General features: G+C 58.7%; 49 protein-coding genes and 1 pseudogene (1 of these 50 running past the window's edge). 19 read left to right on the top strand and 31 right to left on the bottom strand.

The window, feature by feature from the left end; genetic code table 11:
- Both DXC99_RS08780 and DXC99_RS08775 read right to left on the bottom strand, forming a co-directional pair.
- Positions 1–758, bottom strand: the 5' portion of a protein-coding gene (locus tag DXC99_RS08780) for a putative ABC transporter permease (RefSeq protein ID WP_233505712.1). Its footprint begins 262 nt before the window's first position; the window shows 758 of its 1,020 coding nt (coding positions 1–758); its start codon is at positions 756–758; its stop codon lies beyond the left edge, outside the window.
- 3 nt (positions 759–761) lie between these two features.
- Positions 762–1,319, bottom strand: a complete 558-nt coding sequence (locus tag DXC99_RS08775) for an HD domain-containing protein (protein WP_117584135.1) — start codon at positions 1,317–1,319, stop codon at positions 762–764.
- A gap of 228 nt (positions 1,320–1,547) precedes the next feature.
- Here DXC99_RS08775 and DXC99_RS08770 point away from each other — a divergent pair, with 228 nt between their 5' ends.
- From DXC99_RS08770 to DXC99_RS08745, 6 genes are all read left to right on the top strand, one after another.
- The gene (locus tag DXC99_RS08770; protein ID WP_117629934.1) at positions 1,548–3,329 is read left to right on the top strand and encodes a 1-deoxy-D-xylulose-5-phosphate synthase; all 1,782 of its coding nucleotides are present in this window, start codon (positions 1,548–1,550) and stop codon (positions 3,327–3,329) included.
- A gap of 456 nt (positions 3,330–3,785) precedes the next feature.
- Positions 3,786–4,781 (top strand): glutamate ABC transporter substrate-binding protein, encoded by a 996-nt coding sequence (locus DXC99_RS08765; protein WP_055251966.1) that lies wholly within the window; start codon positions 3,786–3,788, stop codon positions 4,779–4,781.
- A 138-nt stretch (positions 4,782–4,919) separates the two neighbouring features.
- Positions 4,920–5,579: an amino acid ABC transporter permease gene (locus tag DXC99_RS08760; protein WP_022094657.1), complete on the top strand. Its 660-nt coding sequence runs from the start codon at positions 4,920–4,922 to the stop codon at positions 5,577–5,579.
- Complete coding sequence (locus DXC99_RS08755) at positions 5,576–6,409, top strand: amino acid ABC transporter permease (protein WP_117629933.1); 834 nt, start codon at positions 5,576–5,578, stop codon at positions 6,407–6,409. Before DXC99_RS08760 ends, DXC99_RS08755 begins: the two co-directional genes overlap by 4 nt.
- 36 nt (positions 6,410–6,445) lie before the next feature.
- Positions 6,446–7,210: an amino acid ABC transporter ATP-binding protein gene (locus DXC99_RS08750; RefSeq protein ID WP_117629932.1), complete on the top strand. Its 765-nt coding sequence runs from the start codon at positions 6,446–6,448 to the stop codon at positions 7,208–7,210.
- Between the two features lie 87 nt (positions 7,211–7,297).
- Positions 7,298–8,107 (top strand): gamma-glutamyl-gamma-aminobutyrate hydrolase family protein, encoded by an 810-nt coding sequence (locus DXC99_RS08745; RefSeq protein ID WP_117629931.1) that lies wholly within the window; start codon positions 7,298–7,300, stop codon positions 8,105–8,107.
- Positions 8,108–8,218: 111 nt separating this feature from the next.
- Here DXC99_RS08745 and DXC99_RS08740 read toward each other — a convergent pair whose 3' ends face one another.
- The 8 genes from DXC99_RS08740 to DXC99_RS08705 all read right to left on the bottom strand — a co-directional run bounded on the left by DXC99_RS08740 (position 8,219) and on the right by DXC99_RS08705 (position 15,146).
- Positions 8,219–9,037 (bottom strand): hypothetical protein, encoded by an 819-nt coding sequence (locus DXC99_RS08740; protein ID WP_117629930.1) that lies wholly within the window; start codon positions 9,035–9,037, stop codon positions 8,219–8,221.
- Positions 9,021–9,845, bottom strand: coding sequence for a hypothetical protein (locus DXC99_RS08735; RefSeq protein ID WP_117629929.1), 825 nt, complete (start codon positions 9,843–9,845; stop codon positions 9,021–9,023). The genes DXC99_RS08740 and DXC99_RS08735 overlap by 17 nt, the downstream gene beginning before the upstream one ends.
- Complete coding sequence (locus tag DXC99_RS08730; RefSeq protein ID WP_117629928.1) at positions 9,842–10,603, bottom strand: ABC transporter ATP-binding protein; 762 nt, start codon at positions 10,601–10,603, stop codon at positions 9,842–9,844. The genes DXC99_RS08735 and DXC99_RS08730 overlap by 4 nt, the downstream gene beginning before the upstream one ends.
- A gap of 144 nt (positions 10,604–10,747) precedes the next feature.
- Positions 10,748–11,077: a helix-turn-helix transcriptional regulator gene (locus DXC99_RS08725; protein ID WP_089572320.1), complete on the bottom strand. Its 330-nt coding sequence runs from the start codon at positions 11,075–11,077 to the stop codon at positions 10,748–10,750.
- An 8-nt stretch (positions 11,078–11,085) separates the two neighbouring features.
- The gene (locus DXC99_RS08720) at positions 11,086–11,646 is read right to left on the bottom strand and encodes a hypothetical protein (RefSeq protein ID WP_117629927.1); all 561 of its coding nucleotides are present in this window, start codon (positions 11,644–11,646) and stop codon (positions 11,086–11,088) included.
- 230 nt (positions 11,647–11,876) lie between these two features.
- The gene (locus DXC99_RS08715) at positions 11,877–12,233 is read right to left on the bottom strand and encodes an Hpt domain-containing protein (RefSeq protein WP_199408904.1); all 357 of its coding nucleotides are present in this window, start codon (positions 12,231–12,233) and stop codon (positions 11,877–11,879) included.
- Between the two features lie 23 nt (positions 12,234–12,256).
- Entirely contained in the window at positions 12,257–14,137 is a 1,881-nt protein-coding gene (locus DXC99_RS08710; protein WP_117629926.1) for a diguanylate cyclase, read from the bottom strand.
- Positions 14,138–14,348: 211 nt separating this feature from the next.
- The gene (locus tag DXC99_RS08705; RefSeq protein WP_117584147.1) at positions 14,349–15,146 is read right to left on the bottom strand and encodes an alpha/beta fold hydrolase; all 798 of its coding nucleotides are present in this window, start codon (positions 15,144–15,146) and stop codon (positions 14,349–14,351) included.
- A 225-nt stretch (positions 15,147–15,371) separates the two neighbouring features.
- On the opposite strand from DXC99_RS08705, the gene DXC99_RS08700 reads away from it, so the two are divergent.
- The 3 genes from DXC99_RS08700 (at position 15,372) to DXC99_RS08690 (ending at position 18,265) form a co-directional block, all read left to right on the top strand.
- Entirely contained in the window at positions 15,372–16,148 is a 777-nt protein-coding gene (locus tag DXC99_RS08700) for a radical SAM protein (RefSeq protein WP_117584148.1), read from the top strand.
- 160 nt (positions 16,149–16,308) lie between these two features.
- The gene (map, locus tag DXC99_RS08695) at positions 16,309–17,196 is read left to right on the top strand and encodes a type I methionyl aminopeptidase (RefSeq protein ID WP_117584149.1); all 888 of its coding nucleotides are present in this window, start codon (positions 16,309–16,311) and stop codon (positions 17,194–17,196) included.
- Positions 17,197–17,329: 133 nt separating this feature from the next.
- Positions 17,330–18,265, top strand: a complete 936-nt coding sequence (locus DXC99_RS08690; protein WP_117584150.1) for a D-2-hydroxyacid dehydrogenase — start codon at positions 17,330–17,332, stop codon at positions 18,263–18,265.
- A 179-nt stretch (positions 18,266–18,444) separates the two neighbouring features.
- Here DXC99_RS08690 and DXC99_RS08685 read toward each other — a convergent pair whose 3' ends face one another.
- The 3 genes from DXC99_RS08685 to DXC99_RS08675 form a co-directional block, all read right to left on the bottom strand.
- On the bottom strand, positions 18,445–18,936 hold the full coding sequence (locus DXC99_RS08685) for a PIN domain-containing protein (RefSeq protein ID WP_117629925.1): 492 nt from the start codon (positions 18,934–18,936) through the stop codon (positions 18,445–18,447).
- Positions 18,929–19,309, bottom strand: a complete 381-nt coding sequence (locus DXC99_RS08680; RefSeq protein WP_117584152.1) for a translation repressor RelB — start codon at positions 19,307–19,309, stop codon at positions 18,929–18,931. Before DXC99_RS08680 ends, DXC99_RS08685 begins: the two co-directional genes overlap by 8 nt.
- Before the next feature lie 215 nt (positions 19,310–19,524).
- The gene (locus DXC99_RS08675) at positions 19,525–20,910 is read right to left on the bottom strand and encodes a M18 family aminopeptidase (protein WP_233503855.1); all 1,386 of its coding nucleotides are present in this window, start codon (positions 20,908–20,910) and stop codon (positions 19,525–19,527) included.
- Between the two features lie 161 nt (positions 20,911–21,071).
- Between DXC99_RS08675 and DXC99_RS08670 the strand changes: the two genes are divergently transcribed.
- The 3 genes from DXC99_RS08670 (at position 21,072) to DXC99_RS08660 (ending at position 24,749) form a co-directional block, all read left to right on the top strand.
- Positions 21,072–22,157, top strand: a complete 1,086-nt coding sequence (locus DXC99_RS08670; protein WP_117584153.1) for a carcinine hydrolase/isopenicillin-N N-acyltransferase family protein — start codon at positions 21,072–21,074, stop codon at positions 22,155–22,157.
- A 140-nt stretch (positions 22,158–22,297) separates the two neighbouring features.
- Positions 22,298–23,377 carry a 6-phosphofructokinase gene (locus tag DXC99_RS08665; RefSeq protein ID WP_117584154.1) on the top strand — a complete coding sequence of 360 codons (1,080 nt, stop codon included), beginning with the start codon at positions 22,298–22,300 and terminating at the stop codon, positions 23,375–23,377.
- Between the two features lie 433 nt (positions 23,378–23,810).
- Positions 23,811–24,749, top strand: a complete 939-nt coding sequence (locus DXC99_RS08660) for a helix-turn-helix domain-containing protein (protein ID WP_117563855.1) — start codon at positions 23,811–23,813, stop codon at positions 24,747–24,749.
- Between the two features lie 514 nt (positions 24,750–25,263).
- Here the strand turns inward: DXC99_RS08660 and DXC99_RS08655 are convergent.
- Together DXC99_RS08655 and DXC99_RS08650 are read right to left on the bottom strand one after the other, a co-directional pair.
- On the bottom strand, positions 25,264–28,029 hold the full coding sequence (locus DXC99_RS08655; protein WP_233505711.1) for an ABC transporter permease: 2,766 nt from the start codon (positions 28,027–28,029) through the stop codon (positions 25,264–25,266).
- A 5-nt stretch (positions 28,030–28,034) separates the two neighbouring features.
- Positions 28,035–28,736 carry an ABC transporter ATP-binding protein gene (locus tag DXC99_RS08650; protein WP_117629924.1) on the bottom strand — a complete coding sequence of 234 codons (702 nt, stop codon included), beginning with the start codon at positions 28,734–28,736 and terminating at the stop codon, positions 28,035–28,037.
- Positions 28,737–28,845: 109 nt separating this feature from the next.
- Here DXC99_RS08650 and DXC99_RS10635 point away from each other — a divergent pair.
- Positions 28,846–28,986 (top strand): annotated as a pseudogene (locus DXC99_RS10635) (hypothetical protein); the annotation flags it as partial.
- Positions 28,987–29,148: 162 nt separating this feature from the next.
- On the opposite strand, the gene DXC99_RS08640 reads toward DXC99_RS10635, so the two are convergent.
- From DXC99_RS08640 to DXC99_RS08620, 5 genes are all read right to left on the bottom strand, one after another.
- Positions 29,149–29,823: a TIGR00266 family protein gene (locus tag DXC99_RS08640; protein WP_117629922.1), complete on the bottom strand. Its 675-nt coding sequence runs from the start codon at positions 29,821–29,823 to the stop codon at positions 29,149–29,151.
- A gap of 148 nt (positions 29,824–29,971) precedes the next feature.
- Positions 29,972–30,472 (bottom strand): ATP-binding protein, encoded by a 501-nt coding sequence (locus tag DXC99_RS08635; RefSeq protein WP_117629921.1) that lies wholly within the window; start codon positions 30,470–30,472, stop codon positions 29,972–29,974.
- 196 nt (positions 30,473–30,668) lie between these two features.
- Positions 30,669–31,244 (bottom strand): methylated-DNA--[protein]-cysteine S-methyltransferase, encoded by a 576-nt coding sequence (locus tag DXC99_RS08630; RefSeq protein ID WP_233505710.1) that lies wholly within the window; start codon positions 31,242–31,244, stop codon positions 30,669–30,671.
- A 695-nt stretch (positions 31,245–31,939) separates the two neighbouring features.
- Positions 31,940–32,965 carry an aspartate-semialdehyde dehydrogenase gene (locus tag DXC99_RS08625; protein WP_117584158.1) on the bottom strand — a complete coding sequence of 342 codons (1,026 nt, stop codon included), beginning with the start codon at positions 32,963–32,965 and terminating at the stop codon, positions 31,940–31,942.
- A 174-nt stretch (positions 32,966–33,139) separates the two neighbouring features.
- The gene (locus DXC99_RS08620; RefSeq protein ID WP_117584159.1) at positions 33,140–34,528 is read right to left on the bottom strand and encodes an aspartate kinase; all 1,389 of its coding nucleotides are present in this window, start codon (positions 34,526–34,528) and stop codon (positions 33,140–33,142) included.
- Between the two features lie 104 nt (positions 34,529–34,632).
- Here DXC99_RS08620 and thrC point away from each other — a divergent pair, with 104 nt between their 5' ends.
- The gene (gene thrC, locus DXC99_RS08615) at positions 34,633–36,150 is read left to right on the top strand and encodes a threonine synthase (protein ID WP_117584160.1); all 1,518 of its coding nucleotides are present in this window, start codon (positions 34,633–34,635) and stop codon (positions 36,148–36,150) included.
- Positions 36,151–36,352: 202 nt separating this feature from the next.
- Positions 36,353–37,234, top strand: a complete 882-nt coding sequence (gene thrB / locus DXC99_RS08610; protein WP_117584161.1) for a homoserine kinase — start codon at positions 36,353–36,355, stop codon at positions 37,232–37,234.
- A 258-nt stretch (positions 37,235–37,492) separates the two neighbouring features.
- Here thrB and yihA read toward each other — a convergent pair whose 3' ends face one another.
- From yihA to pflB, 11 genes are all read right to left on the bottom strand, one after another.
- Positions 37,493–38,083: a ribosome biogenesis GTP-binding protein YihA/YsxC gene (gene yihA / locus DXC99_RS08605; RefSeq protein WP_117629919.1), complete on the bottom strand. Its 591-nt coding sequence runs from the start codon at positions 38,081–38,083 to the stop codon at positions 37,493–37,495.
- A 39-nt stretch (positions 38,084–38,122) separates the two neighbouring features.
- Positions 38,123–38,863, bottom strand: coding sequence for a 5'-methylthioadenosine/S-adenosylhomocysteine nucleosidase (gene mtnN, locus DXC99_RS08600; RefSeq protein ID WP_117583513.1), 741 nt, complete (start codon positions 38,861–38,863; stop codon positions 38,123–38,125).
- Positions 38,864–38,943: 80 nt separating this feature from the next.
- Positions 38,944–39,873, bottom strand: a complete 930-nt coding sequence (locus DXC99_RS08595; RefSeq protein ID WP_158551689.1) for a serine hydrolase — start codon at positions 39,871–39,873, stop codon at positions 38,944–38,946.
- A gap of 483 nt (positions 39,874–40,356) precedes the next feature.
- Entirely contained in the window at positions 40,357–41,175 is an 819-nt protein-coding gene (gene pflA, locus DXC99_RS08590; RefSeq protein ID WP_117583515.1) for a pyruvate formate-lyase-activating protein, read from the bottom strand.
- A 186-nt stretch (positions 41,176–41,361) separates the two neighbouring features.
- Entirely contained in the window at positions 41,362–42,216 is an 855-nt protein-coding gene (locus DXC99_RS08585) for a DegV family protein (RefSeq protein ID WP_233503811.1), read from the bottom strand.
- A 276-nt stretch (positions 42,217–42,492) separates the two neighbouring features.
- On the bottom strand, positions 42,493–43,941 hold the full coding sequence (locus tag DXC99_RS08580; RefSeq protein ID WP_117583517.1) for a glycoside hydrolase family 32 protein: 1,449 nt from the start codon (positions 43,939–43,941) through the stop codon (positions 42,493–42,495).
- 95 nt (positions 43,942–44,036) lie between these two features.
- Positions 44,037–45,488 (bottom strand): PTS transporter subunit EIIC, encoded by a 1,452-nt coding sequence (locus tag DXC99_RS08575; protein ID WP_117583518.1) that lies wholly within the window; start codon positions 45,486–45,488, stop codon positions 44,037–44,039.
- Between the two features lie 45 nt (positions 45,489–45,533).
- Positions 45,534–46,916: a family 43 glycosylhydrolase gene (locus tag DXC99_RS08570; RefSeq protein ID WP_117583519.1), complete on the bottom strand. Its 1,383-nt coding sequence runs from the start codon at positions 46,914–46,916 to the stop codon at positions 45,534–45,536.
- A 183-nt stretch (positions 46,917–47,099) separates the two neighbouring features.
- Positions 47,100–48,110 carry a LacI family DNA-binding transcriptional regulator gene (locus DXC99_RS08565; RefSeq protein ID WP_022094949.1) on the bottom strand — a complete coding sequence of 337 codons (1,011 nt, stop codon included), beginning with the start codon at positions 48,108–48,110 and terminating at the stop codon, positions 47,100–47,102.
- Between the two features lie 301 nt (positions 48,111–48,411).
- Positions 48,412–48,663, bottom strand: a complete 252-nt coding sequence (gene grcA3 / locus DXC99_RS08560) for an autonomous glycyl radical cofactor GrcA3 (protein ID WP_117583521.1) — start codon at positions 48,661–48,663, stop codon at positions 48,412–48,414.
- An 85-nt stretch (positions 48,664–48,748) separates the two neighbouring features.
- Entirely contained in the window at positions 48,749–50,800 is a 2,052-nt protein-coding gene (gene pflB, locus DXC99_RS08555; protein WP_117629918.1) for a formate C-acetyltransferase, read from the bottom strand.
- Between the two features lie 551 nt (positions 50,801–51,351).
- Between pflB and DXC99_RS08550 the strand changes: the two genes are divergently transcribed.
- From DXC99_RS08550 to DXC99_RS08535, 4 genes are all read left to right on the top strand, one after another.
- The gene (locus DXC99_RS08550) at positions 51,352–51,801 is read left to right on the top strand and encodes a MarR family winged helix-turn-helix transcriptional regulator (protein ID WP_117629917.1); all 450 of its coding nucleotides are present in this window, start codon (positions 51,352–51,354) and stop codon (positions 51,799–51,801) included.
- Positions 51,798–54,164, top strand: a complete 2,367-nt coding sequence (locus tag DXC99_RS08545) for an ABC transporter ATP-binding protein (protein ID WP_117629916.1) — start codon at positions 51,798–51,800, stop codon at positions 54,162–54,164. Before DXC99_RS08550 ends, DXC99_RS08545 begins: the two co-directional genes overlap by 4 nt.
- The gene (locus DXC99_RS08540) at positions 54,164–56,020 is read left to right on the top strand and encodes an ABC transporter ATP-binding protein (RefSeq protein WP_117629915.1); all 1,857 of its coding nucleotides are present in this window, start codon (positions 54,164–54,166) and stop codon (positions 56,018–56,020) included. Before DXC99_RS08545 ends, DXC99_RS08540 begins: the two co-directional genes overlap by 1 nt.
- A 569-nt stretch (positions 56,021–56,589) precedes the next feature.
- Entirely contained in the window at positions 56,590–57,621 is a 1,032-nt protein-coding gene (locus tag DXC99_RS08535) for a 3-deoxy-7-phosphoheptulonate synthase (RefSeq protein WP_117583526.1), read from the top strand.
- Positions 57,622–57,671: the final 50 nt, after the last annotated feature.

The raw sequence follows: 57,671 nt of genomic DNA, 5'->3' as shown, positions 1-57,671 counted from the left end.
ATCGAAGTCTTCTCGCGCAGGGCATCGAGCGCCGCGTCGCCCAGCTCGGCCAGCCAAGCGTTAACGGCGCGACCGCGGATATGCGTCTGCGCCACCGAGTCAATCGCCGAATCGGGAATACGTTCGAGCATAGAGTCGGAGGCGTCGGCAAGCGACTCATTGATGCGGTCGGCAAGGTCGGCACGCACACGCTCAAGCTGATCGGACAGACGCCGCCAGCTCGCCAACGAGCACACCGCATCGACCATCATCGCGACCGCGACGATAAAGGCGGCCAAGCGCACGATTAGCACCGGCAGATGGCCAAGCAGCCCCAGCAATGCCGGCTCCACTAAACGGCAAATACACAACGCACCCAAGCCAAACGCGCAGGCCCAGTACAGGCAGATGCGTCCGTGCAGGTTAAACGGCAGATGCGAGTAATCCCAAAACCGGGCACCCGTCGTTTTTTCCAACAGCACGCCCACGCTATATTCGATCACGCTGCATACGAGCGCGGCAGCGACAAACTGGCTCGAGGCGTCTGGGATTCCACGCAGCAGCAACCAGCACGCAATGCCGCCCGCACCGTAGATGGGACAACACGGCCCTAGCAAAAAGCCGCTGTTGGCAAAGCGTCCGTGGTTGAGCATGGCGCAGACTGTCGACTCCCATACCCAGCCGCAAAAACCGTAGAAGGCAAACGAGAGTACCAGCGCCGAGAGCGGACAGGCGGCAAGCGTCGCGCCGTCAAATGCCATGTCGATCGCGGTTCCCACCGTCTACCCACTCCTCTTTTCGTTCGATTCTTTGCTCGAGCCGTCACTCGGGCCCTCGTTCAAATCGTTCGCGCCGCCTTTGCGCGGCAGACGGCCGGCAATCGTCTCGCGCAGTGCGCACCATTTATCCGCCAGGCACACAATCCATGCCTCACGACACGTCGGCGGCACCGGTACCAGCGGAAACATATGCCGTACGATAATATTCCGCTCGCGCGGCGTCAGCTCAAAATCTTCCTCCGCACGCGCCAAGGCAAAAAACGGGTGACGAAAGCCATGCAGTCGATGGCTTGGGTCGGGATCGTGCCAGTCATAGAGAAAGTAATCGTGCAGCAGGGCCCCGCGCAGCAGCGATAAGCGGTCGACGGAGATACCGACGCGGCCCAGGCGCTCGGCAAAGGACAGACTTGCCCGCGCTACCGAGGTCACATGCGTATAGACCGTCACATCGCCATGTTGGATAAACTCATGCATCAGGTCCAAGCGGCCCGCCTGGGCAAGCTGACGGGCGGCATCGTCGACCTCGCGCGCGATTTTCTCGGCACGAACGGTATCGGACATGCGGCCTCCTTCCGGCGGCGCTCGGCGGCAAGCCGCGGCCTGCGCGCAATGAATAAAATCATCATCGAATTTACCAGTATGGCATCGGACAAAACGTTTTGCCCCACCAGTTGGCGAATTACCGCGCCGCCGTCACATATCAAACGCCAAAATGTGCGAGACTGTCTTGTGCAATTGTGCCGGCCGAGGGAGTGCCGGCGCACGATTCGCATGGAGTAACCCACAACGATGCTGCTTACGCAAACGACAACGCCCGAGGACGTCAAGGCTCTCGATCGCGCCGAGCTTCCGCTGCTCTGCGGCGAGATCCGCCACGCCATCCTCGAAAGCTCCGCCGCCGTCGGCGGGCACGTTGCCCCCAACCTGGGCGTCGTTGAGCTTACGGTTGCGCTCCATCGCGTGTTTAACTCCCCCACCGACAAAATTGTCTTTGACGTGTCGCACCAGACCTATGCCCACAAGGCGCTGACTGGGCGCGCGTACACCTATATCGACCCGGCACGCTACGGCGAGGCCTCTGGCTTTGCCAATCCCGACGAGTCCGAACACGACCTGTTCGCCATGGGCCACACCTCCACATCGGTGAGCCTGGGCTGCGGCTTGGCGCACGCTCGTGACCTGGCGGGCGATGCGTACAACGTCATCACCATCATTGGCGACGGTTCGCTTTCGGGCGGTCTGGCGTTTGAGGGCTTTAACAATGCCGCCGAGCTCGACAGCAACCTGATCATCATCGTCAACGATAACGACCAGTCCATTGCCGAGAACCATGGCGGCCTGTATCGCAATCTGGCCGAGCTGCGCGCCAGCAACGGCACCTGTGAGCGCAACGTTTTCCGCGCGATGGGGCTCGACTACCGCTATCTGGACGCCGGTAACGATGTGTTGGCCCTGGTCGACGCGCTGCAGGAACTGCGCAATATCGATCATCCCATCGTGCTGCACGTCTCCACCGCCAAGGGCAAGGGCTTTGAGCCGGCCCAGAACGACCCCGAACGCTGGCATCACGTGGGTCCGTTTGACATGGCAACTGGACGCAAGCTCTGCCCGGGCCATCCGAGCGAGCCTGCGCCGCGCACCTATGCCGACATTACGGGCGAGGCGCTCAGCGCCGCCATCGAGCGCGATTCGCAGGTCGTGGGCATCACGGCCGCCACGCCCTACATCATGGGCTTTACACCCGAGCTTCGCGCTGCCGCCGGCAAACAGTTCGTCGATGTGGGCATTGCCGAGGAGCACGCCGTGACCTTTGCCACCGCGCTTGCGCGCTCGGGCGCCAAGCCGGTCTTTGGCGTGTACGGTACGTTCTTGCAGCGTGCCTATGACGAGCTGTGGCACGACCTGTGCCTCAACGACGCCCCGGCGACCATCCTTGTATTCGGCGCGTCGATCTTTGGCACCACATCCGAGACGCATCTTTCGTTCTTTGATATTTCCATGCTGGGCGCTCTTCCCAACATGCGCTACCTGGCGCCGGCCTGCATGGAGGAATATCTATCCATGCTGAGCTGGTCGCTCGACCATCGCGAGCATCCTGTGGCGATTCGCCTGCCCGGCATTGGCCTGGTAAGCCGCCCCGACTTGGCGCCTGCCGAGAACGCCGATTACGGTGTCGCGCGCTACAACGTGGTGCGCCAGGGCCGCGACGTGGCCGTGCTCGCGCTCGGCGATTTCTTTGAGCTGGGCAAGCGTGTGGCAAACCGCTTGGCAGCCGAATACGGTATCGAGGCCACGCTCGTCAACCCTCGCTTTGCAACCGAGCTTGACCGCGAGTTCCTCGACAGCCTTGCCACCGAGCATCGCGTTGTCGTCACCCTCGAGGACGGCATCTTGGACGGCGGTTGGGGCGAACGCGTCGCGTGCTACTTGGCCTGCACGCCCGTGCGCACGCGCACCTTCGGCATCGCCAAGGGCTTCCCCGACCGCTACGACCCCAACGAGCTGCTCGCTCAGAACGGCATGACGGTCGAGAACATGGCCGCCGAGGCCGTAAGGCTACTCAACGAGTAAAAAACCTCCGCAAGGGAAGCACCCCTGCGGAGGTTTTTATTTTCGCGGCGCGATTATCTCAATCTGTAACATCTATGGCCCGAATTCCCGTCTAACTGTTACAGGTCTAGACAAGACGTCTTAGTCCCTGACGTTTGTCTCAATCTGTAACAGATAGAGACCTTTTGTCCGTCCAGATGTTACAGATTGAGACATTCGAATCCCATTAAGGAGATAATCTCAATCTGTAACAGCTAGAACCCATTTCCTCGTCTACCTGTTACAGATTGAGACAAAGCAGCGAGGCAGGCCACCACATCTGCAAGAACCACCACAAAGGTGCCTGTCCCTTTTTGGTAGGAAGAATTACCCATAAGGTAAGTATGTTTCTGAGTTATTTCGTGTTGACCCATCTGAGCGGGATAGGGTATAACTCTACTCAACCGCTAGGGATTTTATTGAGAAAGGTGTTCTACCATGAGCAAGAACCTCTCCCAGCAGGTCGTTCTCGACCGCCGCGGCTTTGTCGCCGCCACCTTCGCAACCGTCGCCGGCCTTGGTCTTGCCGGCTGCTCTGACACCAGCGCCGAGGCTGACAAGGGTTCCGCCGCTGGCTCCTCCAAGAGCTCCGAAGATACCGAGGCTTCCACCATACTCGATGCCAAGGCATTCGACAAACTCGTCGACAACGGCCCCAAGGCCGATGACGACGCCATCGCCGCCAGCACCTGGGCCACGGCCGTCAAAGACGCCGGTGTCTTTAAGATCGGTGGCGTTCAGACCTCCACACTTTTCTCCCTCCTCAACGAGAAAGACGGTCAGACCCGCGGCTTCGATGCCGGTATCGCACAGCTCCTGTCCAACTACATTCTGGGCGAGAACAAGGTCGAGATCACGCAGGTGACCTCGGACACGCGCGAGTCCGTCCTGCAGAACGGCCAGGTCGACGCCGTCTTTGCCACCTACACCATCACTGACGAGCGCAAGAAGCTCGTCTCCTTTGCCGGTCCCTATTACTACACGCAGCAGGCCATCCTGGTGCTCGCCGATAACGACGACATCAAGAGCGTCGACGACCTGGCCGACAAGAACGTCGCCGTCCAGTCCGGCTCCAACGGCCCCGCCATCCTGGAGGAGTTCGCTCCCAAGGCCAGCCAGCAGGAGTTCAAGACCGACGAGGAGGCCCGCCAGGCACTCCAGCAGGGTCGCGTTGACGCCTACGTCATCGACAACAACATGCAGCAGAGCGCCCTAGTCCGCGAGCCCGGTAAGTATAAGATCGCCGGCAAGCCCTTCGGCAGCAAGGAGCCCTATGGCATCGGCCTGCCGCTCGATTCCGACGGCGTCGCCTTCGTCAACGACTTCCTTAAGAAGATTGAGGACGACGGCACCTGGACCGAGCTGTGGCAGATCTGCATCGGTGACCGCACGGGTGACACCAATGTTCCCGAGCTGCCCGAGATCGGCGCCTAGGCAACGCGCCTAGTAACGGCCGCAACGAAACCATACGGAAACGCACGGTGCGCTTTATTGCGCTAAACTGTTTCTTCACTGAGTTGTCGGGGCTTCCGTACACACGGGAGCCCCTTTCCTTATCGGCGGGAGGTCCGCATGAGTCTCTCCGAGCTCTGGTCGCTCTATGGCCAGAACTACATTGACGCGCTGCTAGCAACCTGGGGCATGACGCTTGAGTCGTTTGCCATCGCCATGGTGCTGGCCGTCGCCGTCACCGTGATGCGCGTGTCGCCGCTCAAGCCGCTGCGCGTCTTTGGCGACCTGTATGTCCAGGTCTTCCGTAACATCCCCGGCATCGCGCTGCTCATTATCGTCGTCTACGCGCTGCCGCCGCTCAAGGTCGTCCTGCCCTACCGCACCTGCGTCATCGTCGCCACAGTGCTCTTGGGTTCTGCCTTTGGCTCCGAGAACTTTATGAGCGGCATCAACACCGTCGGTGTCGGCCAGGTGGAAGCCGCCCGCTCGCTGGGCATGAGCTTCAGCCGTATCCTCGCCAAGATCGTGATTCCGCAGGCGCTGCGCTCGAGCGTGCTGCCCATGACCAACCTCTTTATCGCCGTCATGCTCACCACCGCGCTCGGCAGTCAGGTGCCGCTTAAACCGCAGGAGCTCACCGGCGTGGTGAGCTACATCAACACGCGCTCGCTCGGCGGCGTCGCCGCGTTCTTTATCTCGGCGCTCGGCTACCTGGGCACGGCCTTTGTGGTGAGCCACATTGGCAACTATATCGATAAGAAGGTGAGGATCCTCCGATGAGCAAGCACTCCACCTCCGCGCTCACCATGCGCGATGCGCTCTACGAGGCTCCCGGCCCCAAGATGCGCGCCAAGATTCGCGTCGGCACCGCCATCTCACTTGTTGCCGTGGCCGCGCTCATCGCTCTGGTACTGCAGCGCTTTTATGTGACCGGCCAGCTTTCGGTCCATTACTGGTACTTCTTTACGCACCTCACCACCTGGAAGTTCCTGCTTGCCGGTTTTGAGGGCACGGTAAAGGTCGCGCTCACCGCCGGCGCCATCGCGCTGGTACTGGGCTTAGCCCTCATGCTCGGCCGTACCAGCGACATCAAGCCGCTGCAGCTGGTCTGCCGCGTGCTCACCGATTTCTTCCGTGGCGTGCCGAGCCTGCTGTTCATCTACTTCTTCTTTTTGGTGCTGCCTCAGTACAAGATTTCACTGCCGTCGTTTTGGATGCTCACGCTTCCCGTCGCGCTCGCTGCAGCCGGCGTACTTGCCGAGATCTTCCGCGCAGGCGTCAACGCCGTGCCGCGTGGTCAGGTCGAGGCAGCCCAGGCGCTCGGTCTCTCCAAGGCCAAAATCACCTTTAAAATCGTATTGCCCCAGGCGATTCGGTTTATCATTCCGTCGTTGATTTCGCAGCTCGTGGTCGTAGTCAAAGACACCACCGTCGCCTATGTGGTGAGCTACCCCGACCTCATGCAAAATGCCCGCGTGCTCATCACCAACTACGACGCGCTCGTATCGGTCTATCTGGTGATCGCGGTCATCTACATCCTCATCAACGTCGCGATCAACAAGGCCGCTGTCTACGTTTCGCACAAGACCGGCGCGACCATCATCCGCTAACGCTTTACCATTTCGAGTCATAAGGAGCCGAGCACCATGGCACAGAGCACCTCTTCCACCGGCAATCAGCCGCTGATCGAGCTCAGGCACGTCGATAAGCACTACGGCGACCTGCACGTTCTCAACGACATCAATCTCTCGGTCGACCGCGGCGAAGTCGTCGTGGTGATCGGCCCCTCGGGCTCGGGCAAGTCGACCATGTGCCGCACCATCAATCGCCTGGAAACCATCGACTCGGGCGAGATCCTCATCGAGGGCGAGCCCTTGCCGCAGGAAGGCAAAGACCTTGCCCGCATGCGTGCCGAGCTGGGCATGGTGTTCCAACAGTTCAACCTGTTTGCACATATGACGGTACTGCAGAACGTCATGCTGGGACCGGTCGATGTGCTGGGCGTGTCCAAGGAGGAGGCTCGTGAGCGCGCCATGGACCTGCTGAGCCGCGTGGGCGTGGCCGAGCAGGCCGACAAGGTACCCGCACAGCTTTCGGGCGGCCAGCAGCAGCGCGTGGCCATCGCCCGTTCTCTTGCCATGCAGCCCAAGGCCATGCTCTTCGATGAGCCCACGAGTGCCCTTGACCCCGAGATGATCAATGAGGTGCTCGAGGTCATGGTGCGCTTGGCGCAGCAGGGCATGACGATGATCGTGATTACGCACGAGATGAACTTTGCCCGCCGCGTAGCCGACCGTGTCGTGTTTATGGCCGATGGCCAGATTGTGGAAACCGGCACGCCCGACGGGTTCTTCGACCACCCCCAGACCAAGCGCGCCCAGGACTTCCTCAACTCCATTAAGGGCCACTAGCCAGCCACCCCGTGGGACAAATCCATTGAAAGTGTTGTCCTACGTCTCTCATGCGCCCTGTCACCTTTAGATTCGAAAGCAACACCTATGATCGGAACTCGCACTTCATCGTCCTACACCCCACATGTCGACGTCGCCCCCACCGACCGCCCACTCATCCTCGTCGCACCACGCTGGGAAGAGGCAAAGCCGTTTTTAAGCGAGATGCTCTCCCCCAATGAGGAAATCGCAAGCGTCTTTGTCGACGCCATTCTTGCCGCCGGCGGTCTGCCGCTGCAGATGTCCATTACTGAAGACGTCGACGTTATCCGTCATTACGTGGAAATCGCTGACGGTATCGCCATTCCCGGCGGCCCCGATGTCAATCCCAAACGTTGGGGCGATGATCGACCCTACGACCCCACCCTCTGCTGCGAGATCCGCGATAGTTTTGAGTTTAAGCTGGTCGACGAGGTACTCCGCGCCAAAAAGCCGCTCTTTACCACCTGCCGCGGCACGCAGCTGCTCAACGTCGCCACCGGCGGCACCCTGTGCATGGACGTGCCGAGCCTGGGCGCGCGCGAGGGCCGCACGCAGTGGCGCCATACCCACGTGCTCAACGATCCCGTGCACCCTGTCGAAGTCATGCCGGGCTCGCTGCTGGAGCGCGCGCTTGGCGGCCACAGACTGATCCAGACCAACTCAGCACATCACTGCTGCGTCGATCGTCTGGGTAAAAGCACGCGCTTGGTCGCCAAGGCAACCGACGGTATTCCCGAGTGCATCGAGGTCGAAGGCCAACCATTCTGTCTAGGCGTGCAATGGCATCCCGAGTACACGTGGAAGACGCTCGAAACCGACTTTAACCTGTGGAAGTCGTTTGTCGAGGCGGCGGCAAAGGTAAAGCAGGCCCGCTAGCTCGCGAACCACTCAGGTTAAAGCCTCCTAAGCCGGGGGGGGGCGGACACCAGCTACGGTGCCCGCCCCCCTGTATTTGATATGCTCGGTATGATTATCCCTCACAAACAATCAGAGAAATCTCGACCGCAATCGGTCGACAGTAAAGCAAATGATAAAAACGCTTGCTACGTTTATGAGGCAGTCAATTAAAATCGAGATGCATTGACCATTCCCCAACGGGGTCACGCCGCAAATCCACATGAGCATCGAGGCTGGAAGCGGAAGCATGGAATTGGCCCCGATCTGTATGTAGATCGCTACGACGTTGACAAGCAACAGCATGCCAATCGGACCGAAGCCGGACCCAAAATAGGAAACAACGATTACGCAAGAAACCACGTATGCAAGGCAGGCAGCGGCAGCAAGAACAAGTCGATAGCAAAATACATGCAGGTTGAAATACTGCTGAGCATCCGAAACGATTGCGCAGTTAAGACAGTACAAAACGACACTCGACAGGACAAACGCGCCCAAAAGGGCAAAAGAAGATAGCACCACTCGCGCAACGATAGCGCACACACGCTTCCCTCCCCGAGCCTCCGACAACCCCCACGGTTCCTCGACAAAGCCCGAACTGACAAAGCGCGGCACAATGCAAGCCGCGATGAACGGAAAGAACAATGCATGGGCCAACGGGGCTACGTTGAACAGCAGACCGCGAAAAACCTCTGCATTGCCAAATAGAAGGACATCCTCCGCCGATAGCCGAAGCGTCGGGTCTGGGAAAAAACCCAAGAAACTGTTCTCACGGAGGCTACAGAACCACATCGGGAAAGAATTAAGCTGCAATATCACCATGTACGCATAAATTACCAGGATTAAGGCGTACGCCCATTTGCTCACATGCTTCAATTCTGACTGGAGAAGTCTTTTAATCTGACGAGCCATTGAGCACACCCCCAGCGCGAAAGCTCAAGAGAGCGTAAATCAATACCGATAGACAGCTGGCTGCCACGCCATATCCCAGAAGCGTCAGCTGCCCCATATCGCTATACCCAAGGGCACATCCGACTCCAAGGTACGGCCCCGGAAGGAAGAAGATCCATCGCAAGGATGGTATAGGTGCCTGAAGGAAGGCTCCGTAGAGCGTCAAGCTCATGACAAATCCAACTATCACCACGGCCCCGCTCAATACAGCGCTGCCCGTTATCCGATAGATGGTCACCGTCTCCAGCGCAACCGATATCACCAATACGGCGTTGACTATCATTGCAGGCAAAAATACAGTTAGTATGTTGTGCGAGTAGTTATGCCCTCCACGTATTATGGCTATTGCAAAAAGAAGGAGGCAAAGCGCGCTATACGCTGCGCCAATTATTAAAGCAGACGAAAATGCATGGGCTAGAGCCCCATAAAAGCGGTTGAGACCTCTTGCCGAAGAAATTCGGTGCCCCTCTTTATAGCCATGCTCCTGTAAAAGCACCAAACAAACGATGAGTGGAACGAACAGGGATGTACCGGCAAAAGCGCTGCGCGCAAGGGACTCATCAGGCGCAGAAGGATCGATTGCATTCCAGAGGAAACCAATATCCTCCCCACAAACGCCATAGCCAAAGACGAGCAACGTTGTTCCGTTTTTTAGAAAGATGCCGAAGAGAAGGCCGAACGCCAACATAAGCGCAAGACCAAACTTCGCCGGAAATATCCTGTGCCAACGCATCATATCTGCCTTTATGGGATGGATCGCCCGCTTCATAGCGAGACCGCCTTCATCAAGCGCCTGTAATACTCTTTTAGGGATGGCGCCTCATCCCTTATGACGTCCATCGATTCCTTTTTTAGCAGTTCACCGTCATGAAGAAACAGGCAGCTTGTTGCAACCGATGCCAGCTCATCCAAGTCGTGGCTAGAGATAAGCATGGTTTTGCCCTGCTCCCGATTCAATCGACCGATAAGGGCCCATATACTCTCGATGCCCAACGGATCCAATCCATTTGCCGGCTCATCGAAAATTAGTACGTCGGTGTCGCCCAATAAAGCCGTAGCTATATCCAGTCGCCGTTTCATTCCCAGAGAAAAACTGCTCACGCTCTTTTTCTCATCGACGTCCAGCCCGACCAGGCCCAAGACGCGAGGAATCTCACGTTTCTCATCGAGCCCCCATTCCGCACATCGGATCCGAAGATTCTCAGCCGCACTGAGAGATTGGTATGCTCCGCAAGAATCTGGCACATAGCCGACACGCGTCCGCATCAGGCTCAGCTCTTTTTTCGACTTGCCTCCAAAGAGCTCCACGCTCCCCGACGATGGCTCACAGAGGCCCAGCACTATTTTAATAAGCGTGCTTTTGCCCGCCCCGTTTGCACCAACAAGGGCGCAAAGCTCAGACTGATCCACCTCGAAGGAAACGTCATGCAAAACGCGCCGTTTCCCGTAGCGCTTTGACACCCTTGATAGCCTTATCGTTGATGCGTTCATTGGCCTCCCGTTCCGCTTGATAGCAAAACCGCTCATATCGTTCCTTCTTTACTTTATCGTTTTCCATAGTTGTTATTGTTTTTCGATAACTCATATTTGTCAAGATAATCTAAAAGAAAGAACCCGTGTTAGACACGGGTCCCTTCACGCTGATATTTCGTTTTAGTTGTTCGCCTTAAGCTACTCGTCGCTCAAATCGACAGCAAAGACTGATGTCGGAAGCGACGCCTCGTTGCCTCCGCCGTCCCGCATCTGCCTCACAACGTTTTTTGCACGCTCGACAATAAGCTCCTCAAGCTCTTTCTCGCTCACGCGCTGAATAATATCTCCCGGTTGACAATCAAGCTCATCACAGATATCGAGGAGCGTCTTTAGGCGAATAGCTTTTATCTTTCCGTTTCTAAGCTTTGAAATATTAGCCGGAGTATGCCCCGTCGCTCGAATCAGATCAGCACTGGTCTTTCCGGTCTTAAGCAGCTGCGTCTCAAGCTCGATGATGAGATAGCTCATGTTTCCTCCTACACAAGCTCGTCAGACTGCTCTTGGAGCAGCGAGGCATAACTCCAGATCGCCGAGATAAACAAACAGACAACTGCGCCGATAAACGACCCCGCATCAAAGGTAGCGCCTTGGCAAATCTCAATAACGAAGGAATGAGGCACAATGTAAAGCTCCAGTCCGCCAATGGTGAGATTGACCGATCCACAGGCACCAACAAGCGAAACCGCGGCGTTAACAGCAAAGGCAAGCGCGAGAACACGGATAAGCCGCACATGCGCCTTGGTAAAGGGCGAGACGCCCCGAGAGATGTTATGGCTGATTCCGCACAAAACGACAAGCGAAACACCCACGACGAGTGCCAGGCACAGCCCGCTTGGGATAACGATGCTCCCGCCATCGAAAAGCGTCACGACACCGAAAGAATCGACAGAAACAACGTTTGCAACCGCATACCAGATCACGTAAACAACCAACGCGGCAAAAGCGACGAGCATCCCTGCAAAAACGGCTGCCATGCAAAAACCAAGCTTCCTGATATTTTCGCCCGCCTTGGCCATACGCTGAACGCTGTTGGACATACACTCACCCTCATCGACTCTATCGTTATTCGAACAGTTTATCGAACAACGATATGGATTGCATGCGGAAAGCCCCGCCAGTGCGCATGGGCCATTCACTAATCAGAAGGGGTGAGCGTGGATTTTTGGACATGTATCGAACGAGAGTGGACAATCTCCCACTTTGAGGCCGCCACCGGGCCTAAAACGGGAGATTATCAACTCTCATAGTCATCAAAGCTCGCGAGCTCTTACTCGGCCGCCTCGCGCAAGGCCGACATCGTTGCCGCATATTGCTGCTGCAGCGCATGCATTCCCTCGCGAGCGCCGTCAACGGCATCGGCGCCGCGCAGCGCTTCGGTCACCACAACCGCCGGCTCGTACAGATTATCGAATCCCAGGTTCTGGCTCACGCCCTTGAGCGTGTGCGCTGCCATAAACGCACCTTCGGCGTCTCCTGCCGCCATGGCGGCCTCCAGCTTGCCCATGCTCTCGTCATCCAAAAACTTGAGGGCAAAGCGGGCAAGCATCTCATCGCCCATCAGCCGAGCGCAAGCGTCATCATAATTGGCACCGATCTTCTCATACGCCTCACGCATGGAAATCATGGATTAAAACTCCTTTGGTCAAACTAAATCGTGGGAAACGCAACGACGTCGGCGGGGCGTGCCAACGTCTCGGCAATTTGGTCTTGCACCTCGAGCAGGCAATCGAGCAGCAGCGGGTTAAAGGTGCCGCACTTACCGTCCAGGATCATCTGGATCGCCTCCTTGTGCGGGATAGCGTCCTTGTACACACGCACGCTCGTCAGCGCATCGTACACGTCAGCCACCGAAACCACCTGCGCGGCGATGGGGATATCGTCGCCCTTGAGGCCATCGGGATAACCCTTGCCGTCCCAGCGCTCGTGATGCCAACGCGCAATCTGGTACGCATATTCCATAAGCGCATTGCCGGCGTGATGGCTACCCAGCTTAAGCAGCATATCGGCGCCGATCGTGGTATGCGTCTTCATGATCTCGAACTCCTCGGGCGTAAGGCGCCCGGGCTTGTTGAGGATCGCATCGTCAATCGACATCTTGCCGATATCGTGCAGCGCCGAAGCCAGGGCGATCGTAGAGCGTTCCTCATTGTCGAGGGAGACCGTGCCGCTACGCTGGACCAGACAGCCAAGCAGCAGCTCGGTCAGCTTCTCGATGTTCGTAACGTGTCTGCCGCTCTCGCCGTTGCGAAGCTCCATGACGCCGGCCATGATGTCGATGAGCATGCGACTGTTCTTGACGCGCTCGTTGTACTGCTGGGACAGCAGGTTCGTCAGGCGGCGCTGTTTGGCGTATAGGCGGATGGTGTTGCTTACACGGCGGCGCACGACACGGGAGTCAAACGGGCGGTTGATATAGTCCGAGGCGCCCAGCTCGTACGCGCGCAGAACCATATCATCGGAATCTTCGCTCGAGATCATGATGACAGGCAGATTGTCGATACCCGATCGGCGCGACAGATCGGCCAGTACCTCAAAGCCACTTATGCCCGGCATGATAATGTCCAGCAGCACGAGCGACAACTCATCGCCATAGCGGTCGACCATGTCGAGCGCCGCACGACCGTTATCGGCCTCGAGGATACAATACTCGTCCTTGAGCATCTCGTTGAGAATGACTCGGTTCATCTCGGAGTCATCGACAATAAGCACCAAAGGCTTTTCGCTTTGGAAGGCCTCGATGGAATCGGCATCGGTCACGACCGTACCGGCTTTTGCCTTAGCGCGGCTCAGTAACTGGGCAGCGCGGCCAACGCCCTCATCGACCGTCTCGCCATGAATGCGAACGCCACCAACACATGCCGTCAAGCTCACGTACTCATGGCCCGGAATAATCGTGGAACGAACGGCATCGGACACCTGATGCAGGCGACGGGTGAAGTCATCGGAGGGAATATTGGGCATGACAACCACAAACTTGTCGCAGCCATAGCGCACAAGCTCGTCAGTCGAACGGATTCCGCTGCGCATGGCTGTCGCCACAGCACCGAGCGCAAGGTCGCCGGCATGACGGCCACACGTATCGTTGAAGACCCTAAAATCATCAAGGTCGATCACCGCAACGCCGGCATTCACGCGGGTGCTACGGAGCTTTTCCTCGTAATATCGGCGATTGCGCACATTCGTCAGCACGTCGGTGTAGACAAGGTCCTCTTCTGCGGCCTCTTGCTCATCGATCGGACGCACCATCAGCAAGACGTGAGGCTCGCCCTCGACCTTCAAAGGGCGTAGACGGGCGCGGTACTCAGTGCCATCATTGAGCAGTTGCTCCGACACCTCATCGGAGTCTGCCAAAGCCTCAAGACTTGACTGACGCAGACAAGGACACCGATCACCGGCGAGCAGGCAGTTAGGCTCACTCTTAATCTGATCGGCCGACAGCAAACGCACCACGGGGTAGGTCTTCGCGACACGGGCGACCTCGGCGGCAGCCTCCTCGTCGGTTAGATTGACCTCGTGATTATTGAGCATATGGGGCCCTTTCGATAGTTTCGCATGGTAGCGGTGGGTTCCAAATGTTACAAGGGTAACACCTTGCCGATGCAGGTAAGCACGTGAATGCTGTTACATTTTTATGAGTTGGCAGGCGGCGCGATTGAAGCCGCAGACGTGAGGTTTTGAGCACATTTGTTAACACGGCCGAAACGTTTGCGAGTGAAGACTGTTTTGATTTTTACGGCTGCTAGAGCTCCAGGATGCTACGGACAGTCTGGGCAGCCGCTGCCGGGCGATCGCGCAGGCCGTTGTGCGCGCCCGGGATTGTCACGAGGGGGCAATCGAGATATTCGGCAGCCGCTCGCGTACCAGCCTCGCGGGATGTGCCAATCGAGAGCTCGCCCAGGAGCACGGCGGCCACCGTTTTTGACGCGCGAACGCTATCCCAATCGGGAACGCAGGTCATAGCAATCCCGTATTCGTTTGCCATGAAACTGCGGCCGTTGCGCAGGGCATGTTTGGCTTCCGCTTCGGTCGTTCCAGGAGCCTCGGGGTCCAAGTCGCCGAGGGCTCCCAAGAAAAGCCGGAGCGCCCTTGAAACCTTTCCCGCCGCAATCATATCGAGCAAAACCGGAGCTGCGCCCATACCGACGCCTTTGTCCGACACAGCCGGCTCATGCAGAATCGCACGGGCAACGAGATGGGGTTCGGTGCGAAGAAGCTCCAGCGCCACCAACGTACCGGCGCTATGCGCAAGCACATTTGCCGGAGCGCCAACGTGTTCGATCACGGCTTGCAGGTCGGCGGCCTGAGCGGCAAGATCATAGCTGCCGTCTGCCGCATCGCTGCTGCCACCGCAGCCGCGGCGGTCGTAGGCAATTACGCGGTAGTTGCGGCTGAGCTCACAAGCGATACCGTCAAAAAATGTGCCGTCGACACAAGCGCCGTGCACGCACACCAAGGCAGGAGCATCAGGCGACACATCCGGGCCGACATATTCGCGACAGGCGATCGTGGTGCCCGCATTCTCGACCGTAAAATCCATGTTGTGCCCCCGTCATCAATGCTCATCCAGTTGCACGTCAGTGCGGTTGGATAGACCCGCATTGCCTTACACCTTGTTAACAGATTAACTTTACCCGACCCGAGGCTTTTCATGGCACGGCATCATGAGCGACGTGAAAAAACGAAACTTGTAAAGCAAGAGCCCACACCTTGCTTTGGAGCCGATGCTATGCTTAGGCACAATTGTCTTGAGGAGCATATGCCTATGTCTACGTTTTTGAATGCCAGCCCCATCTTTGGGCCCGTTCGCAGCCGTCGCCTTGGTCTCTCGCTCGGCGTCAACATGATGCCGGCCAGCGGCAAAATCTGCACGTTCGACTGCATCTACTGCGAGAACGGCCTCAACGCCGAGCGCCCCTGCCATGAGCCGTATAACACGGCTGCCGTGGTACTCGAAGCGCTCGAGGCAAAGCTGCGCGAGATGGCAGCCGAGGGCGAGCTCCCCGATGTAATCACCTTCGCAGGCAACGGCGAGCCCACCGCCGCACCGGAGTTTCCACGGGCCATCGCCGGCGCCGTCGCACTGCGCGACGAGCTTGCCCCAAACTCCAAGATCGCCGTGCTCTCCAACGGCACACGCGCCGACCGCCCCGAGGTGCACGACGCGCTCATGATGGTCGACGACAACATTCTTAAGCTCGATACCGTCGACCCGGCGTTTATCCAGCTGCTCGACCAGCCTGTTGGCCCCTACAACGTCGAACACCAGATCGAGACGTTCGCAAGCTTTGACGGTCACGTTATTATCCAGACGATCTTTTTGACCGGCGAGTATCAGGGCAAGCTCATCGACAATACCGGCGAGGAGTATGTTGCCCCCTGGCTCGCGGCGCTTGAGCGCATTCGTCCGCAGGAGGCGACCATCTACACGGTCGCGCGCGAGACACCAGTCGCCGGCCTTGCCAAAGCAGCGCCCGAGGTGCTCGACGCCATTGCCGCGCGCGTGCGCGCCCTCGGTATTCCCTGCCAGGTGAGCTACTAGCAAAACCACGCAGCAGCTAGTGCCCGCCATCCCGCCCCATCAGTTGCGGTGATATAGTTCCTATTTGTGCTGTTAAACCGCTTAAATCGGAACTATATCACCGCAACTTTTATGGCCGCGTGGGTGGGCTATACTAGCTGCGAATGAAAGGAAGTTAGCCATGTATGACAAAGGACCCGTGCCCGGCCGCAACGACGCTTGCTGGTGCGGCAGCGGCAAGAAATACAAGAAATGCCATAGCGCCTTTGATGAGCGCCTCGAGCGCTTGTGGGAAGAAGGCTGGGAGGTTCTGCCTCGCACGCTCTACAAGACTCCCGCCGATATCGAGGGCATCAAGCGCTCGGCAGCCATCAACGTGGGCGTGCTCGATTATGTGGGCGAGCATATCGCCGCAGGCATGACCACCAACCAGATCGACCAGATGATCTACGACTACACCGTCGAGCACGGTGGCACGCCGGCCGACCTCAACTACGAGGGCTACCCCAAGAGCGTGTGCACCTCGATCAATGATGTGGTCTGCCACGGCATTCCCTGCGATACGGACGTGCTGCACGAGGGCGACATCATCAACGTAGACTGCTCCACGATCTTGGACGGTTACTTTAGTGATTCGAGCCGCATGTTCTGCATCGGCGAGGTCTCGGCCGAGCGCCAGCGCCTGGTCGACGTCACCCGTGCCAGCGTGGAGGCGGGTCTGGCAGCCGTCAAGCCATGGCTACCGCTCTCCGTTATGGCCGAGGCAGTACAAAAGACCGTCGAGGACGCCGGCTTTAGCGTGGTGCGCGAGTACGGCGGACACGGCATCGGTAAGGAGTTCCACGAGGACCCGTTTGTGGGCTTTACCACCGAGGCGCCCGATGTGGACACCATCATGGTGCCGGGCATGGTCTTTACCATCGAGCCCATGGTCAACGCCGGAGCGCCCGACATCAAGATCAGCAAGGGCGACGGCTGGTGCGTGCGCACCAAGGACGGCAGCGATTCGGCCCAGTGCGAGGTACAGCTCGTGGTGACCGAGGACGGCTACGAGCTGCTGAGCTGGTAGCCGTGGATGCGCCGGGCTTCACGATGGATATGTTAACCATCGCGAAGCCCGGCGTTTTTATAGCGTTTTGCCTGATAAAACCCGCCAAAATAAACCTGTCCCTTTTTGGCGGGTCAAGCGGAAAGGACTACTTGTGAACATCTTGGTTTTGCTGCCCGTCAACGACCACCATCGCGCAATTCTTGAGTCGAGCGCTCCGGGCGAGGACTTTATCTACACGAGCGCCGACGCTATCACGCGCGAACAAGTCGCCAACGCCGACGTGATCTTGGGCAACATCGACTCTGACATGCTCACGGCATGCGAGCATCTCCAGCTGCTGCAATTGCAGACCGCCGGCTATGACGACTACCTTGCCGCCGGCACCGTGCCAGCCGACGCCAAACTGTCTTGCTCGGTGGGCGCCTACGGCCAGGCCGTGAGCGAGCACATGTTTGCCATGGTCCTTTCCATGATGAAGCGCCTGCCCGGCTATCACGACTTGCAGCGCGAACATCGCTGGGAGGATTTGGGGCCAGTTACCTCGCTCAAAAACGCCAACGTGCTGGTGCTGGGCGCGGGCGATATCGGCGGTCACTTTGCCACGCTCTGCCGCGGCATGGGCGCGCACGTCCGCGGCATCAAGCGCCATCCACTCGTCTACCCCATTGTGTTTGAGGACATGGACGGCATGGACGCCCTACCTGAGCGCCTGGCAGAGGCCGACATCGTCGCATCCTTTATGCCGAGCACGCCCGAGACCCGCGGTCTGGCGAACGCCGAGTTCTTTGCCGCGATGAAACCAGGTGCCTTCTTTGCCAACGGCGGCCGCGGCGACCTTGTGGTCACCGATGACTTGGTTGCCGTTCTGGAGTCGGGACATCTCGCCGGCGCCGCGGTCGACGTCACCGACCCCGAACCGCTGCCCGCGACAAGCCCCCTGTGGGATGCGCCCAACATGCTCATCACGCCGCACGTCTCCGGCTGGTTCCACCTGGCAGCCACGCTCAACAACGTCGTCGACATCGCCGCGGAGAATCTGCGTCACCTGCAGGCCGGCGAGACCCTGCGCTGCTGGATCGAACACTAATTGTTCCGGCGTTTTGCCAAACGCCGGAACCCCTCGACGCTGCGAGCCCGCCAGAGCGGCAATCTGACGTTCAATCGTCGGGCATGGCCAAAAGGCCTATGCCCTCCTCTTTCACGTCACCTTGCTCACTCTGGCGGGCTCTCGCTGACGTTTGCTCAACCTGCAGGGTCTTCAAATTGCTAGAGCGTTGCTAAGTAATTCTTTGCGTCTTCTACGCTCATTGCTGCAACGGGTGCGTGTGAACAGAGTTTGACATCGTTGGTGACCAGTAGATCTGCTTGAGCGCGTATCGCTGCCGCAATGATTAAATCGTCTTCGTAATCGCTATGGAGCTCACGCTGTCTGCTCGCCATCCAGATGTCGCTCAGGTCACAGGGCACTGGCGTGGCAAGCTGCGACAGCACGCTAAGACAATCCCATGCAAGCGAAGTCGCTACCGTAGCGGCATACTGGGAAAGCGAACCGTGCTCTCGCCGATACCATGCCTTATGTTCGCTTGAAATCAAATAAAACAGGTCTTTGGACGATGTCGCCGCATACAGCAAATCAACCTGCGCCGTGCATGCATCGCGTAAAAACTCAATCGCCACCGAACGACCACGTCGTGAGGGAATGAAGTAATCGAGCCACACGTTGGTGTCAACCAAGATGCGCTTTGGAGTCTCACTCATAGAGCCAGCTCATCTCCTCGCCATAGCGATCCGCATAGGCATTCCGTTTGAGCTCTTCGTCGTCCGATGGCTGAGCCTTGACCATATCGATTCCCGACTCACAGCAAGCGGCAGCGAACAGCTTCGACCCCTGATCCATAAGCTCGAGCTTACGTTTGGCGGCCTTTTCGCGCTCGCGCTGTTCCGCCCGGGCACGACTGGGCAGCAGGATATCCTCGAGCGCACCGGGGCGATCGGCCAGCGATGCTGCAAGCTGCCAGAGCGCTCGCACCGCTTGGCTCGGCGTCATACCGGCCTTGGAGAGAGCGGCGTCCCCACTCCTTTTAAGATCGGCATCGAGACGTACGTTGATCTGAGCGGCTGTTGTGGTCATGACCCCTCCTTAATACTTCAAAATATCATAAAGCTCTATGGTAGATACGTAAAGCATGTATAGCATTTATAAGCATTAGCCGTACTCTGTACACAAAAAGCCGCCGAGGCGCACTGCACCTCGGCGGCCACGTATCGCAGATCTAGTTCGGTTTCACCCTTTGCATTCGCCCAGATAAAACCTGCCAAAATAAACCTGTCCCTTTTTGGCAGGTTTTAGAGCTCCACTCTTTCGGCGCCGTTGATGGTCAGGTCACGCTCGTAGAAGGCGGTGAGGGCGCGGATGGCGTACATTACGTCGCGCACGCCGCCGGTCTCGTAGCTCGAGTGCATGGCAAGCTGCGGCAGGCCCACGTCCACGGCATGCATGCTCGCCTGCATATTGGACAGATTGCCCAGGGTAGAACCGCCGGCCATATCGCTCTTGTTGGCAAAGGCCTGCGTGGGCACGTCGGCGTCATCGCAAATGGCCTGGAACACCGCGCGGCTAAAGGCGTCGGTGCAGTAGTGCTGGTTGGCGGCCTCCTTGATGACGATGCCGCCGTTAAGCACAACCTGGTTGCGGGCGTCGCACTTCTCGGCGTGGTTGGGGTGCACGGCATGCGCGTTGTCGCAGCTCACGAGCATCGAAGCGGCAAGTGCGCGGTGGTACGACTCGTCATCGAAGCCCAGCGACCCGTTGATGCGGCGCAGCGCGTCGGCCAAGAACGTCGACATGGCGCCCTGCTTGGTCTCGGAGCCAACCTCCTCGTTATCAAAGCAGCAAAAGACCGAAACGTCGTGCGCATTCTCGGCACCCAAAAATGCCTGCAGCGAGGTGTAGGCGCAGGCCAGGTCGTCGAGCTTGGGCGTCGAGATAAACTCGTCGGCCCAGCCCCAAATGCGTGCATCCTGACGATTGACCAGGAACAGGTCGCGACCCAAAATTTGCTCGGGCTCAACGTCCAGTTCGTCGGCGATCAGGGCGTCAAAATCTCCCTGCTTAAGGTCGCCGGCGCTGATGAGCGGGCACAGGTCGACAGCTCGGTTGGGCGCAAAGCCCTCGTTAACGCCACGATTCATATGGATGGCAAGGCTCGGGATAATGGCAACTTCGCGCTCGGTAGCGAGCAAGCGGCTCTCGATACGGTCGCCCTCGCGCACCAGCACGCGGCCCGCAAGTGCCAGCGGGCGATCGAACCAGGTGTAGTCGATCATGCCGCCGTAGGCCTCGGTGTTCAGGCGCAGCGTCTCGCCCGCGCCGTCGAGCTCGGGCACGGCCTTAACCTTAAACGTCGGCGAATCGCTGTGTGACGCCGTGAGTTGAAAATGATAGTCGCCGGCAACGCCGTCCTCGCCCCACGTAGCGGCCAGGTCTTCGCCCACCTTAAAGGCAACGACGCTCGAGGTGTTGCGCTGCGTGTAATAACGCCCGCCCGGCTCGATGTCCCACGCTGCGTTCTCGGGCAGGTAGGTAAAGCCCGCCTCGTCGAGTTCGGCCATAATGGTCGCTGCCGTATGGAACATGCTGGGGCATGCCTCGATAAAGTCGATAAGGTCGTTGGAGGCCTCGATATCGTCGGCCGTCACGTGCACGCGCTCGATCGTTTCCTGATCCGTCATGCTCTCCCCTTTCGCTGGGTTGATGGTCCCCTCCAGCATACCCCGCCACGCCAGCGCCGCACTCTTCATTCCGTGCTTAATTCCGCGCCGCTCACCAAGTTGAGCCATCATGTCCGCGCTCCTTTTGCGACAATTGCGCTAACAGGACGAGAGGAGCCGTCATGAAGCCACGTAACATTGCCATCGCCTGCGGTGTCGCGGGTGTCGCCGTCGGCCTTGCCGCTGCCACCGGTATCGTTTATCACAAGCAAATCAAGTCCGCCGCGTCGCTCAAACGCTTGACCGGCTACGCGGATGGCTATGACCTGTACGCAATCGACATCGCCTACGACTACGATCTTGATCGCATCATCGCCGCCGGCGTACGCGACGACCAGGCCTACATCGATGCCGTGGTGGCGCAGGTGCTGCCCGGTGTGCCGGCACATGTCCAGGCGCCCCAGTTTGCCTGCAGCGCTTTTGTCGCCGTAGATGCCGAAGGCCGCGTGCGTACCGGTCGCAATTACGACTTTAAGGACGACACCTCGGCGCTGCTGGTGCGCAATCACCCACGCGGCGGCTATGCCTCCATCGGGTTTGCCGCCCTTAACAACCTGGGCGATAACACTCCGCTTGACTCCGTCGCCGGACGCGCCGCCGCACTCATGGGCCCGTTTGCCCAGCTCGACGGCGTCAACGAATGTGGCGTGTCCATTGCCGTGCTCACCCTGGATTCCAAACCCTGTGACCAGGACACGCAGCGCCCCGTCATCAATACCTCGCTCGCCATCCGTCTGGTGCTCGACCGTGCCGCCACCACGCAAGAAGCTGTCGACCTGCTTTCCGCCTACGACATGCACGCCATGGCAGGACGCGATTACCACTTCTTTATAAACGACGCCGCCGGTGACGCGCGCGTAGTAGAGTGGGATCCGCGCGATCCGGACCGCGCTTTCAAAGCGACTCCTGTAACCCAGGTTACGAACTTCTACGCCTGCTATGGCGACGAAGTGCTGCCTAACCAAAAGAATGGCGAGCTAGGCCATGGTAAAGAGCGCGCCGCCGCAATCGCCGATGTCCTCGACGCCCATACCGGCGCCCAAGACGAGGCAGTCGCTTGGAAGGCCCTACGCGCTGCAGCGCAAGAGCCCAATCCGGAAGACATCACCAGCAACACGCAGTGGTCGGTCGTCTTTGACAACACCGAGCCTGCTGCCGCCATCACGCTGCGCCGCCACTGGGGCGACATCGACGCATTCGCACTGTAAGGAGCCAGGCCCGTCGACTTTACGCTCGCCTGGCGTTGTTTACATTTCTATACGCTTGAGCTAACACGTTTTACCCCCGTATCAACAGTGTGCGGGGGTAAACTTATGCGCATGTTATAACTTGCCCGGAAGGATTCATCATGCTTAGGATCGGTCTTCTTACCAGTGGCGGCGACTGTCAAGCGCTCAACGCCACCATGCGCGGCATTGTCAAAACGCTTATGACCAATAGCGAAGAGCCTATTGAGATCTATGGTTTTGAGGACGGCTACCAGGGCCTTATCTACAGCAGGTTCCGCGTCATGACGCCCGCCGATTTTAGCGGCATCCTCACCCGCGGCGGCACCATCCTGGGCACGAGCCGCACGCCGTTCAAGCGCCTGGACATTCCCGAGGCCGACGGCGTCGAGAAGGTGCCCGCAATGGTCCACACCTATCATAAGCTGCAGCTCGACTGCCTGTTTATGCTGGGCGGTAACGGCTCCACCAAGACCGCCAACCGCCTGCGCGAAGAGGGCCTCAACGTTATCGCCCTGCCCAAGACCATCGATAACGACACCTGGGGCACCGAGCTGACGTTTGGCTTTACGAGCGCCATCGACGTCGCCACCAAGTGCATCGACGACATCCACACCACTGCCTCGAGTCACGGCCGCGTGTTTGTCATCGAGATCATGGGCCACAAGGTCGGTTGGATTCCGCTGTATGCCGGCGTCGCGGGCGGCGCGGACGTCATCCTGATTCCCGAGATCCCCTACGACATGGATAACGTCATCAAGACCATCGAGCATCGCATGGAGACCGGCAGCCGCTTTACCATCGTAGCCGTCGCCGAGGGCGCCATCTCCAAGGAGGACGCGGCACTGTCCAAGAAGGAGTACAAGAAGAAGCTCGCCGAGCGCACGAGCCCGTCAATCGTGTACGACATCGCCAAGGAGATCGAGGCCAAGACCGGTCGCGAGACCCGCGTCGCCATCCCCGGTCACACGCAGCGCGGCGGCCAGCCCGACGCCCAGGACCGCATCTTTGCGACCCAGTGCGGCGTCGAGGCAGCGCTTGGCTGCCTACGCGGCGAGTTTGGCTACATGATTGCCCTGCGTGACGGCAAGATGTGCCACATGCCGCTCGAGGAGGTCGCCGGCAAGCTCAAGTTTGTCGACCCCCAGAGCGATCTGGTACGCGAGGCCAAGGCGTTGGGCATCAGCTTCGGCGACGAATAGCCTCGGCTGGAATCCACCCCATCGGGCCCTCCGACCCCGCCCGACGTATTTCGATTTGGCTCCTCCCTTGACTCCGTCAAAGGTCGCCAATCGAAATCGTCGGGCGGGGTCGGAGGGTCCTGCGTTTACATACTCGCCGGGGCTATTCGTCTTCTTGCTGCGGGTGCCTGGGCTGGAATTGAGTTGCGGTGAAATAGTTCCTGCTTAGTCCACAAATGGCTGAATCCAAAAACTATTCCACCGCAACTTACTGAGTGGGGGCTCTTGGCTGCTACTTGCACTGACATTTGTCCTGAAATGGCTGGTCGTTAGGGATTGCTACCGGTAGTTGCGGTAGGGTTGGGGCAGATTCTAACTAGAAATGGTGGTCGCTACCGGTTGTTCTCGGCATACTCGGCTCATTCGATTCGACCATCAAACGAAAGGAACCACCATGGATCTTGCGATGGCGCAGCGGCTCGTTGATCGCCGCAAGGCTGCCGGGCTTTCTCAGGAGGCGCTTGCCGCCCAGCTGGGTGTGAGTCGTCAGGCTGTCAGTAAATGGGAGCGCAGCGAATCCTCGCCCGATACCGATAACCTTATTGCGCTCGCCGCGCTGTATGGCGTGTCGCTGGATGAGCTGCTGTATGGGGAGGCGGTGGCTAGCGCTGATGACTCACAGGCTGATGATGAGGCGCAGAACAGCAACGCCGGCACCAAAGCTTCAGATAAGGCTGAAGAGGCTGAGGCTTCTACTGAGCACGCTGATTGCAGCGATAAGCCACTTGTCGATATTTCCCTCGCGCGCGGTATCCACGTCATTGATCCCAATAAAGGCGAGGAAGTCCATGTTGGTTGGAGCGGCATCCATGTGACCAACGAGCGCAAGGGCGAAGAGGTGCATGTGGGGCCGGACGGCGTGCATATCGATACGCTTGAGGACGATGGACATAGCGTACGCACCAATGACGACGGCACCGTCACCATCGACGGCGAGACGTTTTCCAGCTGGAAGGAAGCACACGACAAGCTCGACCATCATGGCAAGCATTTCCACACCAAGGTCGGACGTGCATGGAACAAATTCCCCTTCCCCGCACTTGTCACTCTCGCCTATCTGGTGCTCGGCATTGTCTACGGCACATGGGGCATGGGGCTTTTCCTCGTCTTTCTGGTTCCCGTCTACTACGCGATTGGTGACTTCATCGATCGGCGCCACCTGTCTAAGCTGATCGAGGCCATCTACCCGGCAGCCGCCATCGCTTGGTTCCTCTACATGTGGCTCTGTTTGGGACAGCCCCATCCTGCATGGATCATCCTCATCACGATTCCCGTCATAAAGGCGCTCATGCGCTGGTGCCGCAAACAATGGAAGCACCGCAAACAGGCCTAACACGCTCCGACCCACCAGCACCCAACCGCCCCCGCCCTTCTCCTAAGTTGCGGTGAGATAGGGACTGTTTTGAAGCTCCAAAGCGCCAAACAGTCCGTATATCACCGCAACTTACAAACAACTGGGTCAGTTCCGGCACGGAGATTAGCATTGAGCTGACCGCGCGCCAAGAAAAGGGCCTATTTACTACGTTTAACTCGAGAGGGCCGACCATACCCGCCTTTTCCGAAAACTGGCAAGCCATCTACCTGCGGTTTTAATTTCATAATCTTTGTCACGGTCGAGGGTGTGGTAGCAAACGTAGTAGATAGGCCCATTTTGTGGCATACGACCCATACAAGCCCAATCTCGAAGGCCAAAGAGAGTCTCTCATCCACGCCTGCGAGCGAAAACCAAATAGAATGAAAGGCAAATGGAAAGCCCGTTTGACGGGGCAAACGCCGGGCCACCTAATGGTTGTCCGGCGTTTGCCCCGATAAAACCTGCCAAAATAAACCTGTCCCTTTTTGGCAGGCTACTCGGCGCTCTTGAGGGCGCCGACCATGTCGATCTTATTGAGGGTGCGATTGGTAGCGAGGTTGACGATGATCGTAAAGCCGAAGGAAAGCACCACGGCAAGCACGTAGCTCAGCGGCTCGACTTCGACGTCAAAGTACAATGACGGCATCTGCAAGATGTACGTAAAGCTCTCGGCCAGCGCACCACCCAGCGGTACGCCCAGCGCGGCGCCAATCGCCGTGAGGATCAGCGTCTCCTTGTTAACGTAGTGGTGTACCTCACCACGACGGAAGCCCAGCACCTTGATAGTCGCCAGCTCGCGTTCGCGCTCCGAGATGTTGGTGTTAGACAACGTGAATACCACCACAAACGACAGGCACGCCGCCATAAAGGTCACAAGCACCACGACCGAATTGATAATCGTAAAGTTTGCCTCATAGTTTTCCCAATGCTCGGCGGTACTCGACAGCGTAATCCAACCATCGCTCTTAAGACGGTTGGTAAACGCAATCTGATCGGCCGACGAACCCTTAAGCAGCGCAAGGATGCCGTTGAGGCGCGCGCTTCGACCGAATGCGCGCTCATAGGTGCTCTGCGTCATGTAAAGCGTGTTGCCCAGATAGTTGAGCGAAATGTCGCTGACCTTGACCTTGGCAACATTGAGCGACGAATCCTGGACGTGTGCCGTATCGCCCGGCTTGATCCCCAGCACCAGCTGAGAGCTCTTGCTCAAATACACATCTCCGCCACGCAGGGCGAGCAGTTCTTTGGACTCGTCCTCGAGACACACGTAGTCGTCCAGGTCGTTCGCGCGGTCATCGGGCACCACGATCAGTTGCACGGTCTCGCTCTTGCCGCCAAATGTAAAGGTGACGTTGTCGGTCATAATCGGCAGCGTCGAAGTCACGGTCACGTCGGAATCCTTGGCTGCGCTTCGCTCGTCGAGCGCCGCGCACGTCTGCGAAAAATCGTCGGGATTGGCGACCGCCAGCAGGTCGTAGCGCGTGATATGCCCGTACTGCTTGGGCGAAAGCGCCACCGACGTATCGCGGATGCCCATACCGCAGATCACGAGCGCCGTGCAGCCAGCGATACCGAAGATGGTCATAAAGGCGCGCTTTTTGTAGCGGAACAGGTTGCGTGCAGCGACCTTGTTCAAAAAGCCCATGCGGTGCCAGATAAAGCCAATGCGCTCGAGCAGAATGCGCGAGCCGGCGCGCGGAGCCTTGGGGCGCATGAGCGAGGCAGGGGTCTCGGCCATCTCGTGGCGGCAGGCGATAATCGTGGCTCCCACCACGCCCACGGCAAACAGCGCCACCGAAACGATCGAGGACACGATGTCGTACGAAAGCAGCATCTGGGGCAGCGAGTACATGTCGTCGAACACCGTAAACAAGAACAGCGGCAGACCCACAAATCCGATGATATTGCCGAGCACGCCACCGATCAGACACGCCCACAGCGAGTAGTCCACATATTTGGACAGGATGCGCCCGCGTGAATAGCCGAGCGCCTTGTACAGGCCAATAAGCGTGCGCTCCTCCTCGACCATGCGGGTGGCGGTGGTGAGACTGATAAGCACGGCGACGATAAAGAAGATGAACGGGAACACCGTGGCGATGGCCTCGATCGAAGAACTATCGCTCTCGACGCTCGAGTAGCTTGCGATATTGCCGCGGTCCTGGATGTACCAGGTGCATTCGCCCAGGTCAGAGAGCTCGGCGCGGGCATCGGCAAACTGCTGGTCGGCGGCGGCACGGCGCTGGTCCAGGTCGGCTTGCGCCTGCGCACGCTCGTCGCTGCCCTCGGCCATGCGATTGATGTTGTCCTGCTCGATCCCAAAGACCATATTCGCCTGACGCTCAGCTGCGTCCAAGCTCGCCGGTGTGTCGACCGTCAGCTCCTGGGCGCGCGCCTTCTCACGCTCCTCGCGGATCTTCTCGATATTGCCCTTGACCTCATTGATCTTTGCCGAGTAGGCATCCGAATAGGAGTTGAGGCTCTTGGCTCCCTCGACGACCACGTGGACAGCGGAGTAGGAAGAAGATGTCGCGGCATCCTCGCTCACGTAGAACTTGTAGTCCGCAGTCGAAGCAGCGCGAAAGGCGTTGACTGTCGAGTCGGAGCTCACGTCGGTAGGATCGAGAACCTCGGCCGTGATGGTGTAGTCCCCATCGGCAAACTGGTCCTTGGCGCTTTGGTTCGACGAGCTCGCATCGTTGGCGGCAAAGCTCACCGTATCGCCGATTTTCTTGCCCGAAGCCTTCAAAAAACGTGAGGTCACTGCCACTTCGCCCGAAGTCTCGGGCAGCTCGCCGCGCACTAGCACCGGTTGGTCAATATTCTCTTTGGAGAGGCTCTGTACGACGACACGCTCGCGCGTCGTACCCACGGCGGTATAGGCGGTCTCGGTATAGATGCCCTCGGCCGTCTCGACGCCATCGACCTCTTGGATCGCGGCAATATCGTCACCGGTCAGACCATAGGTCGACTGCACGTTGATGTCATAGACATTCTGCTGGTCAAAATAGGCGTCGACCGAATCACACAGGTCCTCGCAGCCCGCCTTAAGGCCGCACATCACGCTCACGCCAAGCGCGGTGATCACAACGATAGACAAGAAGCGTTTGAGGCTGCCGCGAATCGTGCGGTAGATGCCACGGCGAAAAACCGTCGGCACCATATCGTTTGAGCTTTGGGCGGTACGGTAGGTCGTAAAATCCTGCTCGCGCTCCGTGTTCTGCGCGTCGCGGCGTTGACTGTTTTGGCGGTCCTGATTCATGGGCGCTACCACTCGATCGTCTCGATAGGCACAGGATTTTGCTGGATCGTCTCGCTCTCCACGCGGCCGCTCTTAAAGCGGATCAGGCGATCGGCCATGGGCGCCAGCGCAGAGTTGTGGGTGATGATGATGACCGTAATGCCTTGCTTGCGGCAAGTGTCCTGTAGCAGCTGCAAGATCTGCTTGCCGGTTTTGTAGTCGAGTGCACCCGTAGGCTCGTCGCACAAAAGCAGCTTGGGGTTCTTAGCCAGCGCGCGGGCGATGGATACGCGCTGCTGCTCGCCGCCCGAAAGCTGCGCCGGAAAGTTAGCGAGGCGGTCGCCCAGGCCAACCTGGCGAAGCGTTTGCTCGGCATCGAGCGAATCGGGGCAGATCTGCGCCGCGAGTTCGACGTTCTCAAGCGCCGTCAGGTTAGGGACCAGATTGTAGAACTGAAAGACAAAGCCAACATCGGCGCGACGGTATTCCACAAGCTGAGCCTCGTTGGCAGAGCTCACGTCACGCCCGTCCACCGTCACGGTGCCAGAAGTTGCTGTGTCCATGCCGCCCAGAATGTTGAGAGCCGTGGTCTTGCCGGCACCCGAAGCACCCAAAATGATGGCGAGCTCGCCGCGCTCGACCGTAAAGCTCGCGCCGTCGAGCGCGTGGATGCGGGCATCGCCCTCGCCGTATGCCTTGATGACGTCTTTGAATTCGATATAGGCCATCGATTAATTCCCATCTGGTCGGATAACTCTTTAGTATTACCCATTTCGCACCGACCAAAAAGGGACAGGTTTATTTTGGCAGGTTTTATAAGGGGAAACGTACCTCTTTGGGGGCAGCGCGGGACGCGCAGGGGCGGCCGTGCAGATCGGCACAGCCGTCTCACGTGGAATCGACCGACGCCCGCCTTTCCGTGACACCGGCAACTCGTTTTTGCTTGTTGGCATGGCCGCCATTATGACTTGGGACTGAGCACTCAAATTCTCACTCCTCATTGCCACGCTTGCCGCAAGCTATCAGGGTGACGAGATGACGACGCTCGCTGTAGCAGCGCAGCCACACTCTATAAGCGAGGCGTTTGCCAGCAAAAAAGCGCGCGACAGGGTAAGCCCGCCGCGCGCTATCCTATGCGGACTAGTTATTGTTGTTGGTCATCGAGGCCACTGCTGCCGCAAGATTGGAAATGGGCATCGTCTGCAACCAGATGCGACCGGGACCGGTGAGCACGGTGTTGAACACGCCCTCGCCACCAAACATGATGTTTTTGACGCCCTTGACCATTTGAGCGTCGATGCTCACGGTCTCCTCAAAGCCGGCCACGTTGCCGGTATCCACAATCATCTGCTGGCCAGCAGCGAGCTCGTACTCAACCAGGTCGCCGTCGATCTCGGCAAAAGCAACACCCGAGCCCGTGAGCTTCTGCATGATAAAGCCCTCGCCGCCAAAGACGCCGGCCTTTGCCTTCTTGTTAAAGTGAATGCTCAACTCGACGCCACTTTCCGCGGCAAGGAACGAACGCTTCTGCAAAATCCAGCTCTTGCCCGGACCGATCTCGATTGGCACGATGCGGCCGGGGAAGCAGGAGCCAAACGCGATCATGCCATCGCCACGCGCGGTCCAAATGTTTTGGAACAATGCCTCACCCGAAAAAGCCTTGGAGAACATCTTGCCGATGCCACCGCCCGAGGTAGACATTTCCATGTTGGGGGTCATCCAAGCCATGGCGCCGCTTTCGGTGATCATGGATTCGCCATCGCTAAGGTTGCACGTAACAACCGGGAAAGCCCCTCCGCCGATCTCGTACTGCATGACCGTCTCCTTTCCACTCAGGAGCCGAATAACGATGCCTATATTTTAGCAGGTAGAGATGCATATGTTCACACCGCCCATGCCCTCTCCTGCGGACGTTTCCCCAGATAAAACCTGCCAAAATAAACCTGTTCCTTTTTGGCAGGTTTTAAAGGCAAACGGTGAAGGTGATCTGGTTGCCGTGACCGGATACGGTGGCGGCGCCTCCATGGGCCTCGGCGATGGCACGCACCACGGACAGGCCCACGCCCGAGCCACCCGTCTTGGAGCTGCGCGACGCATCCGCACGATAGAAGCGATCGAACAATCGGTCCAGGTCGCCCTCGGGCAGCTCGTCCACGGCGTTCGATACGACAAGCTCGGCGGCGCCCTTGCCTTTGCCGTGCGAAACGGCGCACAGGCTCAGCTCAATCACGCTGCCCTCGCTCGCATAGCGCGTGGCGTTGTCCAGTAGCAACTCAACCACCTGCGCCACCGCCGCGGCATCGGCATGGGTCCGCACGCCGGTCGCAATCGACGTCGACAGGCGTTTACCGCCTGAGACCGCCACCGACTTAAACGGCGCCGCCGTCTTGTTCACCGCCTCCGAAAGATCGATCGACGCCATGGTAAAGCCCGCCGAGCCCTCGTCCATGCGTGCCAAGAACACCAAGCGCTCCGTGAGCGCCGATAATAGCGCACCCGCACTCGCCTTAGTGCTGCCTTAGCAGGTCGATGAGCATATTTAAAAAAGCAAGGTTATAGCTTAGTCGGACTTAAGGAACGGGCGGCTTCACATCTCGCCCTGCAAACAACGCCCGTACAGCGAGCGCGCTTGCCGCATGGGCGTTGCGGCCGCCTGCAGCTTATAGATAGGCACCCTCGAGGCGCAGCAGCCACTCCTTGCGATCCAGTCCACCGGCGTATCCGTTGAGCGATCCGTCGGCCGCGACCACGCGATGGCACGGCACGATAATCGAAATAGGGTTGCGAGCGACCGCAGCCCCCACCGCGCGAGGAGATACAACGGGCGCTTCATTTCCCGGCACACGATGTCGAGCCGCAACACGCTGGGCGATCTCGCCATACGTAGCGACCTCGCCACGCGGGATCGAAAGCAGCTCAAACCAAACCTCACGCTGAAACGCCGTGCCGATCATATGCAACGGCGGCGTAAACCGAGGTTCCTGCCCTGCAAAATAAGCATTCAGCCAAGCCCAGGAACGCTCAAGCACCGAAGAGGCCGCACCATTTGCCGGACTCACCGACGACATGCCACCAGTACCGGAAACCGCATCGACGCCTTCAACATGTTCGGAGTCTTCACGGAGAAGCGTGGAGCCAAAGTGCTCCTGCCCCTCAAACCAAAGCCCCGTCAGACCGCGGCCATCAGCGGCAAGCAGGATTTCGCCCAAAGGCGAAGCAAACGTCGTCGTGACCACCAGCGGCTCCTTTCAAAACTCCGCAACATAATACCGCGAATTGTGCAGACAACCCCCGCAGATACGTCCGGGCGGGCTCGCAATTACTTCAGCGAGGCTGTTTTTCCCAATCAAGCGAAGAAGACGCGGGGCTTCGACGCCAGGGCGGTACCCCCGCCAGCTGAGCTCTAATACTTTTCCCGAGAAGTGAACGAGTAAAAACGAAGTCCCGGAGCATCCACACCTTTAGACCGCAAAACCGCAGGATTCGCGCTGCAAAACCGCAGGAAATAGCGGTCAAAATATGCCAATGCTTCGGGGGTCCAAATAAGGTCCTTCACTTCTCGGGAAAGTATTAGACCTCAATTCGCACCAAGCCCAAAGTCACCCCAAGCAGCAGGCGCGAAGCGCCGCCGCTGCCGCCACGGCCCCGCAGTAGACCCAGGCGGCAGGCGCGAAGCGCCGAGGCCGCCGCCGGGACTAGGCCCCGCAACAACCACGTGCTCCCATATCAGCCCAGCGGCCCCAACCAACAACGGCCCCATCGCAAGCCGCTCGCAGCAACGTCACCGCAAGCGGGGGCCGGGCTTAGTTTTCAGAACACTCCGCAGACCAGTGTGGCGCCTTGTCCGCGGCTCCGAAGGAGCAGGACAAGGCGCCACACATGGTCGAGGACGTTCTGAAAACTAAACCCGGCCCCCGCCGGACAGGTCAACCTACTCGCAGAGCAGCTTAGCGATCTGGACAGCGTTGGTTGCCGCGCCCTTACGGATTTGGTCGCCGCAGCACCAGAAGGTAATGCCACGTGCGGCCTCGGGGTTCGAGATATCACGGCGCACGCGACCGACCCAAATCAGGTCCTGGTCGGAGGTGTCCATCGGCATGGGGAAGCGGTCGTGCGCATCCTCGGCACTCATGTCGTCAACCAGCTTGACGCCCGGAGCGGCGGCCAGCGCAGCACGGGCCTCCTCAACCGTAATGTCGCGCTCGAACTCGAGCGTAATGCTCTCGGAGTGCGAGCGCAGCACGGGCACGCGCACGCAGGTGCAGTTCACGCGCAGCTCGGGCAGGTGCATGATCTTGCGGCCCTCGTTTTGCAGCTTCATCTCCTCGGAGGTAAAGCCCTCCTCCTTGACGCCGCCAATCTGCGGAATCAGGTTGCTCGCCAGCTGGGCGGCAAAGGCGCGCGGCTCGGGAATCTCCTCACCACGGCCCAGAGCGGCCAGCTGAGCCTCGAGCTCGGCCATACCGGGAGTGCCAGCACCCGAAGCTGCCTGATACGTGGACACGATCATGCGCTTCACGCCGGCGAGCTGATGTAGCGGCCACGTGGGAACCAGGCCGATGATAGTCGCGCAGTTGGGGTTGGCGATCAAGCCGTGGTGCCACTTAATGTCATCGGCGTTAATCTCGGGCACGACCAGCGGCACCTCGGGATCCAGACGGAAGGCATGGCTGTTGTCGACCACGACGGCGCCGCGCTTGACGGCCTCGGGCAGCAGTTCCTTGGCGATATCGTCGCCGGCAGCGCCGAGTACGATGTCGCAGCCCTCAAAAGCCTCGGGGCAAGCCTCCTCAATCACAACCTGCTCGCCGCGGAACTCGACGGTCTTGCCCGCAGAGCGCGCGCTCGCCAGCAGCTTGAGCTTGCCAACCGGAAACTCCTGCTCGTTGAGGCACTCGAGCATCTGGGTGCCAACAGCTCCCGTCGCGCCCAAAATAGCAACCGTGTACTGTTTCATGCTTCCCCCTTTTAAGGTTGTGGCTTTTGCCCGCACGCCGAGCAGGCTGAATAGTCTTGCCCAGTTTATACAAAAACGGGACGGATATGAAACCCGCCCCGTCGAAACGAAACCGAAACGAAACGCCCCACGGTAGATTTTTGAGACATGACCCAAAAACCTACCGAGCAGTCACTACTTTTTGAGCGCGGCCGGGACGGGATCGACCGGCGCGGGAGCCTCCAGGTCGGAGACCTTCACAATGCCGTTCTCATCGGAGAAGGCGCGGTAAATGGTCCGAATCGCCAGGTCGAAGTCCTTCTCCTCGACACCGATAATGATGTTGATCTCGTCACAGCTCTGCGAAATCATACGCACGCTCACGCCGGCCTGGCCAAGCATGCCAAACAGGTGGCCCGAGATACCTGCGCGGCCGCGCAGGTTACGGCCGACGGTCGCGATGAGCGCCAAGCCCTCAACGACCTCGATCTCGAGCGGCTCGACCTCCTGCTGAATGTCGCCCACGAGCGAGTACAGCGAGTCGTGCACGTCCTGCTCCTGCACCACGGCGCCAAAGCGGTCGACACCGGTGGGCATGTGCTCGACGGAAACGTCATAGCGCTCGAAGACCGAAAGCGCGCGGCGCATAAAGCCGACACGCGGCTTGGTGCGGTCGCGGGCAACGTTGATGGCGACAAAGCCGCGCTTGCCGGTCACGCCGGTAATGATGGGCTCCGCCTCGCCCTCATCAGCCGTCTCGCTAATGATGGTGCCGGGGTCCTGCGGCGCATTGGTGTTCTTGATGACCAGCGGAATACCAGCCTCGCGCACGGGGAACACAGCTTCCTCGTGCAGGACGCTTGCGCCCATGTACGAAAGCTCGCGCAGCTCCTCGTAGGTAACGCGCGCAATGGGCTGAGCCTCGGGCACAATACGCGGATCGGCAGAATAGAAGCCCGAAACGTCGGTCCAGTTCTCGTACAGGTCGGCGCCCAGGCACTTGGCCAGGATCGAGCCCGAGATATCGCCGCCGCCACGATCGAGCAGCTTGATCTGGCCCTCACGCGTCGCGCCATAGAAACCGGGCATAACGAAGCCGCCCTGCTGACCGTACTCTTGCACCAGCTCGGAGGTGCGATTCATGCTGAGCGTACCGTCGTGATGGAACGCCACGACCGTCGCGGCGTCCAGGAACGGTAGGCCCAGGTACTCAGCCATCAGGCGAGCGGTAAAGTACTCGCCGCGGCTTACGAGCTCCTCAGTAGAGTAGCCACCGGAGCGAGCACGCTCGGCAAAGGCCGCAAACTCCTCACGGATGGGATAGGTGAGCTCCAGCTCGTCAGCGATATCAAAATAGCGCTGGCCAATGTCCTCGAGCAGTTCCTCGCACGACACGTGGTACTTAACGTGCGCGTTAACCAGGTAGAGCAGGTCGGTCACCTTGGTGTCGCCCTTAAAGCGGCGACCGCAGGCGGAAACCACCACAAAACGGCGAGCCGGGTCGGCATCGACGATGGCCTTGATTTTCTTAAAGTGTTCGGCGTCGGCGACCGACGAGCCGCCAAACTTGGCAATCTTAATCATGGGCTGGAGGTTACCTTTCTAAAAAGCCTCTGCGAACCTATTTTGCGCGCTCTGATACCATGGGTTCACCGATTGGGACCAAGGTATCCGAGGAGCACTGTTATATGGGAACTTATCATAGTACACGAGGACGCACTTTATCATGCTCAAGTAAGGTGGCAATCCGCACCGGCATAGCTCCCGACGGGGGTTTGTTTGTCTCGGACGAGCTTGGCACCCAGCAGGTCGATATCAGCTCGCTTGCAGATAAATCGTACTTTGAAATCGCTCAAAATGTGTTGGGAATGTTACTGAACGATTACACGGACGAAGAAATTTCGGCGTGTGTCGACGAGGCATATCGTGGCACGTTCGCAAGTGAAGAGGTCACACCGCTCGTCAAACTCGATACAGCGCCGGGCACCGACGTCCCTCAAACCTATGTGATGGAGCTCTTTGGCGGCCCCACGAGCGCCTTTAAGGACGTCGCCCTGCAGATGCTCCCCCGCCTCATGGCCCGCACCTCCGCCAAGGACGGCGGCGCCGAGCGCATCATGATCGTCACCGCCACGTCGGGCGACACCGGCAAGGCCGCACTCGCCGGCTTTGCCGACGCCCCGGGCACGGGCATTACCGTCTTTTATCCCGAGGGCAAGGTCAGCCGCGTCCAGAACCTGCAGATGTCCACACAGGAGGGCGAAAACGTCGCCGTCTGCGGTATCCGCGGCAACTTTGACGACGCCCAGAGCGCCGTCAAGCGTATCTTTGCCGATAAGGAACTGGCCGAGCGCCTGAAGGCCGCCGGCACCGTGCTTTCGAGCGCCAACTCCATCAACGTCGGCCGCTTGGTGCCGCAGGTCGTCTACTACTTTGCCGCCTATGCGCAACTGCTACGCGCCGGCGCTATCGAGGCTGGCGACGCCGTAGAGTTCTGCGTGCCCACCGGCAACTTTGGCGATATCTTGGCCGGCTACTACGCCAAGCGCATGGGTCTGCCCGTCGCCAAGCTCGTCGTGGCGAGCGACAAGAACAACGTGCTTGCCGACTTCCTGACCACCGGCGTCTACGATCGCAACCGTCCGTTCTTCACGACCATCTCGCCGTCGATGGACATCCTCATCAGCTCTAACCTGGAGCGCATGCTGTACTTCCTGTCCAATGGCGACTGCGAGCTTGTTGCCGGCCTTATGGAGCAGCTGGCACAGACCGGCCGCTACGAGGTGACCGCCGAGCTGCTGGCCAAGATCCAGAGCGTGTTTGGCTGCGGCTGGGCCACCGAGGACGAGGTCCGCGCTGCCATCAAGAGCTGCTGGGGTGCGAACGGCTACATAATCGACCCGCACACCGCTTGCGGCTATCACGTCTTTGAGCAGGTCGCCCCCGCCGAGGGCGCCAAGGCCCGCGTGCTGCTTTCGACCGCCAGCCCCTACAAGTTCCCGCGCGCCTGCTGCGACGCTCTGGGCCTCAACGTTCCCGAGGATGATTTTGAGGCTATGCGTGTACTCGAGCAGGCCACCAACACGGTCGCCCCGACCCAGCTCGCCGAGCTCGAGTCCAAACCCGTCCGTTTCGAAGACGTCTGCGACGTAGCCGATATGGCCAACTACGTAGAGTCTGCAGCAAAAAAGATGACTTCCAACTAAAACCCCTTATTAAGCGCCGGCGAAAGCCGGCGCACCTTCTTTCATCAGATAACCCTCGGGATGATGGCGAACTGACATGCGGGTCTGCCTGTTTAGTTCGTCGCGAGTTCCGCACGAGCCGGAAAGCACTTAATGTGCTTTCCGAGCGAGCCAGGACTGCCCGAGCAGCGAACTAAACAGGCAGACCGCCCAGGAGATTCCCATGATCAAGATCACCGTCCCAGCAACAAGCGCCAACTTGGGCATTGGCTACGATACCCTCGGCATGGCCGTCAGCCTCTACTCGCACTTCACCTTCGAGCGCGCCGACAAGCTCACCATCACGGGCTGCCCCGAGGAGTTCCAAAACGAGAGCAACCTAGTCTACGTGAGCTTTGTGGATGCGCTGGCCGCATGGGGCGAGCCGGCCTTCCCCGTCGCCATCGACATTCAGACTGACGTTCCCGTCGCTCGTGGCCTGGGTTCCAGCTCCACCTGCGTTGTCGCTGGTATCATGGCCGCCGCCGCTTTAACGGGCCACACCGTCGACCGCGCCGAGCTCGTCCGCATTGCCACCGAGGTCGAGGGCCACCCCGATAACGTCGCCCCCGCTATCCTAGGCGGCGCCGTCTGCTCCTTTACGCCGACCGACTCGCTCCCCCAGTGCCTTCGCTACGAGGTGAGCGATCGCTTGCGTTTTATTACCGTGATTCCGCCCTACGAAGTACACACGAGTGAGGCGCGCAAGGTCGTGCCGCAGGAGATCCCGCTCTCCACCGCCGTGTGGCAGATGGGCCGCATCGCCGGCATGACGCGCGGTTTGGAGACTGGTGACCTGGACCTGATTGCCGCCGCTAATGACGACCGCATCCAGGAGCCCTATCGTCGCCGCCTGATTCCCGACTACAACGCTGTGCGCGACACCTGCCTTAACGGCGGCGCCAAGACCATCTGGATCAGTGGCTCCGGCTCGACCCTCATGGCCGTAACTGATGACACCATCGTGGCAAAGTTCCTGCAGGTCAAGCTGCGTGAGCAGTTCCCCAAGTGTGACACGCATATTCTGACGTGCGACACCGAGGGCGCTCAAATCGAGTACCTGTAGACATCGCCGATCGGTCTGTCCGGGCCACCCGGGGGCATCCCCTTAAAAACGTCCTCGCACTTGAGGCCCGCTTATCCTGCTCCTTCGGAGCATCGGATAGGCGGGCCTCGTGCTGCGGAATGTTTTTAAGGGGATGCCCCTGGGTGGCCCTATGGTAACGTGACTAGCGATGTCTACAGGGACCCACGCTTTGAAGGGGCGCCGGGCTGAAATTATGGCCTTTTATTGGTAGGGGCTCTTGCTAGGCTGGAGCCCTTACTAGAGGCAGGCCTCGGCGATGCGGCGTTTGAGTTCGTCGATGCCGGTGCCGGTTTGGGAGCTTGTGATGATTACGTTCTCGGCCGGGACGTTGAGCTGCTTTTTGATGGCTGCTGACTGGCGGGCCTGCTGGGTGCGGCTGAGCTTGTCGGCTTTGGTGAGGCAGACGATAAAGTTGAACTCGTTGCCTTGCAGGTAGTCGATCATGTCATGATCGAGCTTGCTGGGGTCGTGACGAATGTCAACCAGTGATACAACCAGGTTAAAGCTGCGCTCGGAGTCAAAGAAGTCGCCGATAAGCTCGGCCCAGCGATCGCGCTCAGCTTTGGAGCGACGGGCGAAACCGTAACCCGGCAGGTCGACAAAATGCACGTCATCGGCCTCAAAGAAGTTGATGTTGCTCGTTTTGCCCGGCGTACTCGAAACCTTGACCAGGTTCTTGCGGCCAAAAAGCTTGTTCATAATCGACGACTTGCCCACGTTGGAGCGGCCGACAAAGCTCACCTCGGGGCAGGTGGACTCGGGAATCTGCGAAACCTTGCCATAGCTGGCGACGAACTTGGCAAGCTGATAGTTAATGGAATCGGCCATGGACACTCCTTGGTCGTAGGTTTTTACAAAACGGGCGCGCTATTGCGCGGCGGCAATACGACGAACGATGTCAAGCGTGATGCCGCTCGCGGTGCGAGCGTACTCATCCAGATCGAACTCGCGCTCACAAAACGCGTCATATGCCTCGTCACAATTATCGCTGATAGCGCGCAGCACCAGGCAATCGACACCATTCTTGGCCGCGATGTGCGCAATTGCCGCGCCCTCCATCTCGACGCAATCGGCATGCGTGGCCTCAATCGCAGCGTTACGCATGGCGTCACCCGTAACAAAGCGGTCACCCGTGGCGATAGTGCCACACAGGAACTGCTTGGGGTCCTTCTCCGCAGAAGTCTCCTCCGTCGAGGCATCCACAAATCCATGCTCGGCAAGCACGGCGGCAGCAACATCAACCAACGCCGGCGTCGAGACAAACTCCTCGAGCCCCGGCGCCGACTCGGCAATGAGTGCCGTGTCAGTATCCAGATAGCGCAGGCACTTGCCAATAATCACGTCGTTAATATGGAGCTTAGGGTTTAGGCCGCCCGCGATACCCGAAAACACAACTGCCCGCGGGGCGTATTTGCTGATGAGATGCTGCGTTGCGGCGGCGGCATTCACGGTGCCCATGCCAGCGGTCGTGGCGACTACTGTCAGACCGTCAAGCTCGCCGCTTACAACGGTCAAGCCCGCCTCTTGCGACACATGAGCGCCGTTCAGTTCTTCTTTAATCTGCGTAACCTCTTTTTCGAGTGCGCCTATGATCGCGATGGTTGCCATGCCATCCCCCCAAATTCGTGCAAATTGCTTATCCACGGTATGGTACCAGCATTTTGGTTCTTTCACTTTTTACGAAGTCGCTAGGCCAACGAGGACCGCACATCATAGAGCGCCTTTGCAATCGCAGCCGTAACCTCGCTCGAGCGATCGCTCCACGGCATCGACGTCATGACGCTCATAACATAGCTATGGCCGTCGACGTCGATCAGTCCGGCATCGCATGTCGAATAGCAACCGTCCTCGCTGATCCAACCCGCCTTGTTGCGCACCAAGACCTGATCGTCCGCAATGCCATCGCGAATAAACGATCGGGTCGTAGAGGTCAGAAGGCCCGACAGCCATTGCGACGTCTCGGTGTCACAGCTCAAATACTCACTCATCTCGCACCACAACTTGGCCGAGGTGCGCGGGCAGTAGGTCGGAAAATCACTCATCGGATCCAGTGCCGTTTCGTTATCAACACCCAGGTTGGCAATCCAATCCTCATAGCCATCATGGTCAAACGCCGCGCGTAACGCGATAAACGAATCGTTGTCCGAGTTGACGACGGCATTCTCGATAAGGTCGCGTACCGTCTGCCAGCCCATGCTGTAACCACCATACGTGGCTAAAGCCCAATCGAGCGACACCTGCCCCGATTCGACCAACGTCTCGCAAATATAGAGCGCATACAGCGCCTTGTAACTGCTCGCTCCATACACCGCGACATCGGCGTTATACGTCACGCCCCTACCGCTCGATAGGTCGTAGAACACTACGCCTACGTCGCCCAGCTCCTGCGCCCGACTCAGGGCATCCTGGAGCGAGGTAAGGCTCTGATCCTCCAAGGTAGGAGTCTTGTTATCCACCAACGAGAAGGTTTGAACGGTATCACCCGAAGGGATATCGTTGAAGTCCGCCTTCGAAAGTCTCGTCTTGAGATCTGCCGTCGACAGAGCTTGATCTGCCGACGCTTTGGACTTTGAAACCTTCTCGTTTTGCAGCTGTACCGTTGACGCATCTGAGCGCACCGTTCGCTCCAAGGCGTGGGTTTTAACGGCAATTCCGAGGATAAAAACCGCTAACGCTAGCATTCCTATGGCGGCAATCTTCGCCCCGCGAAAGCGAGCGTCGGCAAGGCCGCGCGAAGACATGCCCTTCGTCTCATATCTGCTGCCATGCTGCGGCACATACTCGTCCCGCGATTTGCCCTTTCGCACGTGGTCTCCTGATTGTGCCCGTTCATATACGAGCAGCATAATACTGAGCAGCCATTTCTTTCCCAAATTGTTTGACACCGTTTAAGGCGTCTTTAAAGAAACCACAGGCGTATTTATCCAAATGGCACGATTCTGTTGCGCATCTCTGCCCAAAACGCAGTTGCGGTGAAATAGTTCCTGTTTGGACGGCATAGGCCGATACACAAGAACTATTCCACCGCAACTTGACGGGGCTCTTTAGCGATCAACTATGTGCCCGGGGCACTCATTTAAGTCTGTCCCCAATGAGTGCTGCTAGCCGATGGCGTTTTTGAGTTCCGCACGGCGCTTTTTCATGCCGGCCATGACGGCGTTGCGCAGCTCGGGCATGCGCGCGGTATCCATCTGGGGCACGCCCTCGAGCTTATAGGGAATACCCAGTTGCTCGTACTTGACGACACCCATCGTGTGATACGGCAGCATTTCCAGGCCCACCACGTTGTGCCATGGAGCGATCAGGCGACCGAGCTTCTCGCATTCCTCCGCCGTGTCGGTGATACCCGGCACCACCACATGGCGAATAACAACCTTAATCTTGCGACGGGCAAGCTCATCGCCAAACGCCAGGATGCGCGCAGGATCGCAACCGGTCAGCTTTTTATGCTCAACCGGATCGGCATGCTTGATGTCGAGCAGCACCATATCGGTCTCGTTGAGAACAGCATCGAACTTCTCCGGATGCTTGGGATCAAATGCATAGCCACAGCTGTCTAGGCAGGTGTGTACGCGGCCATCGGGGTTGTTGTGCATCACACGGAACAGGTCGGCCAAAAACTCGGGCTGCAGGAGCGGTTCGCCGCCCGAAACGGTAATGCCGCCGCTACGGTAGAACTCATGGTTGCTCTGGAACTCGTCCATGAGATGCTCGACGGTCACCATCGTGCCACCGTTAACAGACCAGGTATCGGGATTGTGGCAATACGCGCAGCGCATGGGACAGCCCTGAACAAACACCACAAAGCGGATGCCGGGACCGTCGACCGTACCCATCGTCTCAATCGAATGCACGCGGCCCAGGGCAAACGCAGAGTCCTCGGGACGAGCGTCCACACCCTCGAGCGTCATCTCAGCCATTCCCGCTACCTTGCCTCTCATTGGTTTTAGTTACATAAATGTCAGAGCCATTCTAGCCCATACGCATGATGGCAAAACGGTTTAGGGGTCAATTAGGTCGTCCTATTTTACTTCACGCAAAAGCGGCGGGAAGGTTGTCACAACCCGCCCGTCGCCGAGGCAATAGAAATCGATAGACGCCAGGCCTTACGCCTTAAGCGTGAGCACCGCACCGAAGGCGGTCGGGCCGCAATGGCTCGAGATGACACCGCCAACCTGAGTCCAGGTAATATCCTTAAAGCCCAGGTCATGCGCATAGACCTCCATGTCGTCGCGCAGCTCCTGGGAAAGGCCCACCGAATACGCCAGGCCAATGTGCGAGTAGTCGATCTCGCCCTTGGCAACCATGTGGTCAATAAAGGCGCGGGCGCACTTGAGCATAGAGCCGCGGAACTTCTTAGTCGCCACGAACTTGCCGCCCGTCACCTCAATGCAGGGCTTAATCTTGAGCAGATGGGCGCCTAGGAACGCGACGTTGGACAAGCGACCGCCCGCCTTAAGGAAGGCAAGGTCCGTAGGAACAAAGCCCAACAGCACGCGGTCCATGACGGAGTTCGTAAATGCAAAGATCTCGTCGACGGTGGCATCGGGGTGAGCCTCGATGTATTTGGCGGTCTCGACGACAACGAGCGACTGGCCCACCGAGACAAAGCGCGTGTCCATGGAGAACACGTAGTCGCGCCCCTGGGCCGCAATCTTTGAGGACTGATGCGAGCAGGTCGTGGCCTCGGAATACGCGAGATGCAGAATAGTCGCGTCGGGCTGCTCGGCGTGAATGCGGTCGTACACACGGGAGAAATCTGCCGGTGCGCAGCCACTGGTCTTGGGCATCACGCCAAACTCGTTGCAGCGCGAATAAATCTCGAGCGGATCGATCGAGCCGTCCTCGACGGTCTCGTCACCAATCGTGACATGCATGGGCACGCGCACGATGCCGTAGCGTTCGCAGAGCTCTGGCGTCACATCCGAACCAGATTCAACCACGATTACGTACTTGCCCATTCTTATCACGACCCATCTCGACATTGGTTTTTCAATACATGGCACGCGCCGCCGCACTGTTGCACAACGGCGTCCAAGCGCCAAAGAGACGCCGTCCCTTGCACATAACAAAGGACAGCGTCTCCCTGGAAAACTCCGTGCTTGGCTGAGATTTTACACGGTTTATAAATGAGTGTTACTTATCCCGCAAACGGTAGCTATACGCGATAAACGGTAGTTCGCTGCGGCAACTGCAACACATTCCGCCCAGCAAGTCCAATCGTGCCTCACGCATGGTTAATGCGCGAGGCGGTAGAAATCCATCGACGCCGCACTCTCGGCATGCAACCCCATCGCCGGAACCGCCGGCGAATAGGTACGGCTCGTAAGTGCCGCCTCGCCGCCATTTGCAAAAATCTCGACCATCGTAGTGTCCGAAAGCACGCGCAGGTCGCGAAGCTCGCTGAGCTCGATCGACCTCTGGTCGCGCCCATAGCCTTCGTCACCCATGTCGAGGGTAAGCATCCCGTCTGCATAGCGCACAAAGACACCCTTGCGGATTTCGAGCTCGACCATCTTGGCGCCCTCACAGGAAACCACAACATCAAACAGGCGGCCCGGCTCCTCAACGGTTTCACCGCCTGTCGCGCGAACGCAGTCGCCGCGCATCCTCTCAATCTCGTGCGCCGGCTGCTGGCAGAGCTTACCATCGCGCATGCTCAGCTCTCGCGGCACCGTCAACGCGCACTGCCACCCGCGCGCCACCGTCGGGTTTTCTGCCGTCGCGTCGGGGCAACCCGACCATCCGATCATCAAACGCCGGCCTGCAGCATCCTCAAAGGACTGCGGAGCATAGAAATCAAAACCGGCATCGACCATCGGGGGCATGCCCTGCCCGACGATTTTAAAGCTCGGCGCCTCCCAATCGGCCTCGATGGAGAACCACACGCACTGATGCGGATTGCGGTAACGCCATCCATCGGCAGGCACACCCTGCGGACAGCAAACGAGAATAAGCTCACCATCGAGCTCGAACAGATCGGGGCACTCCCACATAAAGCCAAACTTCTCGCCCAGCTCAATACGCGTCGCATAGTTCCAGTCCTCTAGATCGCGCGAGGTATAGACAAGCACGCAGCCGCGATCGTCTTTCGTACGAGCGCCCAGAACCATGTAGTAGATACCGTCGTGCTCAAGGATCTTGGGGTCGCGCACGTGCGTACCGATATCGTCGGGGTAATCGACCGGTCCAACAGCTATGCACTTCTCGCCCAATTCGTCGGGATTCTCGGCAACCATATGAATCTGGTTTTGCTCACGACCCGTCAACACGTAGTCGTAATCATCGCGGTCAAAATGCTTGACGTTGCCGGTATAGAAGTAGTGAATCTTGCCATCGCGTACAAAGGCAGAACCAGAATACGCTCCGTTCGAATCCAAATCGGAATCGGGGAACAGCACGGAGCCATGATTCTCGTACGTCACAAAATCCTTTGTCGTCAGATGGTTCCAAAGCACTGGACCGCCATGCGCAGCATCGAACGGATCGTATTGATGATAGATGTGATACGTATCACCAATCTGAACCAAACCGTTGGGGTCGTTGAGCCAGCCAAGCTCAGGCTCCACATGGAACAGGAGCCTATCGGGGTCGGACGCGATGCGACCAGCCGTCTCATCCTGTCCGGCACGCCACTGCTCATAGTCCGCGCGTGTCACCTTATTTTTTTGATTAAACATCGCCATTGACTTTCTCGTCTATAGGGAAGGACGCTCGACTCGCACGAGCCGAGCGCCCTTCCTCAAATGGACTTATCCGCACATTACGCTGAACGGCTCAACTAGAAGCTGACATCGAAGCCAGCACCAGCGCCCTCTTCATCGGTGGTCGGAACGCCCTTTGCCTTGTTGTAGGCAAAGATCAAGACGATCGGCACGATAAAGGCGATGAGATTACCAGCCACATACCACACGAGAGTCTCGGGCGTAACGATGAGCAGGCCAAGCACACCGGTCAGACCCTGACCGATGGCGCGCACCTCAAAGAACTTCACGAAGGCACCGCCGCAGCCTGCACCGATGCATGCGCAGATGAACGGAATGATCGAATAGCGCATGTTTGCAGCGAAGATAGCGGGCTCGGAGATACCGACCAGCGTCGGAATAAAGGACGACATGCAGATGTTGCGCTCTTTGGAGTGCTTCTTGTGAATGAGGTACATGCCGATGGCGCCGCCGCCCTGGGCGATGATGGAGACCGACCAGATGGCCTGGATGTAGTTGAAGCCAGTCGTGGCAACGAGGTTTGCCTCGATACCCTGGATGAACTGATGCGTACCGGTAACGACGAGCGGCTGCAGGAACGCGGCGAAGACAAAGGCACCAAAGACGCCCATCCTGTTGTACAGGACATCGATTACGCCAGCGAGGACGTCGCCGATCAGGTTGCCGAGCGGGCCGAACACGGTGAACAGGGCAACGTTAGCAAGAATCAGGGTAACGGTCGGGACAAAGACAAACGAGACGACCTCGGGGATGTACTTCTGGGCAATCTTTTCGACCTTGGCCATAAACCAGGCAGTCAGGATTGCAGGGAACACGCCGCCCTGGAAAGCAACCATGGGGATGGAGAGCGGACCGAAGTTCCAGTACTCAGCACCCGTCGGGTCCATAACGAACGTGTTACGGTTCATAAGACTCGGGTGAACCATGACGATACCGACGAGGATGCCCAGGATCGGGTTGCCGCCAAAACGCTTGACCGCGCTATACATAACCAGGACAGGCAGGTAGTCAAAGGTGGTGGCGATAATGGCAAAGAAGCTTGCGAGGTTCTTGAGGAACTCGCTGTGATCGGCGAGGCTGCCCTCCATGCCGAAGAGGCCGTTGGCAACGATCAGCGACTTAAGGCCGATGATGATTGCAGCGCCGACGAAGGCGGGAATGATGGGGATAAAGATGTCCGAGAATACCTTGAGGACCGAGAAGAACTTGCCCTTCTTGTCCGCCTCGGCGCCCTTGACCTCGGAAGCGCTGATCTCCTTAACGCCCGTCAGAGCCATAAACTTATCGTAAACCTTGTTGACGGTACCGGTACCGAAGATGATCATGAGCTGGCCGCTGTTGTACAGCACGCCCTTGACGCCATCGATGTTCTCGAGCTCGGCCTTGTTGTATTTGCTCGTATCCTTGAGCACCAGACGCAGACGGGTCACGCAATGCGTGGCGCCCTCGATGTTCTCCAGTCCGCCGACGTTGTCGACGACTTGCTGGGACACTGCCTTGTAGTCCATGTTCCTCTCCATTCCTTTTCTAAATCATAAAACGGTTCGTTGCCGCTACAGAGACGCGATCGTTGCGTTTGCGCACTTGAGCGCACCGTCGGTGACGGTAAGCGCCACACCCTGGCCCTGCTTGTTGCAGAAGCGAGCGTTGAGCGCAACATCATCGACAAAGATGGTCGCGATATCGTCGTCAACGACCAGGCGCACATGATGAGTGCCCTCGCCCTTAAAGAACAACGGACGCTCGAGGCCCATGTTGTTGACCTGGAACCACGGGTACTGGGGAGCCGGCGTGAACTCGAGCTTGCCCTCGCGCAGGTTGGCGCGGAACTCATAGGCAAGACCGGTCTCGGCGTCCTCGGCGAACTTGACCGAGAAGCCGGCAGCGTTACCGCCGAGCTCAATGTCGGTATCGAGCAAGTAGGTGGAGCCGGCGTCTGCAGACAAAACCTGCTCGACCTTGCCCGACTCGCAGGAGAGCTCGAAGGCTTCGACAGCCTTGCCCTCGCCAAAGGCGCCGAGCATGCTGTCGGGAAGCTTGGTGCCGAGCGTTCCGTCGGCACGCTGAACGATCTCGAGGGGCATGAAGGTACCACCCCACAGGTAAGAGCTGGGGTCGTCGCCCTCGTCACGCGTAGGAACCCAACCAAAGAGAACGCGACGCTCGCCATCGAATGCGGTGCGAGCGGCGTAGTACGCGCGGCCGTCGAAGGAGTCGTCAGCGGGGGTAATCCAAGGACCGTTGATGGACTTGGACATGCGGTAACGGGTCTTGTTGCCGTCGCTGTACTCGGAAAAGACGAGGTACCACCAGTCGCCCATCTTAAAGAGATCAGGCATCTCAAACATGGTGTACAGGCCTGGGTTCCACCAGTCGCCCTGGAACTCCCAGTTGGTCAGATCCTTGGAGGTGAACTTGACCAGGCGGCCGGTCATCAGACGCTTGTCCTCGCCCACACGCGTGCCGAGGATGAGCATGTACTCTTCGTTCTCCTCATCCCAAAGCACAAAGGGATCGCGCCAGTTGCGGTCATCGTAACCCTCCTGGGGCGGAAGCAGCGTCTCGGCGATGTTCTTCTCCCACTTGACGGCGTCGTCGCTCGTTGCGTGAAGAAGAACCTGCTTCATCAAACGTGCGCGGACCTTATCGCGATTGCAACCAGTGTAGAGCGCATGGTACTTGTCGCCCACCTTAAACACCGTGCCGGCATAAATGTACTGGTCGACTTCCTCGTCGCCGCCGCGCTCAAGGCTCTCGCCAAAGTCCTTGTAGTTGACGAAATCCTTGGTCGTAGCGAGTGCCCAGCCAAACGGCTCTCCGAAAGGTTCGGGGTTACGCGTGTCACGCTGATGATAGAGATAGAACGTGCCGTCCTCGCCGTACGGCATGATGTCGCCTACCCAAATTCCCTCAGGCTGGTAATACACCTTGTGCATCCGAGACTTCCTTTCCACGACATACTAACTCGGTACAATGGCAAGATATGTCAATCGTTTTCATATGTCAAACGTTTTCATATCAATACGTCTTTTCGCAGTTCCAGTCGTCGGTAAACGGTTGACATATGCCGGCGAACGGTCATCGGAGGCGTTTGAGGAATTCTTTTGGCACAGGATGAACTACGCGGTTTTGCCCTCAATGAGTTCAACGGGGAGCTTGATATTCGATTCGGGATTATCGCCGTTAATAAGAGCGATGATGGATTGCGCCGCGAGCTCTCCGATGCGATCGATATCTTGACGTACGGTTGTTAAGTCAGGCATAAACGTCATAGTTCGGCGGGCACCATCCGCGCCCACGACCTTAATATCGTCTGGAGCGCTCAAGCCGCGCTGCTTCATCACGTTGAGACAGATGGCCGCCATCGTATCGTCTCCCGCAAAGATGCCGTCAATATCGGGGTTCTCATCGAGGATCTTCGCAACGACCGCGCCCTTTTCGTCGTCGGGCTTAACGAACTCAACCTCACGGACAAGCGCGGACAAACCGGCCTGCTCAACAACATCGAGGTAGGCATCGGTACGCTTATTGGCGGGCATGCGCATGCGGCTATTGCTGCGCAGGCACAGGATACGCCTGCAGCCGTCATCAATCAGACGGCGCGTGGCGAGCTCGCCAATGCCATAGCTGTCACTTGCAATCTGGACAGAGCCCTCGCCAAGATCGCAGTCGATGCCAACCAGGCTCAAGCCCATCTCGGCATATGCCTCGGCACCGATATTGAGGGAGTTGACGATGACGCCGTCGACCATATTGCGGCGGAGCATGTCAATATAGGAACGCTCAAGATCGGGTCGATTGGCACTGTTGCACAGCAACATCTTAAAGCCGTTTTCCGCTAACGTGCGCTCGACCGCCTGCACAACCTGAGCATGGAACGGGCTGCTCACAAAGGGAACGATCATGCCGATAAGGTTCAGACGGCCGTTGAGCATGGCACGGGCGATATCGTTGGGCGTATAGTTGATGCGCTCCATCGCGGCATGGACCTTATCGCGGGTCTCTTGGCTAATATAGCCGCGATTATTAAGCACGCGAGATACCGTAGTAGGCGAAACCCCCGCCACCGCTGCAACTTCCTTGATGCCAGGCTTAGCAGAATCCTTAGAACGAGCGCCCTCGCGAGCCATAGCACCCTCCCCCATCAACATGTCATACGTTTACATACGAACAAAGCATACCCCAACAACAGCGGGAAGACGGTAACGGCACAAGTAAGTAGACGACTCATCCAAATAATTAGGAGAGTTCCGCCTAAAGGGTGACTACACAGGACCCCCGCCGGGCCGCTTTGGGTTACTTTCCAAAACATTTCCGCAGGACGCAAAGGGCTCCGCCGCGCGAAGCGCGCAGCGGAGCCCTTTGCATGTCCGAGGACGTTTTGGAAAGTAACCCAAAGCGGCCCGGCGATCCTGCGGGAGTTAAACCCCTTTAGAACTTGTCGTGGAAGGTACGCGAAATGACCTCGTCCTGCTGCTCCTTGGTGAGCGTGTGGAAGTTCACGGCATAGCCGGAAACGCGGATGGTCAGCTGCGGGTACTTCTCGGGGTGAGCCTGAGCATCGAGCAACGTCTCACGGTTGAAGACGTTGATGTTCAGGTGATGGCCACCCTTCTCGGCGTAAGCGTCGAGCATGTGGACCAGGTTATCGGCCTGAGTCTCGGAAACTTCAGAAACCTTCATAATGTGTCTCCTTCGATCGATAGGCGCCGGCCGAAACCGGCGCGCTAATCAGTAATCGTTATTGTTAGTATAGCACTAACAATAGTTACTCGCCCAGCTGATCAAGGTCGATATCGCCAAAGAACACCTGGTCCTCCTTGCCGAGCGCACCCGGGATGATGGAGAAGGTGTTGGAGATGCCGTCCTGAGCATCGCGGAACGGGAGCTTGGAAACCGAAGACAGCGAAGCGATGGCGCCGTGGCTATCGCGCTTGTGCATGGGGTTAGCACCCGGGGCGAACGGCTGGCCGGCCTTGCGGCCGTCGGGCGTGGAACCGGTCTTCTTACCGTACACGACGTTGGAGGTAATGGTCAGAACCGAGGTCGTGGGCACGGAGTTGCGGTAGGTGTCGTTCATGCGGATGTACTCCATGAACTGGTGCACAACGTCGTGAGCGATCTGGTCGACGCGGTCGTCGTCGTTACCGTACTTGGGGAACTCGCCCTCGGTCTCGAAGTCGACGATGATGCCGTTCTCATCACGGACGGGGTGGACCTTGGCGTACTTGATGGCGGACAGGGAGTCAGCCACGACGGAAAGGCCAGCGATGCCCGTAGCGAACCAGCGGTGCACGTGCTTGTCGTGCAGAGCCATCTGGATGCGCTCGTAGCAATACTTGTCGTGCATGTAGTGAATGATGTTCAGCGAGTTGACGTACACGCCAGCGAGCCACTTCATCATGTCGTTGTACTTGGCCACAACGTCGTCGTAATCGAGCGTATCGCCCTCGACGGCGCGATACTTGGGGCCGACCTGCTTCTTGGAGACCTCGTCAACACCGCCGTTGAGTGCGTACAGCAGGCACTTGGCCAGGTTGGCGCGGGCGCCGAAGAACTGCATCTCCTTGCCGATGCGCATGGAGGACACGCAGCAGGCGATGCCGTAGTCGTCGCCATGGTAAACGCGCATGAGGTCGTCGTTCTCGTACTGGATCGAGGAGCTGGCGACAGAAGTCTTGGCGCAGAACTTCTTGAAGTTCTCGGGCAGACGGGTCGACCACAGAACGGTCATGTTGGGCTCGGGGCTGGTGCCCATGTTCTCGAGCGTGTGCAGGTAGCGGTAGCTCATCTTGGTAACGAGCGTACGGCCGTCAACACCCATGCCGCCGATGGACTCGGTGACCCACTGCGGATCACCGGTGAACAGGGCCTGGTACTCGGGGGTACGGGCAAACTTGACCATGCGGAGCTTCATGATGAAGTGATCCACGAACTCCTGGATCTGCTCCTCGGTGAAGGTACCGTTGGCAAGGTCGCGCTCAGCGTAGATGTCGATGAACGTAGAGGTACGGCCGATGGACATAGCGGCGCCATTCTGCTCCTTGACGGCAGCGAGGTAGGCGAAGTACATCCACTGGATGGCCTCCTGCGTGTTGGTAGCAGGGTTGGAAATATCGAAACCATAGGTCTCGGCCATCATCTTGAGCTCGCCGAGGGCGCGGATCTGCTCCTGCAGCTCCTCACGGTCGCGGATGTTGTCGGCGGTCATGACCGTCGGGGTGGAAGCCTTCTGGGCCTCCTTGTCCTTGATCAGGTAGTCAACGCCGTACAGGGCGACACGACGGTAGTCGCCGATGATGCGGCCGCGGCCATAGCCATCGGGCAGACCGGTGATGATGTGAGCCGAACGGCAGGCGCGCATCTCGGGGGTGTAGACATCGAAGACGCCGGCGTTGTGGGTCTTGCGCTCGAAGGTGTAGCGCTCGACAACGTTCTCGTCGACCTTGTAGCCGTGCTGGCTGGCGGCCTGGCAAGCGATGCGGATACCACCGTTGACGTGCAGAGCGCGCTTGAGCGGCTTGTCGGTCTGGAGGCCGACGATGGTCTCCTTCTCGCGGTGGGCGTTATCGATGTAGCCAGCGGGGTGGCTCACGATACCCGTGACGGTCTTGGTGTCCATATCGAGGACACCGCCCTGCTCGCGCTCCTTAAGCAGCAGGTCGAGAACCTCGCCCCACAGCTCCTTGGTACGCTCGGTCGGGCCGGCGAGGAACGACTCGTCGCCCTCGTAGGGGGTGTAGTTCTTCTGGATGAAGTCTCGGACGTCAACCTCTCCCGTCCAGATGCCTTCCTTGAAGCCTTCCCATGCCTCCTGCATTGTGTAACCACGCTCCTAGTTACGTGTAATGCGGCGCTCTCTCACACCGCTGCTTATTGAATTCTTGAATGTTCGGCTTGCACCACCGGCTTCATTCGCCTTCCGTCGCGCGTTAGCGCAGGGAAAAACGTTTATTCACCTTGGTCTTGCAACCCTAAACCCAAGATTTCACCCGTTAGTGAAGGATAACATAGCCACCCCCTTCATCAGGGCTGTTATATGTTCCTTTTTTTGTGTCATTAGAGCGTTTTCAACAAATCCGCAGGAAACGCGCCCGCCATCAGCTACCGTTCACCGAATTATTTGATATTTCCCCTTGCCTTTATACGTCCTTCACTCTAGCTGTTATGCCAGCTTTAGCAGGGTAAAGTACCCACCGATAGATTTTTGGGACCTTCCTAAAAATCTACTTTTTCGCCGCGACGGAGGCGGTGGCATGAAATGCCCACGAAGGTAGATTTCTAGGCATGTCCCAAAAATCTACTGTATGAGGCGTGCATACAGGGGTATCATCTTTCACCGAAAATAGTTTCTAGTGTTAGGGGTTTTCGGTGGAAGATACCGATTTCCATGAGCTTGGACGTCAGCTCTTAACTGAGTTTGGCAGCATGCATCAGCGCATTTCGCGCTTTGTGGACAAAGCCCTCAGTGGTGAGATGGCCGTCATGCGCGCCCTCATGCTCGCCGGCGGTTCGCTCACGCCGAGCGAACTCGCTGATCGCGCCTGGGTTTCGAGCGCCCGCATCGCCAACATCCTACGCGCCCTCGAAACCAAGGGCTGGGTCGAGCGCGAGCACTCAAAGACCGACCGTCGTCGCGTACACGTCACGGTGACCGACAAAGGCCGACAAGATCTCGAAATCAAACGTCGGGAATTCGAGAAACGCACCGCGGCCTTCCTCGAGCAGCTCGGCGAAACAGATACCCAAGAGATGGTGCGCCTCCTAAGGCGTGCCAACGAAATTATCGATCGCAATCAAGAAAGGAGAGATGCCGAGTGAGGATTCTCAAGCTCTTTAAAAAGCATATCCTGGCACTGCTTACAGCTATCGTGCTCATCGTGATCAGCTGCAATGCCGACCTCGCGCTACCTACGTATATGAGCGACATCGTCGACGTGGGCGTGCAGCAAGGCGGCATCGCCTCGCCCGTACCCGACACCATTCGTGCCGAATCGCTCGACGACCTCGAACTCTTTATGAACACCAAGGACGCCAAAGCTGTGGAGGCCGTGTTTAGCAAGGCTGACAAAAACGGCATTCGAACGTACAAGGGCACCGAGGAAGGGCGTGCCGATGGCGGCAAGATTGCCGACATTATGAGCCTGCCCGAGACCGTCGTCCTTTCTCTCAACCAGGGCATCGACGCCAGCTCCATGGGCGATATGATGGGCACGTCCAGCGACCAAGACAGCAGCGCCGCCCAGGCCATGCCCTCCCCCGAGCAGATGGCAGCGATGACGCCCGAGCAGCTCGCCGAGATGCAGCAGAAGGCCGCAGCGGCGCAGAACATGCAAAAGCAGATTGATGCCGACGGCGGCAAGATCACCATGAAGAGCCTGCGCCTAGGCGTTGAAGGCGGCCTCATCGACCAGGGCAAGCTCGTCGAGGGCGCCAACGATATGGCGGACAAAATGGGCTCCATGTCGGGCTCTATCGTCACGCAGCGCGCCGTGACCTACGTGCAGGACGAGTACAAAGCGCAGGGCATCGACCCCGCCGACGTGCAGAACGCCTACCTGGGCCGCATGGCGACCACGATGTTTGGCCTGTGCCTGGTGTCGCTGGTCGCCACCATCCTGACCGGCGCCGTGGCGTCGCGCACCGCCTGCTCCATCGCCCGCGACCTGCGCCGCGAGACCTTCAACAAGGTCATGCACTTCTCGCCGGCCGAGGTGGGCAAGTTTAGCCAGGCCTCGCTCATCACCCGCTGCACCAACGACATTCAGCAGATCCAGATGGCAGCGACTCTGTTCATTCGCATGTGCCTCATGGCGCCTGTCATGGGTATCGTCGCGGTCATGCGCGTCCTGGCCAACCACACCGGCCTGGAGTGGACCATCGCCGTGGCCATCGTCGCGGTCTCGGCCGTCGTCGGCGTGCTCATGGGCCTCACCATGCCCAAGTTCAAAAAGATGCAGAGCTTTGTGGACCGCGTGAACCTTACCGCGCGCGAGCTGCTCGACGGTCTTATGCCCATCCGCTCGTTCAACCGCGAGGAGCACGAGCTCGAGCGTTTTGACAAGGCATCGCTCGATCTGATGACCACGCAGCTCTACACCAACCGAGCTATGAGCTTTATGATGCCGCTCATGATGCTCGTCATGAACTGCATCACCGTGCTTATCGTCTGGTTTGGCGCGCAGGGTGTGTCCGACGGCGTGATGCAGGTCGGCAACATGATGGCGTTTATCTCCTATACCATGCAGATCGTCATGGCGTTTATGATCCTCACCATGGTTTCGGTTATCCTACCCCGTGCCGAGGTCGCAGCCGAGCGCGTGGAAGAGGTCATCACTTGCCCCACGAGCATCAACGACCCCGCCTCGCCCAAACTGCCCGCGGCCAGCGCGCCGCACGGTGAGCTCACTTTCCGCGACGTGAGCTTCCAGTATCCCGATGCCCGCGCCGATGTCATCAGCGGCGTGAACTTCACCACGCACGCCGGTCAGATGCTCGGCATCATTGGCTCCACGGGCTCGGGCAAATCCACGCTCGTGCAGCTGATTCCGCGCCTGTACGATGTCACGGGCGGCAGCATTTCGCTTGACGGCATCGACGTGCGTGACATGACCCTTTCCGAGCTGCGCCGGCGCATCGGTTACATCCCGCAGCAGGGGCGCCTGTTCTCGGGCACCGTCGAGAGCAACCTTAAATTTGCCGGCGACATGGTGAGCGATGATGACATGCACCGGGCGGCACGCATCGCCCAAGCCGAGGACTTTATCGCCGAGCGCGAGGGCGGCTACGACTCCCCCATCAGCCAGGGCGGCTCCAATGTCTCGGGCGGTCAGCGCCAGCGTCTGGCCATCGCCCGCGCGTTGGCCAAAAAGCCCGAGGTCGTGGTGTTCGATGACTCGTTTAGCGCACTCGACTACAAGACCGACGCGCGCCTGCGCGAGGAGCTGGCCAAAAACGTTACCGACGCCGCACTCGTGGTCGTGGCCCAGCGCATCGCGACCATCATGCACGCCGACCAGATCATCGTGCTCGACGACGGCCACGTGGTGGGCACCGGTACGCACGAGGAGCTGCTGCACAGCTGCCCGGCGTACCTGGAGATCGCACAGTCACAGCTTTCCGCCGAGGAGCTGGGGCTTACCCAAGAAGAGATTGAAGCCGTTATGGAAGGAGGCGAGCGCTAATGGCAGACGAAACCAAGACTCAGATTCCCAAGCCCACCCGCCAGCGTGGACCCATGGGCCGCATGGGCGGCATGCGTCGCGGCGAAAAGGCCAAGGACTTTAAGGGCACCATGAGGCAGCTGCTCGGCTATATCGGCCAGCACAAGATTGCCGTGTTTGCCGCCGTCGCCTTTGCCGTGTGCTCGGTCATCTTTAACATTGTGGGGCCCAAGGTGCTTGGCCAGGTTACGACTAAGCTGTTCGAGGGCTTGGTTGCCAAGGTCAACGGCACCGGCGATGTCGACTTTGCCTGGATCGCCAAGACGCTCGGCTTTTTGCTCTGTCTGTATCTGGCGAGCTCTGCCTGCAGCCTGATCCAAGGCTGGCTCATGACCGGCGTCACGCAAAAGATTTGTTATCGCATGCGCAAGGAGATCGCCGCCAAGATCGCTGTCGTGCCGATGAGCTACTTCAACGGCCACAGCAAGGGCGACGTGCTCAGCCGCATCACCAACGATGTCGACACGCTGGGTCAGTCACTCAACCAGAGCGTGACGCAACTCATCACATCGGTGACGCAGATTATCGGCGTGCTCGTCATGATGCTGTCGATCAGTCTGCCGCTCACCGGCGTCACCGTGCTCACGCTGCCGGCAGCCGCGATTATCCTGACCGTGATGATTCACTTCTCGCAGCCGTACTTCCGCGAGCAGCAGCAGGTCCTGGGCGCCGTCAACGGCATCATCGAGGAGGACTTTGCCGGCCAGAACGTCATTCAGGTGTTCGACCGCGCCGTGGCCTCGATCGAGGAGTTCGACAAAGAGAACGACCGCCTCTTTATGAGCGGTTGGCGCTCTCAGTTCCTGTCGGGCCTGATGATGCCGCTTATGAGTCTGGTGGGCAACATGGGCTACGTGGGCGTCGTCGTGGTGGGCGCGCAGCTCGCGCTGACCGGCAATGCCACACCCGGCGACATCCAGAGCTTTATCCAGTACGTTCGCAACTTTACGCAACCCGTGCAGCAGCTGGGCAACGTGAGCAACACGATGCAGTCGATGGCCGCCGCCACCGAGCGCGTCTTTGAGTTCCTGGCCGCGGCCGAGGAGGAGCAGAAGGCCGACGCGCAGATTCCCGAGAAGCGCCCCGGTCACGTGGAGTTCGACCACGTCAAGTTTGGCTACACGCCGGACAAGACCATCATCCACGACTTTAGCTGCGAGGCGCAGCCCGGTCAGACCATCGCCATCGTCGGCCCCACCGGCGCTGGCAAGACCACGCTCATTAAGCTGCTGCAGCGCTTCTACGACGTGGACGGCGGTTCGCTGCGCGTCGAGGGCATCGACGTGCGCGACTGGGACCGCGCGGCACTGCGCGGCGAGTTTGCCATGGTGCTGCAGGATACCTGGCTGTTTAACGGCACCATTCGCGAGAACATTCGCTACGGACGCCCCGATGCGAGCGATGCCGAAGTCGAAGCCGCCGCACGCGCCGCACGCTGCGACCACTTTATCCATACGCTCGCCGGTGGCTACGACTTTATGATCAACGAGGAGGGCACTAACCTGTCGCAGGGTCAGCGCCAGCTCGTGACCATCGCCCGTGCCATTTTGGCCGACCGCCCGGCGCTGATTCTAGACGAGGCGACTTCCAACGTGGACACCCGCACCGAGGAGCTCATTCAGCGCGCCATGGATGCGCTGATGCAAGGCCGTACAAGCTTTGTCATCGCGCACCGCCTGTCCACGATCCGTAACGCCGACGTGATCTTGGTGATCCGCGACGGCGACATCGTCGAGAAGGGCACACACGACGAACTGCTCGCCCAGGGCGGCTTCTACGCCGACCTGTACAACTCGCAGTTCGACGAGGCGGCGTAAAACCGGCGGCAAACAACCGCAATACCCAAAGAATGGGGGCGCAGGACAACCAGCGCCCCCATTTTTCGTTCTGCGGCCCTTGGACCGCATCCCCTGGAGCCGAATTGACGGTCCTTTCCAGCCCCTGTGGGCAAAAAATGGCAAATATGAGTACTGTCACCTTTTTAGTAACAGCCAAAACTGCCCCAAACGACCTCATTGCGGCCTAGATATGCCTTCAAATTGATCAAAATGCCCGGTAGCATGCTTCTGTGTGCCAACGTTAATGAACATATTTACTGTTGTGTCTATTATCTTGTAAGATCGATATGATACTACGCTAGCAACAGTACTCATATTTGCCATTTTTTGTCCATAGGGTATGCCGCAGAAGATCCAACTTGCTCCAGCGTGCCGTACGTTGGCCCTCCCCTTCCGGCGAGCGCCGACATTTCCCCAGATAAAACCGACCAAAATAAACCTGTCCCTTTTCGGCAGGTTTCACTTGCACTTTAGCGTGCGACAGCGGATAATGCCGAGCATTCGAGAATTCGCCAATTGTTGCCGTTAATTGATAAAGGAGGCCCCATATGGCCATGGAATTCAAGCGCAGGCTGCCGATCCCCATGGAGATCCGCGAGGAAATGCCGCTTCCCGCCGAGCTTACCGCCAAAAAGCAGGCATTCGACGCCGAGGTCGCCAAGGTCTTTACCGGCGAGGACGCACGCAAGGCGCTCATCATCGGCCCGTGCTCTGCCGACCGCGAGGACTCGGTGCTTGAGTACATGAACCGACTGGCCAAGGTCGCCGAAGAGGTCAAGGACAAGCTCATCATCATTCCGCGTGTCTACACCAACAAGCCGCGCACCAAGGGCACCGGCTACAAGGGGCTGCTGCACAACCCCGACCCCGAGGCGCCCGATGACCTGCTTGAAGGCGTTAAGGCCATCCGCCACATGCACCTGCGCGTTATTGAGGAGACTGGCTTCTTTACCGCCGACGAGATGCTCTACCCGTCCAACTACCAGTACCTCGTCGACCTGCTGAGCTACGTCGCCGTGGGCGCGCGCTCGGTCGAGAACCAGGAGCATCGTCTGGTGTCGAGCGGCATTTCGGTGCCTGTGGGCATGAAAAACCCCACCGCCGGTTCCACCACCGTTATGCTCAACTCCATCTACGCCGCCCAGGCACATCAGAGCTTTATCTTCCGCAACTGGGAGGTCGAGTGCGACGGCAACCCGCTCGCGCACGCCGTTATGCGTGGCTACATCGGTCTCGACGGTCGTACCTACCCCAATTACCACTACGAGCACCTAGAGCGCCTGGCCGAGCGCTACACCGAGCATGCCGGTTACGCCAACCCGGCGGCGGTCATCGACTGCAACCACGACAACTCGGGCAAGCGCCCGCTGGAGCAGTACCGCATTTGCAAGGAGGTGCTCGACAGCTGCCGCCGCAACGAGTCCATCTCCAAGCTGGTCAAGGGCTTTATGATCGAGTCTTACCTTGAGGACGGCAACCAGCCGGTCGATGGTGGGGTCTTTGGTAAGTCGATCACCGACCCGTGCCTGGGCTGGGAAAAGACCGACTACCTCATCCACGAGATCGCAGAGCGGGTTTAGTTACGCGGGCCGCATTTGGACAATCTGACGTTCAACTTCAAGGGCGCGAC

Source organism: Collinsella sp. TF10-11AT, assembly GCF_003437565.1.
In the GTDB taxonomy this organism is placed as follows: domain Bacteria; phylum Actinomycetota; class Coriobacteriia; order Coriobacteriales; family Coriobacteriaceae; genus Collinsella.
This window is presented reverse-complemented; position numbering and strand designations above follow the sequence as displayed.

Coding starts and splice junctions, on each gene's coding strand:
- DXC99_RS08775 (WP_117584135.1), bottom strand. CDS start 1,319: ATGTCCGATACCGTTCGTGCCGAGAAAATCGCGCGCGAGGTCGACGAT.
- DXC99_RS08770 (WP_117629934.1), top strand. CDS start 1,548: ATGCTGCTTACGCAAACGACAACGCCCGAGGACGTCAAGGCTCTCGAT.
- DXC99_RS08765 (WP_055251966.1), top strand. CDS start 3,786: ATGAGCAAGAACCTCTCCCAGCAGGTCGTTCTCGACCGCCGCGGCTTT.
- DXC99_RS08760 (WP_022094657.1), top strand. CDS start 4,920: ATGAGTCTCTCCGAGCTCTGGTCGCTCTATGGCCAGAACTACATTGAC.
- DXC99_RS08755 (WP_117629933.1), top strand. CDS start 5,576: ATGAGCAAGCACTCCACCTCCGCGCTCACCATGCGCGATGCGCTCTAC.
- DXC99_RS08750 (WP_117629932.1), top strand. CDS start 6,446: ATGGCACAGAGCACCTCTTCCACCGGCAATCAGCCGCTGATCGAGCTC.
- DXC99_RS08745 (WP_117629931.1), top strand. CDS start 7,298: ATGATCGGAACTCGCACTTCATCGTCCTACACCCCACATGTCGACGTC.
- DXC99_RS08740 (WP_117629930.1), bottom strand. CDS start 9,037: ATGGCTCGTCAGATTAAAAGACTTCTCCAGTCAGAATTGAAGCATGTG.
- DXC99_RS08735 (WP_117629929.1), bottom strand. CDS start 9,845: ATGAAGCGGGCGATCCATCCCATAAAGGCAGATATGATGCGTTGGCAC.
- DXC99_RS08730 (WP_117629928.1), bottom strand. CDS start 10,603: ATGAGCGGTTTTGCTATCAAGCGGAACGGGAGGCCAATGAACGCATCA.
- DXC99_RS08725 (WP_089572320.1), bottom strand. CDS start 11,077: ATGAGCTATCTCATCATCGAGCTTGAGACGCAGCTGCTTAAGACCGGA.
- DXC99_RS08720 (WP_117629927.1), bottom strand. CDS start 11,646: ATGTCCAACAGCGTTCAGCGTATGGCCAAGGCGGGCGAAAATATCAGG.
- DXC99_RS08715 (WP_199408904.1), bottom strand. CDS start 12,233: ATGATTTCCATGCGTGAGGCGTATGAGAAGATCGGTGCCAATTATGAT.
- DXC99_RS08710 (WP_117629926.1), bottom strand. CDS start 14,137: ATGCTCAATAATCACGAGGTCAATCTAACCGACGAGGAGGCTGCCGCC.
- DXC99_RS08705 (WP_117584147.1), bottom strand. CDS start 15,146: ATGGATTTTACGGTCGAGAATGCGGGCACCACGATCGCCTGTCGCGAA.
- DXC99_RS08700 (WP_117584148.1), top strand. CDS start 15,372: ATGTCTACGTTTTTGAATGCCAGCCCCATCTTTGGGCCCGTTCGCAGC.
- map (WP_117584149.1), top strand. CDS start 16,309: ATGTATGACAAAGGACCCGTGCCCGGCCGCAACGACGCTTGCTGGTGC.
- DXC99_RS08685 (WP_117629925.1), bottom strand. CDS start 18,936: ATGAGTGAGACTCCAAAGCGCATCTTGGTTGACACCAACGTGTGGCTC.
- DXC99_RS08680 (WP_117584152.1), bottom strand. CDS start 19,309: ATGACCACAACAGCCGCTCAGATCAACGTACGTCTCGATGCCGATCTT.
- DXC99_RS08675 (WP_233503855.1), bottom strand. CDS start 20,910: ATGACGGATCAGGAAACGATCGAGCGCGTGCACGTGACGGCCGACGAT.
- DXC99_RS08670 (WP_117584153.1), top strand. CDS start 21,072: ATGAAGCCACGTAACATTGCCATCGCCTGCGGTGTCGCGGGTGTCGCC.
- DXC99_RS08665 (WP_117584154.1), top strand. CDS start 22,298: ATGCTTAGGATCGGTCTTCTTACCAGTGGCGGCGACTGTCAAGCGCTC.
- DXC99_RS08660 (WP_117563855.1), top strand. CDS start 23,811: ATGGATCTTGCGATGGCGCAGCGGCTCGTTGATCGCCGCAAGGCTGCC.
- DXC99_RS08655 (WP_233505711.1), bottom strand. CDS start 28,029: ATGAATCAGGACCGCCAAAACAGTCAACGCCGCGACGCGCAGAACACG.
- DXC99_RS08650 (WP_117629924.1), bottom strand. CDS start 28,736: ATGGCCTATATCGAATTCAAAGACGTCATCAAGGCATACGGCGAGGGC.
- DXC99_RS08640 (WP_117629922.1), bottom strand. CDS start 29,823: ATGCAGTACGAGATCGGCGGAGGGGCTTTCCCGGTTGTTACGTGCAAC.
- DXC99_RS08625 (WP_117584158.1), bottom strand. CDS start 32,965: ATGAAACAGTACACGGTTGCTATTTTGGGCGCGACGGGAGCTGTTGGC.
- DXC99_RS08620 (WP_117584159.1), bottom strand. CDS start 34,528: ATGATTAAGATTGCCAAGTTTGGCGGCTCGTCGGTCGCCGACGCCGAA.
- thrC (WP_117584160.1), top strand. CDS start 34,633: ATGGGAACTTATCATAGTACACGAGGACGCACTTTATCATGCTCAAGT.
- thrB (WP_117584161.1), top strand. CDS start 36,353: ATGATCAAGATCACCGTCCCAGCAACAAGCGCCAACTTGGGCATTGGC.
- yihA (WP_117629919.1), bottom strand. CDS start 38,083: ATGGCCGATTCCATTAACTATCAGCTTGCCAAGTTCGTCGCCAGCTAT.
- mtnN (WP_117583513.1), bottom strand. CDS start 38,863: ATGGCAACCATCGCGATCATAGGCGCACTCGAAAAAGAGGTTACGCAG.
- pflA (WP_117583515.1), bottom strand. CDS start 41,175: ATGGCTGAGATGACGCTCGAGGGTGTGGACGCTCGTCCCGAGGACTCT.
- DXC99_RS08585 (WP_233503811.1), bottom strand. CDS start 42,216: ATGGGCAAGTACGTAATCGTGGTTGAATCTGGTTCGGATGTGACGCCA.
- DXC99_RS08580 (WP_117583517.1), bottom strand. CDS start 43,941: ATGGCGATGTTTAATCAAAAAAATAAGGTGACACGCGCGGACTATGAG.
- DXC99_RS08575 (WP_117583518.1), bottom strand. CDS start 45,488: ATGGACTACAAGGCAGTGTCCCAGCAAGTCGTCGACAACGTCGGCGGA.
- DXC99_RS08570 (WP_117583519.1), bottom strand. CDS start 46,916: ATGCACAAGGTGTATTACCAGCCTGAGGGAATTTGGGTAGGCGACATC.
- DXC99_RS08565 (WP_022094949.1), bottom strand. CDS start 48,110: ATGGCTCGCGAGGGCGCTCGTTCTAAGGATTCTGCTAAGCCTGGCATC.
- grcA3 (WP_117583521.1), bottom strand. CDS start 48,663: ATGAAGGTTTCTGAAGTTTCCGAGACTCAGGCCGATAACCTGGTCCAC.
- pflB (WP_117629918.1), bottom strand. CDS start 50,800: ATGCAGGAGGCATGGGAAGGCTTCAAGGAAGGCATCTGGACGGGAGAG.
- DXC99_RS08540 (WP_117629915.1), top strand. CDS start 54,164: ATGGCAGACGAAACCAAGACTCAGATTCCCAAGCCCACCCGCCAGCGT.
- DXC99_RS08535 (WP_117583526.1), top strand. CDS start 56,590: ATGGCCATGGAATTCAAGCGCAGGCTGCCGATCCCCATGGAGATCCGC.